This window comes from Prevotella dentasini JCM 15908, assembly GCF_000614065.1.
Lineage (GTDB): Bacteria > Bacteroidota > Bacteroidia > Bacteroidales > Bacteroidaceae > Prevotella > Prevotella dentasini.
In genome coordinates, this window is record NZ_BAKG01000021.1 from 1 (window position 1) to 48,481 (window position 48,481).

At 49.0% G+C, this 48,481-nt stretch carries 34 protein-coding genes and 7 pseudogenes; 32 read left to right on the forward strand and 9 right to left on the reverse strand.

Translation table 11 applies throughout. The features are described from left to right. The 4 genes from JCM15908_RS15250 to JCM15908_RS10075 form a co-directional block, all read left to right on the forward strand. The coding region (locus tag JCM15908_RS15250) for a hypothetical protein (protein WP_234396440.1) at positions 1 to 258 on the forward strand (258 nt) is incomplete at its 5' end. Positions 259 to 271: 13 nt separating this feature from the next. Continuing rightward, positions 272 to 1,009 (forward strand): tetratricopeptide repeat protein, encoded by a 738-nt coding sequence (locus JCM15908_RS10065; RefSeq protein ID WP_025003229.1) that lies wholly within the window; start codon positions 272 to 274, stop codon positions 1,007 to 1,009. A gap of 157 nt (positions 1,010 to 1,166) precedes the next feature. Further along, on the forward strand, positions 1,167 to 2,231 hold the full coding sequence (locus JCM15908_RS10070) for a bifunctional 3-deoxy-7-phosphoheptulonate synthase/chorismate mutase type II (RefSeq protein ID WP_025003230.1): 1,065 nt from the start codon (positions 1,167 to 1,169) through the stop codon (positions 2,229 to 2,231). 58 nt (positions 2,232 to 2,289) lie between these two features. Further along, a complete protein-coding gene (locus tag JCM15908_RS10075; protein ID WP_084607862.1) occupies positions 2,290 to 3,270 on the forward strand; it encodes an endonuclease/exonuclease/phosphatase family protein in 981 nt (326 codons plus the stop codon). Between the two features lie 293 nt (positions 3,271 to 3,563). Here JCM15908_RS10075 and JCM15908_RS10085 read toward each other — a convergent pair whose 3' ends face one another. Next, positions 3,564 to 4,493 carry a DUF4339 domain-containing protein gene (locus JCM15908_RS10085; protein ID WP_025003232.1) on the reverse strand — a complete coding sequence of 310 codons (930 nt, stop codon included), beginning with the start codon at positions 4,491 to 4,493 and terminating at the stop codon, positions 3,564 to 3,566. Between the two features lie 272 nt (positions 4,494 to 4,765). Here JCM15908_RS10085 and ffh point away from each other — a divergent pair, with 272 nt between their 5' ends. From ffh to JCM15908_RS10125, 8 genes and pseudogenes are all read left to right on the forward strand, one after another. Then, positions 4,766 to 6,109 (forward strand): signal recognition particle protein, encoded by a 1,344-nt coding sequence (gene ffh, locus JCM15908_RS10090; RefSeq protein ID WP_025003233.1) that lies wholly within the window; start codon positions 4,766 to 4,768, stop codon positions 6,107 to 6,109. Positions 6,110 to 6,196: 87 nt separating this feature from the next. Beyond that, on the forward strand, positions 6,197 to 7,081 hold the full coding sequence (gene folD / locus JCM15908_RS10095) for a bifunctional methylenetetrahydrofolate dehydrogenase/methenyltetrahydrofolate cyclohydrolase FolD (RefSeq protein ID WP_025003234.1): 885 nt from the start codon (positions 6,197 to 6,199) through the stop codon (positions 7,079 to 7,081). Positions 7,082 to 7,157: 76 nt separating this feature from the next. Further along, positions 7,158 to 7,337 (forward strand): tetratricopeptide repeat protein, encoded by a 180-nt coding sequence (locus tag JCM15908_RS10100; protein ID WP_025003235.1) that lies wholly within the window; start codon positions 7,158 to 7,160, stop codon positions 7,335 to 7,337. A gap of 36 nt (positions 7,338 to 7,373) precedes the next feature. After that, positions 7,374 to 7,606: pseudogene (locus JCM15908_RS14445) on the forward strand (4Fe-4S dicluster domain-containing protein). Between the two features lie 4 nt (positions 7,607 to 7,610). Next, positions 7,611 to 8,696: a 3-methyl-2-oxobutanoate dehydrogenase subunit VorB gene (locus tag JCM15908_RS10105; RefSeq protein WP_025003236.1), complete on the forward strand. Its 1,086-nt coding sequence runs from the start codon at positions 7,611 to 7,613 to the stop codon at positions 8,694 to 8,696. 20 nt (positions 8,697 to 8,716) lie between these two features. After that, positions 8,717 to 9,484: a thiamine pyrophosphate-dependent enzyme gene (locus tag JCM15908_RS10110; RefSeq protein ID WP_025003237.1), complete on the forward strand. Its 768-nt coding sequence runs from the start codon at positions 8,717 to 8,719 to the stop codon at positions 9,482 to 9,484. A 29-nt stretch (positions 9,485 to 9,513) separates the two neighbouring features. Then, positions 9,514 to 10,056 carry a 2-oxoacid:ferredoxin oxidoreductase subunit gamma family protein gene (locus tag JCM15908_RS10115; RefSeq protein ID WP_025003238.1) on the forward strand — a complete coding sequence of 181 codons (543 nt, stop codon included), beginning with the start codon at positions 9,514 to 9,516 and terminating at the stop codon, positions 10,054 to 10,056. Between the two features lie 538 nt (positions 10,057 to 10,594). Then, positions 10,595 to 11,734: an OmpA family protein gene (locus tag JCM15908_RS10125; protein WP_025003239.1), complete on the forward strand. Its 1,140-nt coding sequence runs from the start codon at positions 10,595 to 10,597 to the stop codon at positions 11,732 to 11,734. A gap of 362 nt (positions 11,735 to 12,096) precedes the next feature. On the opposite strand, the gene JCM15908_RS10130 is transcribed toward JCM15908_RS10125, so the two are convergent. From JCM15908_RS10130 to JCM15908_RS10145, 3 genes and pseudogenes are all read right to left on the reverse strand, one after another. Next, positions 12,097 to 12,975, reverse strand: a complete 879-nt coding sequence (locus tag JCM15908_RS10130; protein WP_025003240.1) for a hypothetical protein — start codon at positions 12,973 to 12,975, stop codon at positions 12,097 to 12,099. 492 nt (positions 12,976 to 13,467) lie between these two features. After that, a pseudogene (locus tag JCM15908_RS13665) lies at positions 13,468 to 14,677 on the reverse strand (VapE domain-containing protein). 186 nt (positions 14,678 to 14,863) lie between these two features. After that, positions 14,864 to 15,298, reverse strand: coding sequence for a DUF6078 family protein (locus tag JCM15908_RS10145; RefSeq protein ID WP_025003241.1), 435 nt, complete (start codon positions 15,296 to 15,298; stop codon positions 14,864 to 14,866). Positions 15,299 to 15,668: 370 nt separating this feature from the next. On the opposite strand from JCM15908_RS10145, the pseudogene recJ reads away from it, so the two are divergent. Further along, positions 15,669 to 17,397 (forward strand): annotated as a pseudogene (gene recJ / locus JCM15908_RS13670) (single-stranded-DNA-specific exonuclease RecJ). Between the two features lie 59 nt (positions 17,398 to 17,456). Next, on the forward strand, positions 17,457 to 19,370 hold the full coding sequence (locus JCM15908_RS10155; RefSeq protein WP_025003242.1) for a RecQ family ATP-dependent DNA helicase: 1,914 nt from the start codon (positions 17,457 to 17,459) through the stop codon (positions 19,368 to 19,370). A 233-nt stretch (positions 19,371 to 19,603) separates the two neighbouring features. Here JCM15908_RS10155 and fusA2 read toward each other — a convergent pair whose 3' ends face one another. Next, positions 19,604 to 21,766 carry an elongation factor G2 gene (gene fusA2, locus JCM15908_RS10160; protein ID WP_025003243.1) on the reverse strand — a complete coding sequence of 721 codons (2,163 nt, stop codon included), beginning with the start codon at positions 21,764 to 21,766 and terminating at the stop codon, positions 19,604 to 19,606. A 388-nt stretch (positions 21,767 to 22,154) separates the two neighbouring features. Here fusA2 and hemW point away from each other — a divergent pair. The 5 genes and pseudogenes from hemW (at position 22,155) to JCM15908_RS10190 (ending at position 31,563) form a co-directional block, all read left to right on the forward strand. Next, a pseudogene (gene hemW / locus JCM15908_RS13675) lies at positions 22,155 to 23,317 on the forward strand (radical SAM family heme chaperone HemW). Positions 23,318 to 23,385: 68 nt separating this feature from the next. Beyond that, positions 23,386 to 23,730 (forward strand): hypothetical protein, encoded by a 345-nt coding sequence (locus JCM15908_RS10170; protein WP_025003244.1) that lies wholly within the window; start codon positions 23,386 to 23,388, stop codon positions 23,728 to 23,730. A 226-nt stretch (positions 23,731 to 23,956) separates the two neighbouring features. Next, complete coding sequence (locus JCM15908_RS10175) at positions 23,957 to 26,020, forward strand: fibronectin type III domain-containing protein (protein ID WP_036893146.1); 2,064 nt, start codon at positions 23,957 to 23,959, stop codon at positions 26,018 to 26,020. A gap of 467 nt (positions 26,021 to 26,487) precedes the next feature. Continuing rightward, a complete protein-coding gene (locus tag JCM15908_RS10185) occupies positions 26,488 to 29,709 on the forward strand; it encodes a CARDB domain-containing protein (protein WP_084607863.1) in 3,222 nt (1,073 codons plus the stop codon). Positions 29,710 to 29,718: 9 nt separating this feature from the next. After that, entirely contained in the window at positions 29,719 to 31,563 is a 1,845-nt protein-coding gene (locus tag JCM15908_RS10190) for an Omp28-related outer membrane protein (RefSeq protein WP_084607864.1), read from the forward strand. A gap of 154 nt (positions 31,564 to 31,717) precedes the next feature. Here JCM15908_RS10190 and JCM15908_RS13680 read toward each other — a convergent pair. The 3 pseudogenes from JCM15908_RS13680 to JCM15908_RS13690 all read right to left on the reverse strand — a co-directional run bounded on the left by JCM15908_RS13680 (position 31,718) and on the right by JCM15908_RS13690 (position 35,448). Continuing rightward, positions 31,718 to 32,931 (reverse strand): annotated as a pseudogene (locus tag JCM15908_RS13680) (uracil-xanthine permease family protein). 341 nt (positions 32,932 to 33,272) lie between these two features. Beyond that, a pseudogene (locus JCM15908_RS13685) lies at positions 33,273 to 34,279 on the reverse strand (iron chelate uptake ABC transporter family permease subunit). 37 nt (positions 34,280 to 34,316) lie between these two features. Further along, positions 34,317 to 35,448: pseudogene (locus tag JCM15908_RS13690) on the reverse strand (ABC transporter substrate-binding protein). A gap of 136 nt (positions 35,449 to 35,584) precedes the next feature. Here JCM15908_RS13690 and JCM15908_RS10210 point away from each other — a divergent pair. The 9 genes from JCM15908_RS10210 (at position 35,585) to rprY (ending at position 45,238) form a co-directional block, all read left to right on the forward strand. Next, positions 35,585 to 37,051 (forward strand): SLC13 family permease, encoded by a 1,467-nt coding sequence (locus JCM15908_RS10210; RefSeq protein WP_025003248.1) that lies wholly within the window; start codon positions 35,585 to 35,587, stop codon positions 37,049 to 37,051. Between the two features lie 671 nt (positions 37,052 to 37,722). Beyond that, the gene (locus JCM15908_RS15255; RefSeq protein ID WP_036893147.1) at positions 37,723 to 38,106 is read left to right on the forward strand and encodes a hypothetical protein; all 384 of its coding nucleotides are present in this window, start codon (positions 37,723 to 37,725) and stop codon (positions 38,104 to 38,106) included. A 38-nt stretch (positions 38,107 to 38,144) separates the two neighbouring features. Beyond that, complete coding sequence (locus JCM15908_RS15260) at positions 38,145 to 39,074, forward strand: tetratricopeptide repeat protein (RefSeq protein ID WP_234396441.1); 930 nt, start codon at positions 38,145 to 38,147, stop codon at positions 39,072 to 39,074. Further along, positions 39,068 to 39,382: a helix-turn-helix domain-containing protein gene (locus JCM15908_RS15265; RefSeq protein WP_234396442.1), complete on the forward strand. Its 315-nt coding sequence runs from the start codon at positions 39,068 to 39,070 to the stop codon at positions 39,380 to 39,382. The genes JCM15908_RS15260 and JCM15908_RS15265 overlap by 7 nt, the downstream gene beginning before the upstream one ends. 238 nt (positions 39,383 to 39,620) lie before the next feature. Continuing rightward, a complete protein-coding gene (locus JCM15908_RS14195) occupies positions 39,621 to 39,809 on the forward strand; it encodes a hypothetical protein (RefSeq protein WP_051530793.1) in 189 nt (62 codons plus the stop codon). A gap of 8 nt (positions 39,810 to 39,817) precedes the next feature. Continuing rightward, on the forward strand, positions 39,818 to 41,686 hold the full coding sequence (locus JCM15908_RS13705) for a TonB-dependent receptor (protein ID WP_148295572.1): 1,869 nt from the start codon (positions 39,818 to 39,820) through the stop codon (positions 41,684 to 41,686). A gap of 177 nt (positions 41,687 to 41,863) precedes the next feature. After that, positions 41,864 to 42,664 (forward strand): acyl-[acyl-carrier-protein] thioesterase, encoded by an 801-nt coding sequence (locus tag JCM15908_RS10230; RefSeq protein WP_025003250.1) that lies wholly within the window; start codon positions 41,864 to 41,866, stop codon positions 42,662 to 42,664. A 230-nt stretch (positions 42,665 to 42,894) separates the two neighbouring features. Further along, positions 42,895 to 44,436 (forward strand): sensor histidine kinase, encoded by a 1,542-nt coding sequence (locus JCM15908_RS10235; RefSeq protein WP_025003251.1) that lies wholly within the window; start codon positions 42,895 to 42,897, stop codon positions 44,434 to 44,436. A gap of 94 nt (positions 44,437 to 44,530) precedes the next feature. Continuing rightward, on the forward strand, positions 44,531 to 45,238 hold the full coding sequence (gene rprY / locus JCM15908_RS10240) for a response regulator transcription factor RprY (protein WP_025003252.1): 708 nt from the start codon (positions 44,531 to 44,533) through the stop codon (positions 45,236 to 45,238). 248 nt (positions 45,239 to 45,486) lie between these two features. Here rprY and JCM15908_RS14915 read toward each other — a convergent pair whose 3' ends face one another. After that, positions 45,487 to 45,651 carry a hypothetical protein gene (locus JCM15908_RS14915; RefSeq protein WP_199897214.1) on the reverse strand — a complete coding sequence of 55 codons (165 nt, stop codon included), beginning with the start codon at positions 45,649 to 45,651 and terminating at the stop codon, positions 45,487 to 45,489. A gap of 136 nt (positions 45,652 to 45,787) precedes the next feature. Here JCM15908_RS14915 and rpsF point away from each other — a divergent pair, with 136 nt between their 5' ends. The 4 genes from rpsF to JCM15908_RS10265 all read left to right on the forward strand — a co-directional run bounded on the left by rpsF (position 45,788) and on the right by JCM15908_RS10265 (position 48,301). Further along, on the forward strand, positions 45,788 to 46,132 hold the full coding sequence (gene rpsF, locus JCM15908_RS10250) for a 30S ribosomal protein S6 (protein ID WP_025003253.1): 345 nt from the start codon (positions 45,788 to 45,790) through the stop codon (positions 46,130 to 46,132). Positions 46,133 to 46,134: 2 nt separating this feature from the next. After that, complete coding sequence (rpsR, locus tag JCM15908_RS10255; protein WP_004355224.1) at positions 46,135 to 46,407, forward strand: 30S ribosomal protein S18; 273 nt, start codon at positions 46,135 to 46,137, stop codon at positions 46,405 to 46,407. A gap of 16 nt (positions 46,408 to 46,423) precedes the next feature. Then, complete coding sequence (rplI, locus tag JCM15908_RS10260; protein WP_025003254.1) at positions 46,424 to 46,987, forward strand: 50S ribosomal protein L9; 564 nt, start codon at positions 46,424 to 46,426, stop codon at positions 46,985 to 46,987. 240 nt (positions 46,988 to 47,227) lie between these two features. Beyond that, positions 47,228 to 48,301 (forward strand): AAA family ATPase, encoded by a 1,074-nt coding sequence (locus tag JCM15908_RS10265; protein ID WP_025003255.1) that lies wholly within the window; start codon positions 47,228 to 47,230, stop codon positions 48,299 to 48,301. The last annotated feature ends 180 nt before the right edge of the window (positions 48,302 to 48,481 follow it).

Genomic DNA, 48,481 nt, shown 5'->3' on the forward strand with positions numbered 1-48,481 from the left:
TATAAATTTTCCGCTAACCGTATACAAATTTTCCTGCCTCCGCTAACCGCTTCCCGGCCGTCTGTACCGGGCCTTTTTTCCGCTTTCGGCCTGTCTTCCGGCAGCGTTTTCTCCGTAATCCATCACTTTGTTCCGCCTTTGGTGCAGAACGTCGCCGCAGGTCGGCAAAGGCAGTTTCTTGGGGCGAAATGGCGGAAATGTCGTAACTTTTGTGTAAGTTTGCAGGTAGAAAGCAATAACAATTATCCAAGCATTTAAGAATAGCAGCCCTATGAACTTTTTTCAGAAACTATTTGGCGGCAAGGAAGAGACGGCCGCGGAGGCAGAACCGCACAGCGAGACGCATGATTTCGAGGTACTGAAATACGACGGAATACGTGCCATGAAGATGGGACAGGCCGAATATGCGGTAAAGTGTTTCCTGCACGCCTTGCAGATACAGGACGACCTTGAGGTGCATGACGGCTTGGCCACGGCCTATCTGCACACGGAGGAGCTGGCGAAATGCTACGACGAGCTTCTTGTCCTCGCCAAAGCGCAGCCCGACAATCAGAAGATATTTATCCGGATGGCGAACGTTGCCTATATGATGGACGACTATAACGCGATGACGGAGGCCTGCGAGAAGGCCCTGCTCATAGACGGGGATGTGCCCGAGGTGAGCTATCTCTACGCCTTGGCATGCAGGGGGCAGGCCGACGAGGTCAACGCCGTGGCCATGGCTACCCGTGCCATCAGGCTGAACGGGGAGTACGGCGAGGCCTACCTGCTCCGGGGAGAGACGCTCCTGTCTGCCGGACGGCTCGACGAGGCCGACGAGGATGCCCGGTGGCTGCTCGGACATGTGGAGAGCAACGAGGATGTGCTTCTGCTCAAGGCCCGCATAGAGCGCGGCCGGGGCAACATTGCCGGGGCACGGTCGTGGTATGACAAGGTGCTGGAGGCCGACCCGTTCTCGGAAGCTGCCGTGAAGGAGAAGGCGGAATTGGCAGATGCCGTGGGAGAGTAACCGAACTATGAGAGCTGCCGACGGCATCTTTGCACTTTCTGCCCGGCAGCGGACGATGAACATTTAGCCTGCTCTCTGCCGCAGAGCCGGATGCGCTCGGGGCGCAGTAAGGTTCCGCTCTTTCGGCATGAAGGTGCAGACAACAGAAATAAAGTCTATGGAATTAGAAATAGAACCGCTCCGTCTCCCCTGCGACGGCAAGCGTCCCGTTGTTATTGCCGGCCCCTGCTCGGCAGAGACGGAAGAGCAGACGATGACCACCGCGCGCCTCCTTGCCGGGAAAGGCTGCCGCATCTTCCGCGCCGGAGTGTGGAAACCACGCACGAAGCCGGGAGGATTCGAGGGAAACGGGGAGAAGGCACTGCCGTGGATGAAGCGCGTGAAGGACGAGACGGGCATGCTGATTTCCACGGAGGTGGCGACGCCCGGACATGTGGAGCTTGCCCTGAAGTACGGCATGGACCTTCTGTGGATAGGTGCGCGTACTACGGCCAATCCGTTTGCCGTACAGGCTCTGGCCGACTCGCTGCGCGGAATAGACGTTCCCATACTGATAAAGAATCCCGTCAACCCCGACCTTGAGCTGTGGATAGGTGCGCTGCAACGCCTCAATCAGGCCGGGTTGCGGCGGCTCGGTGCCATCCACCGCGGCTTCTCGAGCTACGAGAAGAAGATTTACCGCAATCTGCCTATGTGGCAAATCCCCATCGAGCTGCACCGCCGCATCCCCGGTCTTCCCATTGTCTGCGACCCGAGCCATATCGGCGGACGCCGCGACCTGATTGCTCCGCTCTGTCAGCAGGCCATGGACTTGGGCTTCGGCGGGTTGATTGTCGAGACCCATTGTTCGCCCGATGAGGCTTGGAGCGATGCCCGGCAGCAGGTAACGCCCGACATGCTCGGACGGATTCTTTCGCATCTCGTTATCCGCAATGGCAGTGCCGGGACTGGGGAATTGTCCCGGCTCCGTGCGCAGATAGACGAACTGGACAACAATCTGATGGAACTTCTTGCCAAGCGGTTCGGCATCTGCCGCGAGATTGGCAGCTTCAAGAAAGAGCATAACCTCACCGTCCTGCAATCCGCCCGTTATGGCGAGATTCTCGAAAAGCGCGGGGCGCAGGCCCGTCTCTGTGGGATGAGTCCCGAGTTTGCCGCGCATGTCTTCGAGCTTATCCACGAAGAGAGCGTCAGGCAGCAGCTGTCGATTATTAACCAATAGACTGCCGGGCGGCCTGTTGTCCTGCCGCCTGCTTCTTCCGCTTAAAACACCTTTTGCCGTGAAACCAATCTTCCTGTTGCTTGCCTGCCTTTTCCTTCCGTCTCTTTCCCTCTGGTCGCAGGAGAGGCTGCGGATAGTGGAGCTGAATGTCGAGAATCTGTTCGACGCGCAGCACGATTCGCTGAAGGAAGACCGTGAGTTTCTGCCGGATTCGCCCCGGCGTTGGACGCGGACGCGCTACTGGCAGAAGCTGAACCACATAGGGCAGGAGATTATTGCCTGCGGCGAGGATTCGTCGGGATGCGGTCTTCCCGACCTCGTCGGACTCTGCGAGGTGGAGAACGACACCGTCCTGCGCGACCTGACCCGGCGTTCGCTGTTGCGGAAGGCCCGTTACGAATACGTGATGACGGCTTCGCCCGATGTCCGCGGCATTGATGTGGCGTTGCTCTATTCGCCCTTGTCGTTCCGTCCCGTTCATGCCGATACTATCCGTGTTGCTCCGCTGGAAGGCATGCGCCCTACACGCGATATTCTCTATGTGGCAGGCGAGGTGCCGAACGGCGATACGCTCCACGTCTTCGTCCTGCACGCACCGAGCCGGATGGGCGGCGAGGCCTTTTCGCGTCCTTTCCGCCTGCACGTCGCGGAGCGGCTCTGCCAGTGCGTGGACAGCCTGCTGCACTTGTCGCCCAAGGCTTCCGTCCTCGTGATGGGCGACTTCAACGACTATGCCGGCAGCCCTTCCCTTCAGCTGGCTTACCGGCATGGTCTCCGGAACGTCTCCCGGCAGGCGGAGGGGCGGAACGGGGCAGGGGGGACTTACCGCTATCAGGGCGAATGGGAAAGTCTCGACCACATACTTGTCAGCGATGCGCTGGCAGGGAAAGTGCGTGCCTGCCGTATTGCCGACCTGCCCTTCCTGTTGGAGGAAGATGCGATATACGGCGGTGTGAAGCCCCGTCGCAACTACAACGGCATGCGGTATAACCGGGGATTCAGCGACCATCTGCCGTTGGTGTTGGAACTGGATATGTAAATGGCAGGTTGCGGATGGCTGTGCGATTGCCGGACGGATTTGCGGACAGCCCGTTGTCTGTCTGGAAAAGGGAGCAAGTTTATGGACAATGTGGGCATGCTTTCTTCCTGTGTTTTCAAAGGTAAATGAACGAACAGAAAAAAGTTGGCGAACAATTTGCAAAAAGTTCGCGAACTTTTTGCGAAAAGTTGGCGAACTTTTTAGATATACGTTTTTACAGACTGAAAAAGTATGCTTTTCATTGTCTGTCAGAAGAGGTCGGCTCGGCGAGGTGATTTGCCGTTTGGCGCGGTCTAAATGGAGTCTGCCGGCAGGTTGTTCTCCTCGTCCTGCGCGTCTGGTTGCGTTCCTAAGCCAAGGTCGTCGAGCAGGCCTCCGGCCACGGAGCCAATCATTTCCTTGATGGCGTCGGCAGCAGGGTCGACGATGTTCTCTTTCAGTGCTTTCTCTGCCTGTTTCTTCAGTTCTTCCTCCGCTTTCAGCTCCGCCTTGTCGTAATACTTCTCGGCCGCCTTGTTCAGGTCTGCTTGGTTCATGGTGAAGATGTGCCCCAGTATTCCGACTGATACAACATGGTCTTTGCCGTCGAAGTTCACCTTGCCTACGGAATAGACGACGTGGTTGTCTACCTTGACAAGATTGTCTACTGCGGCCTCTATCACCTTCCCCGTGAAGGCGTTGCTGATAGTCTGGAAAGCCTTCGATATGAGGTCGTCGTCGGCAGCCGGGTTGTTTTGGGCAGCCATGCTGATGGAATTTGTAACTGCATTGGCAAGAGCCTCCTTGTGGGCAGGGGTGTCGGGGCAGGAGAAGACGAGTGTGGCGAATAGTCCGACGACAGCTATCACCGCTGCTGTCAGGCAGCCCGTATGATTCTTCTTTCTCTTGGTCTGTTTCGGGGGGAAGTCCTGCGTGTTGAGCGGCCGGGCTTCTACGAGGGGCGGTTCGTCGTTGGGAATACCCATGACCGGCTCTTCCGTCGTTTCGGTAGGGGAATCTTGCTGTTCGGTGGCGTCTTCGGCAGGTTCTGACGGGGTAGGGGAAGAGTTGGCAGCCTCTTGTTTCATCAGCAGTGGTCGCAGCTCGTCCACCTGCCATGCCGGAATCCATTGGTCGCTTCCGTCTGCCATGACGAGCGATGTGGCGTCAAGTCCGCGTCCTGCCAGTTCGTCGAGGCGGTAGGGGCCTCGTTTCTCGTTGTTGATATTGATAAAATATTCCATTTCTTTGTTCTGTTTATAAGTTTCGGTTGCAAGAATCCTCCTTCCTTTTCCACCTTATATTATATAGTGGGATGGAAATAGCCTGCGAATATAGACATTATTTCCGAACAGACAAAGTATTTTGAATATTTTTTGCACAAAGCCCAATCGTGTGAGCAAGATACGGGACTTTCTTTTATAAAATACATTAAATGGAGTAGGGGAGCTGTTATTTTATTCTGCTTTTTATTATCTTTGCATATAGAACAAAACTATAAGTATACTTCAAAGAAATGTTTGAGAATTTAAGTGATCGTCTTGACCGCTCCTTTAAGATTCTGAAAGGAGAAGGTAAGATTACGGAGATAAATGTTGCCGAAACACTGAAAGACGTGCGTCGTGCGCTCCTTGATGCCGACGTTAACTATAAGGTTGCCAAGTCGTTTACTGATACCGTCAAGCAGAAAGCTCTGGGCATGAACGTGCTGACTGCCGTGAAGCCGGGACAGCTGATGGTTAAGATTGTCCACGACGAGCTGGCTGAGCTGATGGGCGGCGATGCTGTCGGACTGACGCTGGAGCATAAGCCTGCCGTCATTCTGATGAGCGGACTTCAGGGTTCGGGTAAGACCACTTTCTCTGGAAAGCTCGCCAATCTGCTCAAGACGAAGGAGCACAAGCATCCGCTCCTCGTGGCCTGCGACGTGTACCGTCCGGCTGCCATTGAGCAGCTGAAGGTAGTAGGTGCGCAGGTTGGCGTTCCTGTCTATTCGGAACCTGATAATAAGAATGTCAACGAAATAGCCGACAATGCCCTCCGTGAGGCAAAGGCGAAAGGAAACGACGTCGTCATCATCGATACCGCAGGCCGTCTGGCTATCGACGAGCAGATGATGGACGAGATTGAGAGCCTGAAGAATCATGTAAATCCTGACGAGACACTCTTTGTAGTCGACTCCATGACGGGTCAGGATGCCGTCAATACGGCCAAGGAATTTAACGACCGGCTCGATTTCAACGGTGTTGTGCTCACCAAGCTGGACGGTGATACCCGTGGCGGTGCAGCCCTCTCTATACGCACGGTCGTAACGAAGCCCATCAAGTTTATCGGTACTGGTGAAAAAATGGAGGCACTCGACATCTTCCATCCTTCCCGAATGGCAGACCGAATCCTCGGAATGGGCGATGTCGTTTCGCTCGTAGAACGCGCTCAGGAGCAGTTCAACGAAGAGGAGGCCAAGAAGTTGCAGAAGAAGATTCAGAAGAATCAGTTCGATTTCAACGACTTCTATAATCAGATACAGCAAATCAAGAAGATGGGTAATCTGAAAGATTTGGCATCCATGATTCCCGGTGTGGGCAAGGCTATCCGCGATGTTGACATTGACGACAATGCCTTTAAGGGTATTGAGGCAATCATTCAGAGCATGACACCGAAGGAACGCACCAATCCGGAACTCCTTAACACCTCACGCCGTCAGCGTATTGCTAAAGGCTCGGGTACAAACATACAGGAGGTAAACCGTCTTGTCAAGCAGTTCGACCAGACCCGTAAGATGATGAAGATGGTAACTGGCTCGAAGATGGCAGGCATGATGGGCCGCATGAAAGGTATGCCCGGCATGCCCAAAGTATAGCATGGACGGAACGGGAACGGCAGGATAGGCAGACTGCTCTCCTCCCGCCCATTAAGAACAATCAACCAATCATCAACAATAATACTTATGGAATATCAATTGATAGACGGCAAGGCAACTGCAACAGCAATCAAGCAGCAGATTGCCGAAGAAGTAAAGAACATAGTAGCCAATGGCGGTAAGCAGCCCCATTTGGCAGCAGTGCTCGTTGGCCACGACGGAGGCAGCGAGACTTACGTAAAGAACAAGGTGCTTTCCTGCGAGCAGTGCGGGTTCAAGTCTACCCTTTTCCGTTACGAGGAGAATACCACCGAGGAAGAACTTCTGGCATGTGTAGACCGCTTGAACAAGGACGAGGATGTTGACGGTTTCATTATTCAGTTGCCGCTCCCGAAGCATATTGACGAGCAGAAGATAATCATGGCCATCGACTACCGAAAGGATGTAGACGGATTCCATCCCATCAATGTCGGAAGAATGGCTATCGGTCTGCCTTGTTTCATCTCTGCAACACCGTTGGGTATTCTGACGCTCCTACAGCACTATCACATTGAGACCTCAGGCAAGAAGTGTGTAGTCCTCGGCCGCAGTAACATCGTCGGCAAGCCGATGGCACAGCTGATGATGCAGAAGCAGTTCGGCGATTCTACGGTAACGGTTTGCCATTCTCATTCGGCTACTTTGAAAGAGGAGTGCCGTGAGGCAGATATTATCATTGCAGCCATTGGCCGTCCCGATTTCGTTACGGCCGATATGGTGAAGAAGGGAGCTGTCGTTATCGACGTTGGTACTACCCGTGTTCCTGACGCAACACGCAAGAGCGGCTTCCGTCTCAGCGGCGATGTAAAGTTCGATGAGGTGGCACCTCTCTGCTCCTATATTACACCTGTTCCCGGAGGCGTTGGCCCGATGACCATCTGCTCGCTGATGAAGAATACATTGGCTGCCGGCAAGAAGGAGTATTACAAGTAGGAGAGCAAACGGGTAGACAAGCTGATGAACTCAACTTGTCTGCTTGTTTACCCGTAACTCGTCAGCTAAGCAAATGATGACCCCTGAAGAATATTTCCGTCTCGGAAACGAGTACAGGAAAAAGGGCGACTGGAAGCATGCGCTCGATAATTATATGGAGGCGATAGAGTTGGATCCCGACTCTCCCGCTGTTGAAGCAAAGCAAATGTTGGAAGATATACTGAATTTCTACAATAAGGATGCTTATAATCCTTAGACCGACACTAGTTTTTAATCCTTACAAAAAGAAACTATGAGCAAGATGAAAGGAGCTATTGTAGTGAACACCGACAGGTGCAAGGGATGCCAGTTGTGCGTCGTAGCTTGTCCGAAGGATGTCATTGCGCTGGCACAGAAGAAAGTTAATATTCATGGCTATCCATACGTGGAGCCTGCAAGGGCTGAGTTGTGCATAGGATGTACAGCGTGCGCAATGGTTTGCCGGATGGTTGTATAACGGTTTATCGCAAAAAAATGGAGGAGTAAGAGTATGGCAGAGCAAGAAGTAACATTGATGAAAGGTAACGAAGCGATAGCTCACGCTGCCATACGTTGTGGGGCTGACGGGTTCTTTGGCTATCCGATTACTCCACAGAGCGAAATCATAGAGACATTGGCGGCTTTGAAGCCTTGGGAGACCACTGGTATGGTTGTCTTGCAGGCGGAGAGCGAAGTGGCATCCATTAATATGGTGTATGGTGGTGCAGGTGCCGGCAAGCGCGTATTGACGACATCTTCCTCTCCGGGTATAGCCCTCATGCAGGAGGGTATCAGCTATATGGCAGGTGCGGAAATTCCGGGTGTTTTTGTCAACGTCATGCGCGGAGGTCCGGGACTTGGTACTATCCAGCCGAGTCAGAGCGACTATTTTCAGGCTACCCGTGGTGGCGGAAATGGCGACTACAACGTTATTGTTTTGGCACCGAACTCTGTTCAGGAGATGGCAGACTTTGTCGATCTTGCCTTTGAATTGGCTTTCAGGTATCGGAATCCTGCAATGATTTTGGCAGACGGTGTCATCGGGCAGATGATGGAGAAAGTGGTGCTGCCGCCAATGAAACCACGTCGTACAGAAGAAGAAATAAAGAAAGAATGTCCGTGGGCTTCTTTCGGTAAGACGGCAGACCGTCAGCCTAATGTAATCACTTCCTTGGAACTGAAGCCGGAAGTAATGGAGGTGCGTAATCTCCAATTGCAGGAGAAGTATCGGCAGATTAAGGACAACGAAGTGCGTTTTGAGACACAGCAATGCGAAGATGCCGATTACCTGATTGTCAGCTTCGGAAGTGCTGCCCGTATTGGCGAGAAGGCTTTGGAACAGGCACGCGCCGAGGGAATCAAGGTAGGATTGTTCCGCCCTATTACCTTGTGGCCATTCCCAAGCAGGCAGCTTGCCCAGTTGGCAAGGGGTAAGAAAGGTATTCTCGTCAGCGAGATTAATGCCGGACAAATGGTTCAGGATGTCAGACTGGCTATTAATGGTGCCATTCCCGTAGAGCATTTTGGCCGTCTTGGTGGTATCGTCCCTGATCCGGACGAAATAGTCAAGTCATTAAAAGAGAAAGTTATAGGGTAGCAATACAAAGTAAAAGCATTATGGCAAACGATATAATTTCACCGGAGAATCTGGTGTACGAGAAACCAAAGCTGATGAACGATACGGCAATGCACTATTGTCCGGGTTGTTCGCATGGTGTGGTGCATAAATTAGTTGCAGAAGTGATTGCGGATATGGGAATGGAGGAGAAAACCGTCGGGGTATGCCCGGTTGGTTGTGCTGTGTTTGCTTACCGCTATCTTGATATAGACTGGCAGGAGGCTGCACACGGACGTGCGCCTGCGGTGGCAACGGGCATCAAGCGTATGTGGCCCGACCGTCTTGTTTTCACCTATCAGGGAGACGGCGATTTGGCTTGCATCGGTACGGCAGAGACCATTCATGCCCTGAACCGGGGAGAGAATATACCTATTATCTTCATCAATAACGCCATTTATGGCATGACCGGTGGCCAGATGGCACCGACTACGCTGCTCGGTCAGGTTACGGCAACGTGCCCTTACGGCCGTGAGCCGGATCTCCACGGATATCCTCTCAATATAACCGAACTGGCAAGCAAGCTGAAAGGTACCTGTTATGTAACGCGTCAGAGTGTCGATACCATAGCCTCCATTACGAAGGCTAAGCGTGCCATCCGTAAGGCTTTTGAGGCGAGCATGTTGGGAAAGGGCAGTTCTCTCATTGAGATTGTCGCTACCTGCAACAGTGGTTGGAAACTCAGTCCGGCAAAGGCCAATGAGTGGATGCGTGAGAATATGTTCCCCGAGTATGTGAAGGGCGACCTGAAGGATACGACGGGATTGTAGGAGTATTTCCCAAACAAAAGAATCAAATTATGAAAACAGAAATAATTATCAGCGGTTTCGGTGGTCAGGGAGTTCTCTCTATGGGAAAGATACTGGCTTATTCGGGACTGATGGAAGATAAGGAGGTAACGTGGATGCCTGCTTACGGGCCTGAACAGCGTGGTGGTACAGCCAATGTAACGGTCATCGTCAGCGATGAGCGCATTTCGTCTCCTATATTAAGTCGGTACGACGTGGCTATTGTTCTCAATCAGCCGTCGCTCGATAAGTTTGAGCCGAAAGTGAAAGAAGGTGGTATTCTCATCTACGATGGTTATGGCGTAATCAATCCTCCTCAGAGAAAGGACATCACCGTCTATCGGATAGATGCCATGGACAAGGCGGCTGAGCTGAAAAATGCAAAGGTTTTCAACATGATAGTTTTGGGAGGTCTGCTGAAGGTTTGTCCCGTGGTCAGTACGGACGGACTGAAGAAAGCTCTCTTCAAGAGTCTGCCGGAGCGTCATCATGGTCTTATTCCGCTGAATATGAAGGCAGTTGAGTCCGGGATGGAAATTATAAGTAAGGAATAGATAGAAATACCTGATTTTTTATAACTCTCTAATTTGTCTGGAGATCTTCAGCAGTGATGCCATAAGGTCTCCTTTTTTGTTTTCCTTTGATGGGTTGTTGTTTAAGGGCCGTGAAAAACAGAAGTGGAAGAATGGTTTCCTGTCGGTCATAATCTTCTCTGTTGTTATCATTAATAATGCGATTTCAGCTGCCGGTTCCTGCTAAACAGTCGTTTGGTTGTATATGCTTAAGGCTGCTTCTTCCGATGTTTTTATGGTGTGAAAGTGTACGGGAGGCTGCCGGATTATTGCACATTAGGGTATCGTTTTGCTTTTCTATTTTTATGATAATTACTAAGTATCTGTCAGTCAGTGATGATAAGAAGAAATAGCATGTAAAGGAAAAGTTGCACAATCTTTGTCCTGTTTTTCTTAATAAGTGTCTCAAAGTTCCATTTTTTGTTGAAATAATTTGGTGGTGTCGCCTTTTTTTTATTACTTTGCACCAAAATTAGGTTGTATAATTATATCTTATAAATATTAATTAATTCAGAGAGACATGAAAAAGTTAGTTTTATTGTTGGCTGCCGCTTCTATGGCAGTTTCTGTTTCTGCTCAGACTGTTGCAGAAAGCAAGACTTTCGACAACATCTACGTTGGTATTAACGGTGGTGTTGCTACAAAGACAACTGGTCACAAGTGGCTTAGCGACCTCGACCCGAATTTCGGTGTACGTGTTGGCCGTTACTTCACTCCTGTATTTGGTTTGGCAGTTGAGGGAAATGCTTATTTCTCCAACAAGCCTTGGGTTTCTACCGGCACTGCCGTTCGTGCTACTAATGTTAGCTTGCTCGGTACTGTAAACCTCAGCAACTGGTTCGGTGGTTACAAGGGTGAGCCACGCGTATTCGAGGTAAGTGCATTGTACGGCCTTGGTTGGGCACATCTCTTCACAAACAATGATGAACTGAAGAATGCAACTGAGAACAACCGTAACCGCATGACCTCTAAGGCTGCTCTTAACTTTGCTTTCAACTTCGGTTCACAGAAGCAGTGGCAAGTATATGTTGAGCCTTCTATCAACTTCGCATTCTTGGGTCAGTCTCGTGCAAAGAGCTACGATGCAAAAGAAATGAAGCTTGTAGAGACTCACGATGAGTATGGTTACAATTCTTACAGCCAGTCTGGTCAGCCAGCTTACAACATCCACAACTCTTTCGTACAGTTGAATGCAGGTGTTGTTTACAAGTTCAAGAACTCTACTGGTGCTCACAACTTCGTAATCGTAACTCCACGTGATCAGGCTGAAATCGACGCATTGAACGCACAGATCAATGAGCTTCGCAACCGCAAGCCGGAGGTTATCACCAAGGAGATTGTTAAGGAAGTTCCTGCAAAGCAGGTTGTTAAGGAAATCAACGTTTCTGACCTTGTATTCGTAACCTTCGCACAGGGCAAGTCTGTTCTGACCAAGGAAGCTAAGGCAGCTCTCGATGCTGTTAAGAGCGGTAGCCACGTACAGATTGTTGGTACTGCATCCCCAGAGGGTAGCGCAGCACTCAACCAGCGTCTGTCTGAGAACCGTGCTAAGGCTGTTGCTGAATACCTCTCTGGCCGTGGCGTCATTGTTGATGCTGCTGAGGGTAAGGGTGTTCAGGGCAACACTTCTAACCGTCTCGCTGTTGTTTACGTAAAGTAATACAATAAAGACTTACTTCTATATAAAGGGACTCCCCGGTGCATTTGCATCGGGGAGTTTTCTTTTTATATAGTCTGGCAGGCTAAGAAGAGGAAAGAACAGAGAAGGATAAAGGCAGAAGTTACACGCCTTTTGGGACAATGCCATAGCTTTGGCTCTCTTCTTACCCGTGTTAAATATCCAGTGGTCAGGATATGAAAACACCCAACGGATGGGTATCGTCGTACCTTGTTCGTTGGGTGCATCTTGCGTTGCCTTTCTTCCGTAGCCGCTCTTTTCTGTCAGATACGGAATTTGCGTTTGCCGTAACTTCGTCGTTTTTGTGGAGATGCTACTTCGTTACGGCAAACGCTGTTGTTTAGTTATTCTTTTACCACTTTCTTGCCGTCAACGATATATATGCCCGTGGGCAGATGCTCTGACGACGTACCGAGATATACGCCTTGCAGGTTGTAGACTCCTTGTTTCTTTGCGGGTACGTTGGTTGCTGTGGCATTAATGCCGGTCTGCTCGTTTGGCGCAATGGTTACCCAGTCGGTTATCACCTTGTCGTCAGCTCCGAAGAGGGAGTAGTTGACACCTCCTCCGTCATCTTTAATCTCTTTCCAGTATGCGCCTTCGGGTTCGGTGATGGAGCAGTTCTTGAAAACGGGCTTGTTGTTCCATAGCCAGCATACGCTGCCTGCATACTCGTTGAATATCGTGCCATTGCCTTTGGCGCGCACGGTGCAGTTGTCGAATGTCCATTCGCCGGAGGCTATTCCCGTGTAGCCTCCTGTTGCTTCTATGTTGCAATCTTTCACGGTGAGGTATCCTCTGTTTTGTATTCCTATGCTAACCTCTGCCTGTGGTGTTCCGTTCACCTTGATAGAGCCGTTGCCCGTGATGGTGAGGTGCATGTCTACATAGTTGAGTATTCCTGTGTTCTTGTCTACGGTAATGGTGTTGTTGCCTATGAGCTTGATGGTTGTACCGTCGATGCCGTTGTCAATGCCGTTGCATATCTCCGTGGACTGGATGGTAACGTTTTCGAGGGTGAGCGTGTTGGTGGCAGGGTCGTAGCTTGCTTTTCCTGTTACGCCTTCGATAACGCTGAGGTCATTGCAGTTTTCAGATGTTACCATCTTGCCTGCAATTGCGAGTTTGTACTCTTCTGCCTGTACGGTTTGTGGCAGGGCAAACGCCATAGAGAACAGCGCGACTATCGCTGCTGTTTTGCTCTTGAATAGATTTTGTTTCATTAAATAATTTTTAAAAGGTTAAAGATTAATTCCATTTGTTGGGCTTTATCCGTAGCATTGCGGATTCCGTTTTTGGAAAGCGGATAGTCCACAATCCATTTCATTGGCAAACTCCTCAATTTATCTTTTTTGATGATGCTATGAGGAATTTTCACCTGCTCTGTTTGGGCTGCATAATGACATGGGGATGCCGGTTCATAGTGGACAAAGTTACTAAATTGCCGGCAGTTATACAAGAGAAAGCGAGTGTTTTCCCTTTTCACCCCGTATGTTGACAAGTCGGAGGTCGAACGTCCGTGAAGTCATAAATCCTCTTGCAGATAATGGTCAAGCTAAAGTCAGCTATTCTCTGTGCTTTGGGAAGGTAGTGGGGATAAGTGTTCCTTGTTTATTTTTAATTTTTCCTGTCAGTCTGTCAGTTTCTATAATGCGTTGATTATCAGTAGATAAATTGTTAAAACTATTGACGGACTGACAGGAAAAATGGAAAGATTACTTTCGGGAAGTTACGAGATATTCTGTTCCGCGGACACTGTGCCGGCTTCGCAGGTGAGGAATGTTGGAGAGTATCCGTCCGAAATGAGACAGACCTGTCAGGTGGAGCTGACTGCCAAAACGTTGCCGGAGATGGGTGTAGATGGCTGATGTAGTCATATAAATTCCTGTCGCCTCGGTGGCAGGGAGGGCAAAGGCATCGAAGAAAAGGGCTTCGGCGGTCTGCTGTCGCTGGTAGGGACGGTTGTTCTCCATAATGGCTTGTGTCTCTGCGTCGTCAAACCAATATCGTCGTCCATTTTCGAGTTCATCCACAGCCTGTGCATAGATTTGCTCGTAGTTGATGGCGGCAGGCAGGGCGACAGGGGCATTGAGTTCGATGACGATAAACCGACGGCAGCCGCTGGGATCGGTCAGTACATCAGCCATATTGGCAGTGGCTATGAACGATGCCTTTCGGGACAATGTCTCGCTGTGCTTCCCGTATGGCCGCTTTATCTTCAGGTCAGCCAACTGGAGGATATTCTTCAGGAAACCTTCCTGAATTTTTTGCGGCACGGAGTTGAACTCGTCAATATTGATGAGCAGCGACTGATTCATTGCCAAGAGCGTATTCCGCTTTTCGCTGATGTCGAGGTTGTCGTTGTAGCCCCATTGCAGTTCGGGCGGCAAAAGACTTTTGCAGAAGGTAGATTTGCGGAATCTGACGGGAGATAAGAAGCGGAGCAACGCTGTTGCCGTGGGTCTTGTCAATTCCCATCCATTGTGCCACCATCCCCAACATCCATGTATGAAACCACTCCTTCCACTGGCAGGCTGCAGTCGGCACGCAGTCGGCAAGGTCGCCGATGTAATCGTGTCCGTCCCATTGTCCGCGTACTCTGCCGATAAAGTCGCTCACGGGGTCGTAGATGGCGATGAGGTGAGAGTCAACGTATCGCTTCACGTCCTTGTCCCATACGTTAAGCCCGTCGAGCCGCGCCTTGATGGCAAGGGTGTTGCGCATCCGCTCGTCTACCTCGGCAAAGGCTGTCTTCCGTCCGGCAGGTCGAATCTCGGTATATCCAAGCACGCTGTTGAAGCGCAGTTCGTAGTGTTTTTCCAAGTATTCGATGAACTGTTTGGTTACGTCGTGTGTGAGTTTCTTCACTTGTTTTCTTTTCTGGTTTTTCGATTTGATTGTTTTCAGATTTCTCATATTCGTCATTGTTTGTGTTTTATTATAAAGCATTGCCCTCTATGGGGAAGATATTGCTGTTTTCGGTTGTTGGAGTCTTAATGCCCATTGTCCTGTGGGGCGTAGTTGGGAAACGCATTGTGCGTATGGGCTTTACGCATTGTGCGCGAGGTCTTGACGTATTGCCGAACTTCCTATTAGGTATGCCGGTTCTCGCTATTGAAAGATATACGTTTCCTCGTAATGGTCGAATACCGCAGGCTCGCGGTAGCCATAACTGGAAAGAAGACTGGAAATCCACTCTTGCTCGTCTTCATGCAGTTTCTTGAAACCGCGGTGGTAATTATAGTAAATGTGCCGGCTGCCGAAATGGGTTTCCATCTCGCGTCGTATGGCGAGATAGTCGTTATGGCGCACCTTGTCGAAGAGATGGCTGAATCCCCATGCCAGCCGCTCTTTGCGTACATCCCGTCTCTCGGTACATTCGCCCGAAGAGTAAGCCTGTGGCAGTACGCACGGGGCAGTAGTCAGGTGGGGAGGTGCGGCTTGTCCTATCTGATAGCGCAGGCAGTCGTTCTTGTTTCTACAGTCGTTCTGAAAGCACAATGCCCATCCGTGGGGCACATCGTTGAAGTTGATTTCTTTTGTCATACTGATAGTTGTTTGGGTTAGTGAAATAGACACGGCAACCCCTGCCCGAACTCACTTGGAGACGAGATAATGGGTAGGGATTTTGTGTTGTGTGATGGTTGTCTTCCGAAAAATACCCTTTCCGTAAGACGCCTGCAAAGATACAACATTTGAAAGCCGATGTCAAGAGTTTCGCCCCGTTATTTTTATTTTGCTGTCAGCCTGTCATGGCAGAGTGGCTTGTAAATGTTTGCAGTTCAGAATATTATGAGAAGTGTTAAAATTGACAGATAATACAAAAACTTTTAATAGTATGTTTTATTGTAATAATTATCGGCCTGCTTACGCTTTTTTTTAGTACCTTTACGGGCAGAAATAAAAACAATTTAGAATGCACTTCAAATGGAACAATACGCCAACTGAACTTAGCGAGCAGCTACCGCCGTGGAACTGGGAGAGAAACTCTCTATCAGTCCTACTTTGGCGCAGCTGCTAATCAGACGTGGTATTACGACAGAAAGTGCTGCCAAGCGTTTTTTCCGTCCACAGCTGTCCGACCTCATCAATCCATTCCTGATGAAGGACATGGACGCAGCGGTCGACAGGCTCAACGATGCCATGGGGCACAAGGAACGCATCCTTGTCTATGGCGACTACGACGTGGACGGATGTACGGCGGTGGCACTGGTCTATAAGTTCCTGAGACAGTTCTATTCCAACATCGACTACTATATCCCCGACCGGTACGACGAGGGCTACGGGGTGAGCAGGAAGGGAATAGACTTCGCACAGGAAACAGGAGTAAAGCTCATCATCATACTCGACTGCGGCATCAAGGCCGTAGAGGAAATAGCATACGCCAAGGAACTGGGCATAGACTTCATCATCTGCGACCACCATGTCCCCGACGAGGTCCTGCCCCCGGCCTTTGCCATTCTCAATCCCAAGCAGAAGGGCGATACCTATCCCTTCAAGGATCTTTGCGGCTGTGGGGTGGGCTTCAAGTTCATGCAGGCCTTTGCCAAGAACAACAACATTCCCTTCTCCCGGCTAATTCCCCTGCTTGACTTCTGTGCCGTGAGCATAGCCGCCGACCTCGTTCCCGTCGTGGACGAGAACCGAATCCTTGCCTTCCACGGACTGAAACAGCTGAATGTCAACCCGAGCATCGGCTGAAGGCAATAGTGGACATTTGCGGACTGAGCGGCAGGGAAATCTCCATGAGCGACATCATCTTCAAGATAGGGCCGCGCATCAATGCCAGCGGGCGGATGGAGAACGGCAAGGAGAGCGTGGACTTGCTCGTAGAGCGCGACCTTGCCGTGGCTCTGCATGCAGCAAAGCATATTGACGAGTACAACGAGAAGCGGAAGGACGTAGACCGTCAGATGACCGAGGAGGCCAACCAGATTGTGGCACGGCTTGAGAACCAAAAGCACCAGTCGAGCATCGTGCTCTACGACGAGCATTGGAAGAAAGGCGTCATCGGCATTGTGGCGTCGCGTCTGACGGAAATCTACTACCGTCCGACTGTCGTCATCACGCGCGACGAGGACTTGGCCACCGGCTCGGCGCGCAGCGTTCCCGGCTTCGACCTCTATGCTGCCATCAAGAGCTGCCGCGACCTGCTGCTCAACTTCGGTGGGCATACCTATGCTGCCGGGCTGACCATGCGGTGGGAGAATGTCCGCGAGTTCCGCACGCGCTTTCAGCAATATGTCGATGAGCACATCTTGCCGGAACAGACCGAGGCAATACTGGATATTGATGCCGTCATAGACTTTAAGGACATTACTAAGAAACTCCATAACGACCTGAAACGCTTTGCACCTTTCGGGCCGGGCAACCCCAAGCCCCTGTTCTGTACGAAAGACGTCTTCGACTTCGGGACGAGCAAGGTGGTGGGACGCGAGCAGGAGCATATCAAATTGGAACTGGTCGATTCCAAATCCAACAACGTCATGAACGGCATCGCGTTCGGACAGAGTGCTTCGGCTCGCTATATCAAGTCGAAGCGGTCGTTCGACATAGCCTATACCATAGAGGACAATGTCTTCAAGCGTGGAGCGATGCAGTTGCAGATAGAGGATATAAGGCCGTCTGAAGAAACCGGGGGTTGACGGGTTGGTTGTCTCTCGCTGGGGCTTGACCGCCCGGGAGAGCTAAAAGTTCAAAGCGAATGTCTTACAAGGAAATCCTTCATAAGTACTGGGGCTATCCCGACTTCCGCGGTATTCAGCGTGAGCTGATAGAGAGTATCGGAGCCGGAAGAGACACCTTGGGACTGATGCCGACGGGCGGTGGAAAGTCGATAGCCTTTCAGGTGCCGGCATTGGCCATGGAAGGAGTGTGCATAGTCATCACACCGCTTATTTCGCTGATGAAAGATCAGGTAGACCACTTGCGGAAGCGGAGCATCCGCGCGGCTGCCATCTATTCGGGAATGTCGCGGGAGGAGGTGGTAACAACGTTGGAGAATTGCATCTTTGGCGGCATTAAGCTGCTCTATGTATCGCCCGAGCGTTTGTCCTCCGACCTGTTTCAGGCCAAGCTGAAGCATATCAAGGTAAGTTTCATCACCGTAGACGAAGCCCACTGCATCAGTCAGTGGGGGTATGACTTCCGCCCGTCTTATCTTGAGATAAACGTTGTCAGAAAGCTCATTCCCCGTGTTCCTGTCCTTGCGCTGACCGCTACGGCAACGCCGGCTGTTGTCGACGATATACAGGAGCGGCTGTGCTTTGAGGAGAAGAATGTCTTCAGGATGAGCTTTGAGCGCAAGAACCTTACCTATGTGGTTCGGAAAACTGAAGACAAGTATGCCGAGATGGAGCATATCCTCGGCTCAGTGGAAGGATCGGCCATTGTCTACTGCCGGAGCCGGAAGCGTACCCGGGAAGTGGCTGAACTCCTGATGAAGCAGAATATATCGGCCACATGGTATCATGCCGGACTTGAGCCTGCCGTCAAAGACCAGAGACAGAACGACTGGCAAGGAGACAAAATACGCGTGATGGCGGCTACCAATGCCTTCGGGATGGGCATTGACAAACCCGATGTGAGAATGGTCATACACGTGGATTGTCCCAGTTCGCTCGAAGCCTATTTTCAGGAAGCCGGCAGAGCCGGACGCGACGGCAACCGGGCATACGCTGTTCTGCTATTTACGGGCAACAACGACGTGCATAATCTTCGCAAACGCATCAGCGACACTTTTCCGCCCAAAGAGTATATACAGACTGTTTACGAGCATTTGGCATATTTCTATCAGGTTGGCGTAGGCAGTGGGGAAGGTGTAACGTTCGAGTTCCCGATGGATAAATTCTGTATATCGTTCAAACATTTTCCTATTCAGGTAAATGCGGCTCTGATGATTCTTCAGAGGGCAGGCTATCTTGACTACGACGTGAATCCTGATACGAAGGCACGTATTCATTTTCTTTTGGGACGCGATGAGCTGTATCGGCTCCGCGAACAGTCGTACAACGAGAATGAGGTCATTACCTCGCTGCTCCGCAATTACAGCGGTCTCTTCTCCAATTATTGCTATATAGACGAAAGCTATATCGCGCAGGATACGGGACTTGACCGTAATGAGGTCTATCAGATTCTGCAAAGTCTTAGCAGAAAGCGCATACTCGATTTCATACCGCGTAAGAATATACCTTTTATAACCTACCTCCGCGACCGTGAGGACGGGGAGAATATTCATCTGTCCAAGGATGTTTATGAAGACCGGAAGCAGCGGTTCGAGGAGCGTGTGCTTGCTGTCGCCAACTATGCGCAGAACGACCGTGTTTGCCGTAGCCGTCAGCTTCTCCGATATTTTGGTGAGAAGAAGTCTACAGACTGCCTGCATTGCGATGTCTGCCTTTCTCATTCTTCAGAGTCCAATGAGGATGTCCGCTTACGTATCCGCACGGCTATTCTTGAGCTACTTTCTGATCGTGGGAAGCATCTTATAACGGAATTGCGTAAAATTCCTACGAAAGTGATGGAAAATGAGGATGATTTGCTGGCAGAAGTGCTTGAGGGGATGGTGGCAGAAGAAGAGTTGGTGGTGGAAGGAAGTTTTGTCAGCCTTCCCGGTTGAAAGCTATTGGTCGTCGCCTGTTCCTACGCCAAGGGCGTCATCGAGGTATAAGGAAGCAAGTCTTGTTTGAATATAAATGTGCACAATCTAAGTCTATGGTCTGTTTGATTATCCAGACTTGCATCAAATATTAAAGGAAAAATGGCTATCCGGAAGCATTTCGCTTCCGAACAGCCACGATGTTTATGTTCTCTGCCCTTCTTCATGAAGAAAAAAGTCAGTAGCGCGTTCCTTTATTCGTCTTCTTCCTTTAGCTCTGCCTCATGTTCGGCAATGAGTGCCTGTTGCAGGTCGTTTGGAACAAGCTCATAGCTTGCGAACTTTGTCGTGAAGCTGGCACGTCCGCCCGTTAGAGAACTAAGGGAAATGCTGTAGTTGGACAATTCCTTCAGAGGAATCTTTGCCTGTAGCTTCTGATAGCCAGCCTCCGAGTCCATACCCATAATCATGGCACGTCGGCCCTGCAAGTCGCTCATCACGTCTCCCATGTAGTCGCCGGGCACATAGACCTCGAGGTCGTAGATAGGTTCGAGAATCTTCGGACCGGCAGCCTTGAACGCATCAGAGAAAGCGTGTCGGGCTGCAAGTGTGAATGAGAGCTCGTTGGAGTCGACCGGGTGCATCTTTCCGTCAAAGACAATAACACGCACATCACGGGCATAGCTGCCTGTCAGCGGGCCGCGTTCCATGCAGTCCATGACACCTTTCAGGATGGCAGGCATAAATCGGGTATCAATGGCACCACCTACGACGGAGTTTATGAAAACGAGCTTACCGCCCCAAGGCATGTCGCGCTCTTCGCGTCCCTTTATATTCATCTTAAACTCCTGACCGTTGAACTTGTAAACGGTCGGGTCGGGCATACCTTCTGCATAAGGTTCTACAATCAGGTGGACTTCACCGAATTGTCCTGCTCCACCGCTCTGTTTCTTATGTCGGTATTCAGCTTTTGCCTGCTTGGTAATCGTCTCACGGTATGGAATCCTCGGGTCTTTGTAGACTACCTGTAGTTTCTCGTTATTCTCCAGACGCCACTTCAGCGTGCGGAGGTGGAACTCACCCTGTCCGTGAACGATAATCTGCTTCAGCTCTTTGCTTTGCTCTACTACCCATGTCGGGTCTTCCTGACGCATCTTCAGGAGAGCGGCCATCAGTTTCTCGGTGTCCTGTGAGTTGGTTGATTCAATGGCACGTGAATATTTAGAGTTCGGATATTTGATGAAGTCGAAGTGCTGTTCCACGCCCTTGCCGTTCAGTGTGTTTCCTGTCTTAACGTCTTTCAGCTTTACGGTACAGCCCAAGTCGCCGGCGTTAAGTTGGTCTACAGGGATGCGGTTGGCACCTGCACAAGCGTAAATCTGTCCGATACGCTCCTTGGAACCGCGGTCAGAGTTGGTCAAATCGTCGCCCGGCTTGATACATCCGCTCATTACCTTGAAGTAGCTGACCTCGCCGATGTGAGGCTCCATGCCGGTCTTGAAGAAGTAGACAGACTCTGGCCCGTTGCTGTCGGGAGCAACTTCCTCGCCGCGTGTATTGTGAATCTTCGGCATTTCGTCTACGAAAGGAACGACGTTGCCAAGGAACTCCATCAGTCGGCGCACGCCCATATCTTTGCCTGCACAGACGCAGAAGACGGGGAACATGGAACGGGCAGCCAACCCCTTGCGGATGCCTTCGCGCATCTCGTCTTCGGTCAGAGTTTCCGATTCGAAGAATTTCTCCATCAGGTTTTCGTCGTTCTCTGCAGCAGCCTCAACCAGAATTTTATGAAGCTCCATGGCCTTGTCCATCTGGTCTGCCGGAATATCCTCAATAATCGGACTGCCACCCTCGGCCTTCCATGTGTATTTCTTCATCAGGAGCACGTCAATCAGCGCATTGAATCCTGCACCTGTCTCAATGGGATATTGAATCTCCACGCACTTGGAACCATAGATTTCCTTCATGCTGTTGATGACATTGTCATAGTCGCATTTGTCTGAATCAAGCTGGTTGATTAGGAAGATAACCGGCTTCTTCAGCTTCTCTGTGTATCGGAAGTTGTTCTGTGTGCCAACTTCGGGACCATATTGTCCATTGATGAGGATTACAGCCTCGTCGGTAACGTTCAATGCCGTAATGGCACCACCCACGAAGTCGTCGCTTCCCGGACAATCGATAATATTAAGTTTCTTATTGTTCCACTCTACATGAAAAACGGTAGGAAATACTGAGTAGCCATATTCCTGCTCTACCGGGAAATAGTCGCTGACGGTGTTCTTTGCTTCTACCGTACCGCGTCGTTTGATGATACCTGCACCGTACAACATACTTTCGGCAAGAGTCGTCTTGCCGCTACCCGCACTGCCAAGCAATGCGATGTTTTTGATTTCGTTTGTCTGATATACCCTCATATCCAGATAGATTTAAGCTGTTAGTAATATAAGTTTCTTATTTCATGGTGATAGGCCTGTGCCTGTCATTTCCGAAGTCTAAGTTACGGCTTTTCATTGATACTGCCAAAACATTTTGCAGGAAACTCGTTTCCTTTTAAAACAAATTAGTAAATTTGCACAGCTTAGAGGAAAAATGGTCTCTTACACCTCTTTTATATAATAGTGGGTGAAAAGGGGATTGTTTCAACTCGAATAACTTAACGGCACTTTCAAGCAATAATAAAGTGAAATGTGTTAAAGTGAAGTAAATTTATAAGCTATAGTGTTTGATATATAACAGTTTTAGGATAGTTGTACTTTCTCCTTGGAAAAGGTGCTTTAATTTATCTCTTTAGATTTTATAGCTATGTCAGGTCTTTACCTTCATATCCCGTTTTGTGCCAGTCGCTGTATTTATTGCGGCTTCTATTCTACTCTTCCTCCCAAAAGTAGGAAAGGAGAAGCAATGGTGGACGACTATGTAGAGGCACTTTGCCAAGAAATGGAACTGCGAAAAGACTATCTGAAGGAACCGCTGACAACCATCTATCTGGGAGGGGGCACGCCTTCGCAGCTGTCTGTCCGTCATTTGGAACAGCTCTTTTCTGCTGTCCGCAGCACGCTTCCCATGCCGGAAAATGGTTTTGGGGAAATGGAAATAACGTTGGAATGTAATCCCGACGACGTTACGGAAGAATATGCCCGCCAGCTTGGCCATCTTCCTGTCAACCGCGTGTCGATGGGTGCACAGACCTTTTCCGACGAACGGCTGCGTTTTCTTCACCGGCGACATACGGCTGGAGAGGTTGCCCTTGCCGTAGAGCGTTTACGGAAGAATGGTATCCGGAATATATCGGTCGACCTGATGTTTGGCTTCCCCAACGAGACCATTGCCGAATGGCAGACCGATATAGATTACATCCTGCAACTCGGAATTGAGCATATCTCTGCTTATAGTCTGATGTACGAAGAGGGCACGCCTCTTTATCGGCTGCTTGAGAAAGGGGAAGTGAAGGAAACGGACGAGGAACTTTACCGGCAGATGTACGACCTGCTTATTGACCGGCTTGCCGTGGCAGGATTTGAACAATATGAAATCAGCAACTTTGCCCGGCTCACGCAACAAGGCAAACCTTCTGCTTTCCGTTCCCGGCACAACAGTTCCTATTGGCATAATGTTCCCTATATGGGCGTCGGGGCGTCGGCCCACTCCTACAATATCCATTCCCGTCAGTGAATATTGCCAGCCTGCAAGCATACGTCTCTGCTATTAATAGCGGTGAACTGCCCTGTGAGACGGAGGAGATTTCTGCCGATACGCATTACAACGACATGGTTACGACTGCACTTCGCACCCGTGAGGGCATTTCTCTTGAATCGCTGACAGCCGGGCAGCGAGACCATCTTCTGCATGCAGCCCAGCTTTATATTTCGCGTAGCCTGTTGGTTCGGGAGGGCGATTATGTCAGACTGACACGCAATGGTATCTATATCAGCGACAGCATCATGAGCGACCTGATGAAAGTGTGAAGCTATTAAAATTCATAATTCACAATTTATAATTTTACATTCAAGACTTCTAATTAAATATTCCAATTATGACCGAACAAGAATTTGAGAAACTCTGGAAAGAGAACCGAGAGAAGATACTTGCCAACGACAGCGAGTATCAGCGCATAGCCCGAAGCTATTCAGGTTGGGGATGGATAGACTACCTTGTCTTTATCGGAGGCTTTGTCATCTGTGAGAATTTCACGCAAACGTTGTTCAAGAGCATTGTCCTGCAATATTTGCTTGCCATCGTGGGCATGGTCGTGGTGTGGATTGGCTACCGCTTCATTAAAAGCCTGACAGGAGGGAAACAGACTTTAGAAAGTGTAGAGAAGGAAATTAAGGAACGCTATAAGAAAACTTTGCATTTTAACTTTTCAGAGAAAAAGTAACAGGATTTTTTGTTATCGGTTGTCTGTTGTTTGCAATTAATACTTATCGTCCCCTTTTTTTGATAGATTTCTTTTAAAAATCGGTGTTTTTGAAAATTTTAACAAAAAAAAACTCGCGTATTGTTTTTTATTTGTTAACTTGCGCCCGATAATAAAAGTTTAGTGCGTGAGAAAACGAAACCGCTCCGCATGAAGACTATAATAACCTTGGTTTCTATGTATCACTATGGTCAAAAAACTATCTTTTTTAGTTGCTATGCTTTCGTTCGTGTCTGTGTCATGGGCGCAAGTAAATGTGCCGAAAGCTCGGGTACTGGAGAGCGCAAAGGCTCAGAAGAAACTCGTTCCTATGAGGAGCCCTTCCAAGGCACCGTCTGATTATGGCACGGTAGAGGTTGTCATGATGGAGGACTTCTCCAAGCTGACGACAGGTTCTGTGGGTGCTCCCGACATGGATTCTCAGTTAAACGATGAGGAACTTTATCCGTATCCAGTATGGATGAACATAAAGCCGGAATACACTGTACTTCCGCAATGGGGCGGACATTGTGTTTTCTCTGCCGGTGGATCAATTTGTATTTCAGCAGAAGAATATGAAGGTGGAAATCTGAATACTCCGATGCTTGATGCTTCTAAATACGACGGCGTCGTATTCGTAGAGTTCAGAGTTCGTACAGATAACGATAAGGTGTCCCAAAACATGATTGTTGAGGCGGCCGAAACCTATAATATGCAGCCAAGCTGGAAAACGTTGGGATCTTATGTGTTGCCCGACATTACAGACGAATGGCAGACCATGACGGCAATGTTCTATGGAGCTGAGCATTATACGATGTTCAACTTCCCGGTTCTAAGAAGATATCAGGGAGACGAGCTGGAGCCTATCTATTTCGACTACGTAAAGGTATATCAGGTTAAGCCTTATGTGAACATGCCTACAGCATTGCCTCATACCAACTATAAGGGGACAAGTTTCAATGCTAATTGGACAAAGATAAAAGATGCTGAATCGTATCTGCTGAACGTATATTCTGTTAAGATAAACGAAGAGATGCAGTCGGCTGACACTACATATCTTTATAAGGATCAAGCCGTAAATGATACTACCTTCACCGTGGAAAACGCTGTTTCCGGCGAAACTTATTACTATGAAGTACGCGCGGTTAAAGATGGTCATCAGTCGTTCATGTCGCCTGCAATGGAAGTATTCGACCTCGTTGTTCCCGAACTTGGGGAGAGTACTATAAAAGACGGTAAATATACAGCTACGTGGAATGCAGTTCCAACGGCAGAAAGATATAACTATATCGCCTACCATGAGCGCGAGGCTACCGCTAATGGCGAATTTGTCATTACGAATGAAGACTTTACGGGCGTAAAGGATGCTGAAGGCAATCTTACGGGATGGACCGTCGAAGAGCCAAGCCAGCAAAGTTATGATGACTTCTATATGAAGGAAGTGAATCAGGCAGGATGGCATGTGAAGCAAGGTGCACCTTATACCGACTTCATGTGTGTGGACGGATGGCAGTATATTTTTGGCCATAAGGATGCCGGTCTTATTTCGCCGGAACTCGACCTTTCAAAGGATAATGGAAAAGTAAACCTCAGCGTGAGACTCTACGGAGTTATTGCTGAAGGCTATGACCAGCCGTATCAGACGGAATGTGCAGTGGCTCTCTTTAACTTTAATGAAGAGAAGGGCGACTTTGATCAGGCTGAGTTGGTTTATCCTAAGGATGTAAAGCCGGAATGGAAGACCTTCAACGTGGAGCTTACCAAGGGTAGCAAGCGTTCTGTCATCGGTATATATGCCGTAAACGGACCAGAAAACCTCTATATAGACGATGTGAAGATTACTCAGAATTACAATGCAGGCGATACCTTTAAGGATCCGTTCTTGTTCCAGCGTTTTATAGAAGGTACAAGTCTGGAAGTCAATCTGCCGGGAAAGACGTCGGGAAACAAAGTCTATCACAGAATAAATGCCGCTAAGTCGAATAGTAGCAGAGGACTTAAGGAGACCGACTATAGCGAGATGAAATACGTCGGCAAGAGTGATGTTGTGTCTTCAGTTGCCAACGTGAGTCTTTCTAAGGCTACCGTTCAGTTGGTTGACGGCAATGTGATTGTCAATAACGCCGATGGCGAGAATGTAAGCATTTACAGACTCGACGGAACACTTGTCTATAGCAACAACAGCGGTTCCAAGAATATCACGGCTGCTATGCCTTGCAACGGTGCTTACATCGTTAAGGTGGGTAATAAGTCTGTCAAGCTGGTTTACTAATAATCAGTAAGCAGAGAACTTTTCTTTAGAAAAGCCGAAGAGTATTTCTCTGAAAGTTTAAGACCTTTCTTTCAGAGGACTCTGAATCATCCTTCAAAAAGCTCGCGGGCTTTCTGCGAAAAGTCGGCGAGCAATTCAGAAAAAGCTCGCGAGCTTTTGAGGGAGATTTTGGATACTATGTAATTTCTATCACCAATTATGCAGGCTCACCTGCCCATATCGTACCCGTAAAAACATGAAAAATCAGGGTACGGGGGAGGCTCGGGAAATACATACGGTTAGCGGAAAATTTCTAACCGTATATAAATTTACGGGGAAGCGGTTAGAAAAATATTTCTATACGTATATAAATTTTCCGCTAACCGCAAACAGTTTTCCTATGGTCTGAATCCGGCTTGCTTCTGCCGGTAAACGGCTTTGCAAAGATTGGTTGTCCTATATCGAATTCACGTTAAATCATAAAGAATATGAAAAAGTTAATTAGTAAAGTTCTGTTGTTGGGAGGAATATTGCTCCCAATAACACAAAGTGCAGTAGCACAAAAAGTTAAATCATTTCCAGAACCGATAGATGAAACGGTTGTCAAGAATGTAAGGAAGAGTCCGTTACATGTAAACATCAATGAGGATAAGGGTATTTTAACGTATGGAGCTACCATGAAGGATTCCTACGGCCCTCTTCACTATGTGAAATTTTATAGTAAGAAACCGCATATAATGGACAAAATAGCAGAAGTAGATCCTGAAGACTATGGATTGCATCTGAAACATTTGCGCTGTGGGGCTTATTGTAATGGAAATTATTACGGATATTTGGTAAATCTATATACTTATGTCGAAGAGCCGGAAAGTTTCGTAAAAGTGGATTTTGAAACAGGGACCGTGACAAAGGTAGCAGCCCTTGAACCGACAGACCCTACTTGGCCCATGCTTTATGAAATGTCATACGACTATAAGAGAAATGTATGCTGGGCATTGGGACGGAGTAATGTCAACGTTGCTTCCAATATTTATAAAATCGATTTGAGCAACGGAAGATGGGAAGAAGTTGCCGAACTTGATTTCTATGCATGGGCTTTGGCTGTAAATTACGACGGAGAAATGTATGTCATCAAGGGTATTCCTGATGCCGCAAATGAAAATTATATAGGCTCGCAACTGGTAAAACTCAAAGCAGACGGTGATTTCTCCATTGTCGACCAATTCGAGTTGAAAAACGATAAGGAAAGTATCATTCCGAAATATAACATCCAAACAATGGAATTTGACCACAATTCCAATCATGTATATTGGTTTGGTACTGATAAAAATGGGGATCAAAAAGAATATGAGATAGACTTAAATAAGAAATCTATTGTAAACATATACCCATTAATCCGCGACTATGTTAGTGCAGTTTATATGCCTTTCCAAGGAGCTGCCAACAGAGGTGCGGCAGGTAAGGTTACCAATCTTAAGGGAAAATCTCCGGAAGATGGAAGCCTTAAAGCAACACTTACGTGGAATAATCCTACCACAACGTGGAAGGGTGATGAGTTGACACAATTGCACAGCATTACGATAAGCCGTGGAAATGTTGACAATGTTGTGGCTACTGTTTCTTCCGTAAACAATATGGGAGCAGAAATGAGTTGGACAGATGAAACTCCGAGCAAGGGCATACAGACATATTATCTGACTCCTTATCGCGTGTCCGGTGAGAAGGGACTGGTAGACAGCATCAAGGTGATGGTAGGTCCTGACGTACCCGGAAAGGTGGAAAACGTTGCTATTGCAGTAGAAAATGGAAACATCCGCCTGTCTTGGGAAAAGCCTTCGTTGAGCGCAACTGACAAGAATTACGATGAAACGACGCTGAAGTATTCTTTGAAGCGCTTGCCTGACAATAAGGTGGTTGTTGACGATTTGGAGGCAACTACTTATCTGGATGCAGATTTGGGAGAATATGCAATGTATTCCTATGAAATTACATCGAAGAACAAGGAAGGCATTGGGCTTACTGCCGTTTCTTCGAGCGTTAAGGCTGGAAAGGCTTTGGCAATTCCATTTGAAGAGAAGTTTGCTACTTCGCAGACAACTGATCGCTGGTCCTCTATCGATGAGAACTTGGATGGAAAGTTCTTTAAGTGGGACGGATGGGACGGTTCCATCTATGATGTTTTCAACAGATTCACAATTTATATGAGTCCTTATAAGGAGTCTGATGATTATTTGGTAACTCCCTTGCTGGGACTGAAGGCAGGCAAGTCTTACAGAGTAACCGTAGGAGCTTTGCTCGGCCATCAGGATGACAGACATTCTTTTGAAATAGTTATGGGCAAGGATTGCACGGCAAAGGCACTTACGACCATACTCCATAAGGTAAATTCTGTTCAAGGCTCTGTATCAGACGAACAGAAGGAATATACTATTAAGACTCCTGTCATAGATGAAGACGGTGGTTATTATATGGCAGTGCGTTGCACCAGTCCTTCTTCTTCAAACGGTTCATACTTTGGTGTAAACAAGTTTGTTGTAGAAGAGATATTCGACAACGATTTGGCAGCGAAGGATATGCTGGCCCCTGCAGCTCTTGCCGTAGGCGAAGAAGCTACCTTTAATGTAAAGGTGGAGAATTTAGGCTTGAAGGAACAGGGTAATTATAAGGTTCAGATTATAAATGCTGCCGATAATTCTGTTCTTGGCGAGACTACTACGGTTCCTGTAATTGCCGCTGATGCTTCGTCTGAAGTACCTGTAACGTTTACTCCTGCTGCAGAAGGCGAACTTAAGGTGAAGGGAAAGGTCGTTCTCGAAAATGACGGTAATCCGGGCAATGACGAGACTTTGGAAAAGGAATATAATGTGAAGTCCAAGGGTGCCTTGACATGGAATATTACCTGTAAGGGAGATAAGCCCTCGCAGACTACCATTCACCCGATGTGTTTCTATGAAGTTCATTCGACTGACGAGTTCATATACCGCGCAGACGAAATCAATGCTTCAAGTAATGGATATATCAATGGCATAGCCTTTGAATATAACTCCAATGGTATTGAAGAAGAAACAAACGATGTGGATGTGAAGATATATATGGGGAATACGGATAAGGCAGAATATAAGGAAAATGCCGGTATGAGCCAGTGGACAAACAAGGATAAGCTGACGCTTGTTTATGATGGAACTATCAATGTAAAGGTGGGCGAAAACCAATTGATGGAATTTGCGTTCGATACTCCATTCTCCTATGACTGCAAGAAGAACCTGCTTGTTCAGGTTTGGAAGGAAGGAGATCTGCCACAGATGTTCCCCGCTGCGTTCAATACGTATGATGAAAATGCCGGTAAGTTCCGCATCCTCCATTATAAAGGCAACTTTGAACTTACGTTCACGGATGAAAAGATATTCTCTTTGCAGGAAATTCCCGTAGCGCATCTGGCATTCTCTGACAGTCCAGTTTCAGGTATCAATGAAATGAAGACCGCCAACGGCACTATCGGTTACAACCGTGCTGCCAGAAGCATAACGATAGACGGATTCAATGCAAAGGCCATTTCTGTATATGACATTTGCGGTAAGGCAGTCTTCAGCCAAAAGCTGAATGTTGCACAGAAGGATGTTGCGGTAAACTTGTCCGCAGGCCTTTATATCGTGAAGGTGATGAACGAAGATGGCAGCAGCCTTTCAAAGACAATAGTAATTAACAATTAATATTGTGTCATGAATAGAACGTGTTTAAAAACTATATTATCTTGTCTGACAGTTCTCCTCACCGTAGGAGAATTGTCAGCGCAGGAACCTATTCGGTTGGGATACTGCGACACTGAAACCGACAGAGCGATGTATGCGTCGGATGAGGAGCCTGCCGAATTTGGTGCTGCCATCCTTTTACCGGCAAAAATGCTGAAGAAGTATGCCGGCGATAAAATCAATCGTATTGATTTTGCCATTGGAGAGAAGGTAGGACGCATGATGACGGTTTTCGTTACCCGCGAGCTGGGAGAAGAACCCATTGTGAAAAAGACCATCTACAACTTTGAAAAAGGATGGAACACCGTCGCTTTACCAAGTGAAGTTGCCATAAAGGGAACCGAAGACCTCTATGTAGGCTATGTCTTCAATACAGACAAGAATACAATTCACGCATCGGTCATCATGTATGACAAATACAAAGGTGCGACCCCGGGGGTGAACTGGTATAGCAAGAATAACAAATGGTGGGCTGTCCCCTCGAACGTGATAAACTATGACCTGTGTATCAGAGCTTATGCCGATGGCGACAACAGGCCTACCAATGACGTAGGAATACGTGATCTTGAAAACTATGACATTGTTATGCAGAATCAGGCTACCAACTTCAGCATGCGGATGCGTAATTATGGCGTAGACTCTGTTGAAAACGTAACTATTGAGATAAAGGCGAATGACGAGGTGTTTGCCACCAAGACACTTTCCGATTTGACTTTGGGACATAACGACGAGATGGAAGTAAAAGTCGACAATGTCCTTTTCCCGACAGAGGGAAATAACACTATCAAGGTTGAGGTAATAAAGGTGAACAGTGGCGTTGACACGGATAAGAGCGACAACAAACTTCAAAATGCCATCTATGCCATAAAGGAAGGCGCACAGCCGTGCGAAAGAAGGATTTTGTTTGAGGAGTTCACTTCCGAAATCGATCCGCTTGCAACCACTGCCGATACGCTTTATGGGGATGCCGTTGCTACGCGCGACGACGTGATTTGGGTAAAGCACCATATAGACGTGGATAAGTTTGTGTTGGATGAGGAAAAGCCTTATAAGTTCTTATTTGACAATGAAAAAATGTTTTATCCTGCCGTCATGGTCGATCGCCAGATATTCAACGGAATGGAAGATGCGGGTCCTGCTTATTTCGTTCCATACGGAGACGTGGTCGAAGGTATGCTGAAGAACTGCTCATATATTCCTTCTTACATTGCTCCGTCCATTGCCATATCTCATGCAGAGAATGGAGGCACGGTGAACTTCACTGTGAGCGGCACTGCCGAGGTGCGTGAAATGCCTTTCCAAAAAAGTCTCAGACTGACGGTCTATGCCGTTGAGGACAGCATCGTTACGACAACGCAGGCAGGCGTGCCGGAGTTCAAGCAGAACGGAGTCATCAGGAAGATTCTTTCTTCGTCCTGTTGGGGTGATGAGATTGATATTTCAAGCTACTCCTTCAAGAAGGATTATTCTTTGGAAATAGCTCCAGAGTGGAATGTATCGAATATGCGTATTGTTGCTTTCGTAAACAATTATGACGATTACAAGAAAGAGAATTGCACGGTTTACAATACAGTACAAACGCCTATTTATACAGCTGGAATCGAAGCCGTGAATACGGCTGATAATGGTAAGGATGTTCCACGGGTTTGGTACGTCGGTAATCAGCTTCAGGTTGAAAATGGATATAGCCTGATAGGGGTATATGATTTGTCAGGCAAGAATGTCAATGAGTATAACCTTGTTCCGGGAATGTATATCGTGAAGGTTTCCGATGGCAAGAATATCCATAATCTCAAGTATATCGTTAAGAAGTAACATCTAACACGAGTTCCGACGAACTCAAAATTAAGCCGTGTGTCAATGGTATTTGTACATTGATACACGGCTTTTTCATTTACAGACCTTACGTCTTGATAGCAAGGGGGCTGTAGTTCCTGATCCTGACTTGTGTGTTGCTTTGCCTGCGGTTTTATTCTTCAGTCTTTTCTTCCTTTGCCTTCGGCAGCACGAGATTGAGGAAGACACCCACGACGGCAGCCAGTCCGATGCCGCTGATGGCAAAGTTGCCCCAACTCAATATGGCTCCGCCGATGCCCATTGTCAAAGTGATGGAGATGATGATGGTGTTGCGTGTGATGTTCAGGTTGACCTTATGCTGAATCAGATTCTGTACGCCCACCGAAGCAATCGTGCCGAAAAGCAGCAGCATGATGCCACCCAATACAGCGGAGGGAATACTCTGAAGGAGGGCACTCAACTTGCCGATGACGGAAAAGACTATTGCGGTGAGGGCGGAAATGCGGATTACCTGTGGCTGTGTAACCTTCGTAATGCTCATCGCTCCCGTTACCTCGCTGTAGGTCGTTACGGGAGGCCCTCCGAAGAAGCTCGCTGCCAGACAGGCCAAGCCGTCTCCAAGCATTGTGCGGTGCAGTCCGGGGTCTTTGACGAAGTCTTTCTCCGCAACGGCACCGACTACGTAGACATCGCCTATGTGTTCAATGACCGGCGCAATGGCTACGGGAATCATGTAGAAGAAAGGTTCCCATGCGAACTCCGGTAGGTGGAAATGGGCCAAGGCAGGCGGCAGGGCGAACCAAGGCGCGGCAGCCACCTTGTCGAAGTTCACATCGCCCATGCAGATGGCCATGACGAAGCCGGCGATGATGCCACAAACGACGGGCACGAGCTTTATCAGCCCCTTGCCCAACGAAAGTACCAGTACGGCCACTGTCAAGGAAACGAACGCCAAAAGCCAGTTGGTCTTGGCCATATCTACGGCAGACGTGGAGAGGGATAGGCCTATGAGGATAATCACCGGGCCAATGACAACGGGCGGAAACAGCCGGTCGAGCAGCTTGCGTCCCTGCCATCTGATGAGGGCGGACATGATGAAGTAGACCAGCGACACGCCGATGATGCCTGCAAGCGTCCCGGGCATGCCCCACTGCTTGGATGCTGCGATGATGGGAGCGATGAAGGCGAACGACGAGCCTAAAAAATAGGAACCTTACCTTTCGTAGCCAGATGAAAGATAAAGGTTCCTATTCCTGCGGTAAACAAGGCGGTGGCGGGGTCAAGTCCTACCAATAGGGGGACGAGAACGGTTGCACCGAACGCCACGAAGAGGAATTGGATTCCGACAATGGTTCTCCTGAAAGGAGACAAATTTGTTGTGTTCATGTTGTAAATTTAGATGTGCTTGCCAAGGCGGCTTGAATAGTTCGGTTGCAAAATTATAAAAAAAGTGCTTAATACGAATGGAAGCCTGCTGATATTTTCGCTTTTGCTACGAAAAAGTGCCTTTCCTGTCTTGCTTGCAGAGTCTCCAAAATGGCACTTCGGGGGCATCTTCATACCCAACCCGTTGGATATCATCGCACCCAACTCGTTGAGTATAAACGTACCCAACCCGTTGGGTGTTTTCTTAGTTTTCGGAGGGATGCTCAAGACGGTATCCGGAGGCTGTCGGGGACTGTCCCTGACGGGCTTGGAACACCCTTGTCGCAGCTCTGTTTCCGGCCTTACCGTTTCACCAACACATAAATGATGACGGGCGCGCCTACCAAGGGCGTTACGGCATTAAGCGGAATGATGCCCCCCTCGCCGGGCAGGAAGCAGAGCAGATTGCACAGAAGGGCAATGGCAGAGCCGCACAGGATGGTTACGGGCAGTAGCTGCCGGTGATTTTCCGAAGTCAGGAGCAGCCGGGCTATATGAGGCACTGCCAGTCCCAAAAAGGCTATCGGGCCGCAGAAGGCGGTCGTGATGGCGGTCAGCAGACCCGTAATGACCAGCAGCAGATTGCGTACCCGGTGGATGTTGATGCCTAAGCTCCCGGCATATTGCGGTCCCAGCAGCAGCGCGTTGAGCGGTTTCATTAGGAGTAGGGAGCACACGATGCCTGCGAGAGAGACAAGGGCGAAAAGCGGTAGGTGCGACATGGATACGCCGCCGAAGTTGCCCATTCCCCAAATCATGTAGCTGCGCACTCCCTCCTCGGTGGCGAAGAAGTTCAGCAGCGACACGGCCGATGAAGAGACGTAGCTACCATGATGCCGATAATGAGCAGCAGGATGCTGCTGCGCACCAAGGTGGAGAACAGGAATATCAGTGCCGTTACGGCTATCGCCCCTGCAAAGGCGGCCAGAAGGATAGCCAGAAAGCCCGAAACCGAGAACATGGTCGTTGAGATGTTTCCGCCCAATAGCAGCATGACGAGAGCCACACCGAGAGCCGCTCCCGAGTTGATGCCGAATACGTCCGGCCCTGCCAGCGGATTGCGGAAGGCTGTTTGCAGCATCAGGCCGCTCGCTGCCAATGCTCCGCCGCACAGGATGGCGGTAAGTGCCTGCGGCAGCCGGTTTTCCATCACAATGAACCGCCAGCTCTCCTTGCCCGAAAAATCGTTGGTCAGTATTGACCACACGTCGGCAACGGGTATGCGGACCGCACCGACGGTCATGTTCAGCAGAAACAGCAGGACAATTGCTGTAATGAGGCTGAGACTTATCTTAATTCCTTTGTTCATGAATACACGGCTTTGGGCATTTGCTTCCCCATAGACATTATAACAGCTTGTGATAATAGCGTAGCGGTGCCGTCCGCATGTCGGGATGGAACAGCTGTATGAGGTCGTTGAGCAGCCAGTCGGGCCGCCAGCTGACTTCCTCGAAGTAGGGTACTTTGTCTGCCGGACACCCGTAGACCTCGCCCGTCTTCATGGGAGGGAGCATCGAATAGCCCTGATACTCGGCCAGCAGTATCTTCCGGCTCATCTTCCCATTGTAGGTCAGAATCCAAAAGTCGCTCTGCCCCTCCTTGTCGAGAACCGTCTCGAAGGGCAGGGCGAGGCTTCCGCTGTGATTGTCGTCCGAGAAGGCATAGCTGCCGTTGGCGTCCTTGTAGAGCAGTCCCACGCTGCTCTTTCCGCCCGGCATGTACCACACGGCTCCTGTCTTTCTGTCAGGCAGCACCATTCTGCCGTCTTCAGCCTTGCCGCTTTCGCTTTCAGTCCGTTATATTCCCTCTCCACCACGGCAAAAAGCGAGTCTGCCTGTCTTTCACAGCCGAAGAGGAGTCCGTAGAACTTCATCCACTCTGCCCTTCCGAGTGCAGATGTCTCCATGTAGTCGGCACATTCTATGATGGGGATGTCCAGCTCGTCCAGTTTTCCGTATCCTCCGCTGTTTTCAAACGGGGAGAGGAAGATGCCGTCAGGCCGCAAGTCAATGATTCTTTCGATATTCGGGGCCATCGAGCTCCGCAGTCGGCAATCGGATGCCGGACACGGGCATCGCGAAGCCGGTGCTGCACGTCGGGAATCAGCATATATCTGGCATCGCCGACGCCGGCTATGGAACTCTGTGCATGCAGCATTTCCAGCAGGTTGGCGTGTGCAGTGGTGAAGAAGACGCCCCTCCGGAGCGGAATCCTCACGATTGTCCCTTGCCCTGTGTGTCCGGGAGCTTTTGCCGTTGCAGGAAGAAGATAATACGTGTGGAGCGTTTTCCCCTTGTTCCACGGGTCGGTGAGCGACACCTTCAAGGCTTCTCCCTCGCTTTCTATCCGTATGTTACGGGCATATTTGAAGGTAATCGGTGTCTCCGTTTCCGCCTTGGAGAAAGTTGTCCGACGCTGACCGCAACTATATAGAAGCAGTAGTAATAATAGGTATAAGATGGATGTACGATGTGTCATAAGTGAAAAATATGATGCAAATATACGAAAAAAAGAAGCAATTCTTTTGTGTTTAGAATAAAATTCGTACATTAGCAGCAGATTTTATCTGCGCCCCCGTATCGTATAGAGACTATTCACCAAACAATATTATACCATGTCAGAAGAAAAAAACAATGCCCTTTCGGGGCACATTGAGATGAAGAAAGTGTGGGAGCTTATTGCCATCATTGTGGTAACGGCCGTTGTGTGGAATCTGCCTACAACGGCATTTGGCATTGAAGGTCTCACCGTCGTTCAGCAACGCATCATTGCAACGTTTGTCTTTGCAACGTTGTCGTGGCTTACGGAGTGTATCCCAGCTTGGGCAACTTCGCTGTCTATTATGACCATCATGTGTGTGTCGGTGTCCAAAAACGCTTTTGTCTTCTTCAAGGGCGACGGCATCGGCGAACTGCTCGACTCCAAGGAGATAATGGCATCGTTTGCCGACCCCATCATCATGCTCTTCCTCGCAGGCTTCATCCTTGCCATTGCCGCCTCCAAGTCGGGGCTTGACACACTTCTGGCACGCAATCTCATTAAACCATTCGGAAACAAGAGCGAGAACGTCCTGTTAGGTTTTCTGCTTATTACGGGTCTGTTCTCCATGTTCATCTCCAATACAGCCACAGCAGCCCTGATGCTGACATTCCTCACCCCGGTGTTTGCTGCATTGCCTGCCAACGGAAAGGGCCGCATCGCGCTGACGATGTCTATCCCCATCGCGGCTAACCTTGGTGGTATGGGTACGCCTATCGGTACGCCTCCTAACCTCATCGCACTGAAGTATCTCAACGACCCTGCCGGGCTGAACATGAACATCGACTTCCTCCACTGGATGATATTCATGTTCCCGCTCGTCATTATCCTGCTGATAATCTCTTGGCGCGTCATCCTCTACTTCTTCCCCTTCACGCAGAAGACCATCCATCTGAATATTGACGGCGAGATACACCGTGGCTGGAGAATGTGGGTTGTTATTGCCACTTTCATCATTACGATTCTTCTCTGGGTTATCCCGAAGGACCTGACGGGCATCGATACCAATACGGTTTCCATGATTCCGATGGGACTCTTTGCCATCACGGGCGTCATTACCGCCAAGGACTTGCAGGAAATAAACTGGAGCGTCATCTGGATGGTGGCCGGAGGATTTGCCATCGGTCTCGGCATGAACGGTTCAGGACTGGCAGATGCCGCCATCGAGAGTATTCCGTTCGGCAATTGGAGTCCGATAGCTATTCTCGTTATCTCCGGGCTTATCTGCTATTTCCTTTCCAATTTTATTTCCAATACGGCTACGGCAGCCCTCCTCGTGCCTATCCTCGCAGTGGTATGTCGCGGTATGGGCGACAAGTTGGGCTCTATCGGAGGCACCAGTACCGTCCTCATCGGTATTGCCATCGCTGCTTCCACCGCCATGTGTCTGCCTATCTCCACGCCTCCTAATGCCATAGCCTATTCTACGGGGTTGGTGAAGCAGAACGACATGTTGAAGACGGGAGTCGCCTGCGGACTCATTTCGCTTGTCTTGGGCTATCTGCTCCTCTTCTTCATTGGCGAGTTCCATTTCCTTGGATAAGTCTGCCGGTTCGTCAGTATTCATATCCGCCAATACCTTGCCGAGGTGTTGGCGGATTGTTTTATGCCCGTAGCCGGTACTGGTTCTTTGCATAGGAAACTCATCGGACCACAGCGGTAAAACGAAAGTGCCGTTTTCGCGAGATGAAAACGGCACTTTGCCCATGCGAACAAGCCCGTTTCGCAGTGCCGAAATGCCACTTTCGTTTTACGCGTCTAATACTGCTGATTATCAGATGTTTATATCCTCCTTCGCGCATCTGTTCGCATAGAGTCGGTTCCGGGCGGTGCGGTAGCATGGAGGAAGCATGTCTCCGACGGGGATTTGCCACTGGTGCCAATCAATGTGTAGGGACAGGCCGCGTGTCTGTCCACTCCTCGTGCTTCGGACAGGCACAGAGGCTGTCCCTACGGGTTGGTTGCGCTTCGCGTTCCGTTTCCTTTTTCTCTTCCTATACCCCGGCGACTGCACAGCCATTCCACTGTTTACATGAATAGAAAGTGCCGCTTTTGTATGGCGAAAACGGCACTTTAGTTTTGCGATTATGGTATGGCCGGGAACGACACGGCGGCGGCTGTTCTGCCGGTAGGCAGTGCCGACTCTCTTTTTCTTCTGTAAAAACAAGGAAAATTCGTGGAAAACAGCTATCTTTGTGGTGCAAATAATTTATTATGAAACGAATCATCTATACGCTGGCGTTGCTTCTACTCGTCGCCTGTGGTACGCACGAAGACCAGAAGATACTCAATGCGACAGACTCTCTGATGGCTGAACGTCCCGACAGCGCACTGAAACTGCTGGACGGAATGAAGGCGGTCGGGCAGATGGGCGAGGAAGGTGTGATGCACTATGCGTGGAACCGCGCCATGGCCCACTACCGCCTCGGGCAGTCGTTGGCAGAAGACACGCTGACGCTTGATGCCGTAAGATATTACGAACGCAGGCAAAAGGTGAAGGGTGCGGAAGGCAGCCTGCTGGCTGCATGGTACCTGCACTGGACCAATCGCGACGATGAAGCACTGCGAGAACTCGACAGGGCAATGCGCAATGGCTGAAAGGCAGTACCGCCAGTGAATGGGCGGAGCTGGCAGGAATGAAATACCAGATACTCTATCAGCGCAACGACTATGCCGCTGCCGAGCGATTCCTGCGCGATTATCTTGCCCACAAACCGATACCTGACGAGGCTGTCCGTGGCAAACTGCTCTATGCGCTTGCCACAGTCCTTGCCCTGCAAGATTCTCCCGACGCCGACCGCACCTTTGAGGAGAGCATCCGCCTTGCTGCCGATAAGGCGACGGCAGCCGAGTGCATGCGCAATTATTCTGCGGCTTTGTCGGAGAAGGGAGAGTATGCCAAGTCCAACCGTCTCCTTTACGCCTATGCCCGGTTGTCGCCCGAGACGGCAGGATATTCCGCCATACAGCTTGCCATGGCTTCCAACTACCTCAATCAGCACCGAATGGACTCCGTGCGCATTTGTCTGGCGAAGGCTGTGAGAAGCGAGCACGGACTGGAGGCGCACGGGCAGGGTAATATCAGCCGCCGCGCTAACCTCGAACAGCTGCGTGCCGTACTCAACTTCAGTGAGGGACGCCCCGTGTCGTCGCTTGCTTTCAGCCGTTATTGCGATTCCGTAACGACGGCCATGATAGAAAAGGAGAACACTTCAGCCCGTCGGCTCGAAACGCGCAACCGGCTACAGGCTGCCAATTACGAGCTGCACCAGTCCAGACTTCGCCTTGCTATCGGCATCCTTCTTCTTGTCTTTGTAATTGTCGGTGGCGGAAGTCTTGCCTTTTCGCTCTACCGTCGCAAGTATCGCCGGCTGGCAGAAGCCGAAGACCGTATCATCACGCTGACCCGTATGCTGCACGATGCCGGACAGCTGCGGGCCGGGGAGACGCATGCGGAGGACGGCAACACGCCCGACCATGATTTCTTCAAGAAGATACTCCTGCAGCAATTGGGCATTATCAAGCTCGTAGCAGCCACTCCCACCAGTCAGAATCAGCCTTGCTGAAGCGCATTGCGGCCATTGGCGGCGGTGAGATTCCTACGCACGACCTTCTTGTGTGGTCAGACCTTTATCCTATTGTCGACCGTCTGTATCATGATTTCTACTCCCGGCTGACGGCCCGCTTCGGCAACCGGCTCACCGAGAAGGAAATCCAGATTTGCTGTCTCCTGCGGGCAGGTTTCTCCACCAAGGAGATTGGTGTCGTTACCCAGCAGAGCAATGCCACCATCTATGTGCGCAAGACGAGTATCAGGAAGAAGACGGGTATGGCGGAGGGCGGGGATATTGTTGCCTTCGTTGAGGGGCTTTAGTGCCCGTTAAGGATATTTGTTGTTTCATTAAGACTATCAGATTTCATAACCATTGATAATCTGATAGTTATACTCTTTACGTTAAGACTTTTTATTTGCAGGTTTAGTCGTTGTAAGGCTGTATTTATGTCTAACTTTGCATGGTCAGAAGCAAGGTCAGATACTCTTTTCTGTGTCCTTGTCTGAACCTGTTCCGGCATCCCGGACGTAAGAAGTATAAAGCAAAAACAAGAAGTTTATGAACAAGTATCTATCCTTTCTCCTTGCTGCCGTATCGCTGTCGGCACAGGCACAGACTCCTGCCGATACCACGGTAGCCCTGCAGGAAGTAACCGTCAGTACGCGCAGCGTAATCTACAAGGCAGACCGTACTCTCTTTCTGCCTACCGCGATGCACGGCAGAACTGCTACAATCCCTACGACCTGATGTTCCGTATGGCAATGCCGCGTGTGTTTGTAGACCCGGTTTCCAAGTCGGTGTCTGCCAGTGGGGGAGGGGTGCAGCTCCGCATCAATGGTGTCAAGGCCACGCAGGCCGATGTGGCTGCTCTGCTGCCCAAGGACATTGTGCGCATAGAGCTGATAGAGTATCCCGGTAAGCGGTATGGCGACGAAGAACTGGGAGCGGTCATTGACCTTATCGTGCGCCATCGTGAGGCCGGAGGCTTCGTTAACTTTCAGACAACTAACTCGCCCATTGTCTTATTTGGAGAAAATTCGCTGACCGCCCGGTACAATCAGGGGAGCTCGCAATGGGGCGTTAATTATTCCAACAACTATCGTTCGCCCAGTCATGTCCATACCGACGTGAACGAAAAGTTTAATTTCCCAGAACGTTCCTTTACACGCAACCATATTGGAATGGACGACCGAACAACTTGGCACGACCATTCCGTCGACCTGACCTATAACTATACATTGCCCGAGAAGTATGTATTTAATGTAGCCCTGCGCAATTACTACAAGATAGCTCCGCATACAGATGCGACGAGCCTGATAGATAATCGGCTCATTGCCCATACTGCTCTTAGTTCAAATACATATACTCCTTCTCTCGACCTTTACTTTCAGCGCATCCTTCCTCGTCAGCAGACTCTTACGCTGAACCTTACAGGTACGCTTCTCAACACGGCGAGAAACCGTCGCTACACAGAGACGCTGACCTCCGCATCGCATCCTTTTGCTGACATTACAGCCGATGTGGAGGGCTGCAAACGAAGCCTTATTCTGGAAAGTATCTACGACCGCCGTTTTAAGGCAACCGCCTTTAGTGCCGGATTGCGCCATTATCAAATGTACGACCGCAATGAATACGAGGGCAGCAGTCCCGTTGTGTCAGTGATGAAGCAAAGCCGCTCTTCTGCCTTTGCTGAAGTTCAGGGACAGTGGCATTACCTTAGCTATGGCATCAGTGCCGGGCTGACACGTTCATGGTTCAAAGAAAACGGGTTGTCGCACACCTACTATACTTTTACGCCTACCGTCCGTCTCTCTATTGCGCCTCATAAGAACGGCAATCTGTCCTATCGCTTCTCTGCCGACCCGCAGATTCCTGCGCTCTCTGCTCTTACTGACGTAGAGCAGGCCGTCGATACGATATTCGTAAGTCGCGGTAATCCCGGATTGAAGACGTATAATGTCTACGCGAATACACTTAGCTATTCGTACAATGTAGGCAGGATGATGCTCATGCTGTCGGCTAATTATGCCTTCCATAACCATTGTATCATGGAAGACCTCTTTGCTGAGGGCAACCATATAGTCATTCGGAAAGATAATCAGCGCAACTATCAGGTACTCAATATTGCCCCTACGCTCGTCTTTCGGGGTGTCAGTCTGTTTGGAATCGGCAATTTCCTTACTGCAAGTATTGAATGTGGATTTACAAGATATTGGAGCAAGGGTAACAGCTATACGCATAGGTACAACAATTTCTATTATAATGCCATGTTGATGCTCAACTATAAGGAATTCAGCCTGATGGGACAATATCGCCAGAGTGGCGACCGGCTGATGGGGGAGACCGTTTCCAAGGGCGAGAATATGTCTGTTGCCATGCTTGTTTGGCATCATAAGCGTCTCGAACTCGGTGCAGGCATCCTCTTCCCTTTTGTCAACAATTACCGTACAGGCTCGGAACGCCTCTCCCGTGTTGCCTCCTCCACTTCATGGACCTATGTTCGGGAAACGGGCAACCTGTTCCTTCTCCGTCTGAATTATAACTTTCAGTTCGGCAAGTTTTTCCATACGAAGGAAAAGCGGATGCACAACAGCGACCGGGAGGACGGACTATTGGGTATGTAACCATGCTTTTTCCCTACTTATTCGGTATTTTATCTTTGCCGGTATATCCCGAAAAAGGACATGGCTTGGGCAGATAAATATAATAAGTAGGGGAATTTTTAGTTATAATATAAGGGCAGGTATCCTGTGGCAGTGTTGGCAGGACTTCCCTTTTATAAATGAATAAAGCGTAGATTTATGGATAAATTACCAAAGATAGGACGATACCCCTTTACGGCAGAACCATTTCATTGCGACTTCTCCGGCAAATTGTTCATGGGGCATTTGGGAAACCATTTGCTCAATGCCGCTGACTTCCATAGCAACGACCGTGGTTATGGGATGAATTATCTCAATACTGTCAGGAAGACTTGGGTATTAAGCCGTCTTGCCATCGAAATGGAGGAGATGCCAAAGGCTTACGATAAGTTTTTTGTGGAGACGTGGGTAGAAGGTGCCATGCGCTATTTCACAAGTCGAAACTACAAGGTCGTAGGGGAGGATGAGCATGTTTATGGTCATGGACGCAGCATTTGGGCTATGATAGATACCGAGACTCGTCAGCCTACAGACATTCTTGCTGTCCGCGATGGTCTTATCACGGAGTATATAGAAAAAGACTATCTGTGTCCGATTGAGAAATCATCGCGTGTCAGGATGGACGACAAGGTGGTTTTGGTTCGCTCCATAGATACCTTTTATAATGATGTGGATATGAACGGGCATATTAATTCTGTGAAATATATTGAGCATCTGCTTGACCTTTGGGACTTGGAGTGGTATCGGCGGCATGCTCTTCGCCGTTTGGATATTGCATACGTGGCAGAGTCGCATCAGGGTAATCAGCTGAACTTTTACCGTACTCCTCAGTGTGAAGCCGTTGGCGAAGAAACTGAAACTTTGGAATATTGTGTAAAAATAACAAAGACCGTGAGTCCAGAGCTTGAGGAGATAGAGGTCTGTCGTTGTAAGGTTGTGTTTGGGGAATCCGTTCGATAATTTCTTTATTCTCTCAATGGTGTTATTGTTCAAACAAGGTTTAATCTTTCTGTTATAACGTTTCAGCTTTATTTTTGTTAATTAAATATATGCCTGTAAGTTAATATTTATAAACTAAGATATTTTTGTTAACTTTTAGATGTTAATCAATTAAGAAATTCATATCTTTGCCGTCAATGAGTATCACGGCGACTCTGTTTTCAGTTTCGGGTGATTATAATTAGCGGACAATGAAGAAAAAGACGATTTGGACAATAGCGGTTATCATGGGATTTTCATTCCTTGGATTGCTCCTTTTGCAGCTCAATTACATTGAGGAAATGGCTGAGATGAAAAAAGAGCAATTTGATGAATCCGTCAATCGTGCACTCTATCAGGCTTCGCGCAATATGGAGCTGAATGAAACCTTGCGTTATCTGGAAGACGATGTCAACAAAAACGAGCTGAAGTCAAAGAAGTCCGAAAAGCAGAATAAGGATACGGCGGCTACCCATCAGGTTCCGGCTACTGACAATCAGGGCGAAGCATATACATCCTTTGAGGCCAAGATGGTACAGAGCAATCCTTCGCTGACCACCAAGGCCCTGATTCTGCGCAACGACAGCGGCTCTATCTCTGCCACCAAGAAACGCATGCAGGAGGTAGTTCGTAACCGTTATGTCTATCAGAAGGCTCTTTTGGAAGAAGTGGTCTATAATATTCTTTATTCAGCTTCAGACAGACCACTTTCGCAGCGTATCAACTTCAAGTTGCTCGATCAGGACTTGAAGGCCGAGATGATGAACAACGGCATCAACATTCCCTATCATTTTACGGTGCTTACACAGGACGGACGCGAGGTTTACCGTTGTCCCGACTATGTGGAGGATGGAGAGGAAAGTTCTTATTCGCAGGTGCTCTTCCGTAACGACCCACCTAATAGAATGGGCGTTGTAAAAGTACATTTCCCGGATATGAACAGTTATATCTTTTCGAGTGTACGCTTTATGATACCTTCCATGATTTTCACCATAGTACTTCTCGTTACCTTTATCTTTACGATAGTCATTATCTTCCGTCAGAAACGGTATAGCGAAATAAAGAACGACTTCATTAATAATATGACGCACGAGTTGAAGACGCCTATTGCGAGTATATCGCTCGCTGCCCAGATGATGAACGATAAGAGCCTGACGAAGTCGCCGAAGATGATAGAGCATCTGGGCGGTATCGTCAATGACGAGTCGAAACGACTGCGCTTCCTTGTTGAGAAAGTACTGCAAATGAGTATGTACGACCGCAAGAAAGCTGTGCTGAAGAAGAAGCATACGGACCTTAACGAGATGGTGGAGACCATTGCTCACTCTTTCACGCTTCGTGTAGAGCATACGGGGGGTAAAGTGTATGTGGACATCGAAGCAATAGACTCTACTATCTATGTAGACGAAATGCACTTTCAGAATGTTATCTTCAACCTCTTGGATAATGCCGTCAAGTACGCCAAGCCGGACGAGCCTCTCAATGTCTACTTGAAAACGTGGAACAACAATGAACACCTCTATCTCTCCATCCGCGATACGGGACAGGGTATCAAGAAGGAAAATTTGAAGAAAATATTCGACAAGTTCTATCGTGTTCATACCGGCAACCGCCACGATGTAAAAGGCTTTGGACTTGGATTGGCATACGTCAAGAAGATGATTGACCTCCATGAGGGTGAAATCAAGGTGTCGAGTGTTTACGGGAAGGGAACGAAGTTTACCATCGTGCTGCCTGTCATTATGGATAGTTGACAGCAGACCGTTGACTTCGGTTGCAGGTTTCATTGCCGCTTCCCAATCTCCATTATCATAAAAAGAAAATTATAAACCTCAAATAGAAAACAATATGGAAGAAAAATTCAAAATTCTCTTGTGTGAAGACGACGAGAATCTCGGAACACTGCTTAGCGAGTATTTACAGGCGAAAGGCTATCAGGCCGACCTCTGCCCAGATGGCGAAGCTGGTTACAGGGCTTTCTTCAAGAATAAATACGATATTTGCGTGCTTGATGTGATGATGCCAAAGAAAGATGGTTTCACCTTGGCGCAGGAAATCCGTCAGAGCAATGCCGAGATTCCTATTATTTTCCTGACGGCAAAGCAGCTGAAAGAGGACATCCTTGCAGGATTCAAGATTGGAGCTGATGATTATATTACCAAGCCTTTCTCAATGGAAGAATTGGTTTACCGCATTGAGGCAATACTGCGTCGTGTACGTGGCAAGAAGAATAAGGAATCTACGCTTTATCAGATAGGACGCTTTACATTCGATACACAGAAGCAGCTCCTTACTCTTGACAACGACCCGGAGCAGGCAACCAAGCTGACCACCAAGGAGAACGAACTGCTTGCTCTTCTATGTGCGCACTCCAATGAAATCTTGCAGCGCGATTATGCCTTGAAGACCATTTGGATTGACGACAATTACTTCAATGCGCGTTCTATGGACGTGTATATTACCAAGCTCCGCAAACATCTCAAGCCGGATAATCAGATTGAGATTATTAATATCCACGGTAAGGGCTACAAGCTCATTGTTCCGGAAGAGGAATAAGCCGATATGTTCTTCCCCATTCTCCCCCTAAAGGAGAATGGGGAACTTGTATAGGGATAGGGCATGAGACTATGAAATATCACTGCATGACTCCCGGTTTTGTTTTTCTTTTTTTCCTGTCATTCTGTCAAGCCTTTCTAATATCCTGATTATCAAATCCTAAAATGTTAAAAACGCTGACGGGCTGACAGCAGCTTGCCATCAGGGAACGGCTTGAGTCCGTTCGTAAACGGGCAAACGCTCCGAGGCTACTGCTTCTCTCCCTTGACAAATGCTACTACTCCTCCGATAATCAATGTCAGTCCTGTAAACAGCAGGGCGTTACCCCTGAAACTGACAATGACGTGCAGGCCAAAGAGCAAAAGTCCTACGGCGATGGCTGATATGCCTAAATATTTAATATATTTCCTCATACAAAAGACCAAATATACGGTGAACGGCTGCAAAAGTACGAAAAATATTTGGTCGGTTACGTAAAAAAGTGTACTTTTGCACCGCATTTTGCGTAAGCGGATGCAGTTTAATTCACATTTTATATTTATAACGAGTATGAATCAATACGAAACCGTTTTCATTTTGACTCCCGTTTTGTCTGATGAACAGATGAAGGAAACGGTCGCTAAATTCAAGAAACTGCTCACCGACAATGGTGCTGAAATCTTGAACGAAGAGGCTTGGGGTCTGAAGAAGTTGGCCTACAACATTCAGAAGAAGTCGTCAGGCTTCTACGCCCTCATTGAGTTCAATGCAGAGCCGTCAGTTATCAACACCCTCGAAACCGGCTTCCGCCGCGACGAGAAGGTCATTCGTTACATCACCGTTAAGCAGGACAAGTACTCTGCTGCATACGCAGAGAAGCGTCGCGCTAAATGGGCAGCTAAAAAGGAGGCTTAATCATGGCAGAGCAGAAGAAATCAGAAATCCGTTATTTGACCGCTCCTTCTATCGACACCAAGAAGAAGAAGTATTGCCGCTTCAAGAAGAGCGGTATCAAGTACATCGACTACAAGGACGGAGAGTTCCTCAAGAAGTTCCTCAACGAGCAGGGAAAGATTCTTCCCCGTCGTATCACCGGAACATCTTTGAAGTATCAGCGTCGTGTAGCACAGGCTGTTAAGCGTGCCCGCCAGATTGCACTGCTTCCATACGTAACCGATTTGATGAAGTAAAAAAGGAGGGTAAGATATGGAAATTATACTGAAAGAAGATATTATCGGTCTTGGCTACAAGAACGAAATCGTAAACGTAAAGAACGGTTACGGCCGCAACTACCTCATCCCGACAGGCAAGGGTGTTATTGCCTCTGCTTCTGCCAAGAAGCAGCTCGCTGAAAATCTTAGGCAGCAGGCTGCCAAGATTGCCGCTCAGAAGGCAGAGGCCGAGAAGAAGGCCGCTCAGTTTGAGGGTGTAGAACTCGTTGTTGAGGCTAAGGTTTCTGTGACGGGCGTAACATACGGTTCTGTCAATGCAGCTACCGTTGTTGCCGAACTCGCTAAGAAGGGCATTGAAATCGACCGTAAGATTGTTACAATGCGCGACATCAAGAAAGTGGGCACATACGAGGCTACCATACACTTCTTCAAGGATGTTGAGGTGAAGCTCCCTGTAACGGTCGTTGCAGAGAATCAGCCTGCACCTGCCGTAGAGGAAGCTCCTGCAGAGGCTCCGGCCGAAGCTGTAGAAACTCCTGCTGAGGCTCCTGTTGAGGAAGCTCCGGTAGCAGAGGAGGAAGCACCGGCAGCTGAGTAATCGGCTTCGGATGTTTTTGCTAAGACATTTGCACTGTAAAGCAGTATGTTAGATAGAATCCCTTTCACCCCCGGGTGAGGGGGATTTCTTTTGTAGTTCCTCCGGCTTTTCCGAACATGGGGGAGGGGATATATAGATAATAGTGTCAGGAGGGACAGGCATTAATATAGGCAAGGCCGTATAGGGACGCCTTGTCATATAGAACTCCCCCTCCTTTCGGGGGATTGGGAAAGTTTTCTTATGAAACGAATCGTACTCACCGGCGGACCTTGTGCCGGAAAGACAACCGCTCTTGTCAAAGTGATTGAGCATTTCTCGAGCCTTGGCTATAAAGTGTTCATCATTCCTGAAGTGCCGACGCTCTTCAGTCAGGCAGGCATGGACTATCTGACCAAGAACCGTGCCTTCTTTTACGAGGGCGAGCGGGCGACGCTCGAGATGCAGCTCGCATTGGAAGACAAGTTTACCCGTATGGCGGAGACCATTACCGACAAGCCTACCATCATAGTCTGCGACCGTGGCACGATGGATATTTCCGCCTATATGAAGCCGGAGATGTGGGCGGAAATCACTGCAGGCGTGGGCGTCTCATCGGAACAGCTGCGCGGCCGTTACGATGCCGTGCTCCATCTGGTCAGTGCTGCCGACGGTGCCGAGCAGTTCTATACCACGGCCAACAATGCCGAGCGCACCGAGGGGATAGAGCTGGCCCGTATGCTCGACAAGAAGGTCATTCAGGCGTGGTCGGAGCATCCGCATCTGCGCGTAATCAATAATCACGAGGACTTTGATACGAAGATAAACCGCGTCTTGCAGGAAATCTCAAGTGTGCTCGAACTTCCACAGCAGGTTATCGAAGAGCGCAAGTATATTGTCCGTCTGACGGGCGAGATTCCCGAGGCCATTGAGAGCGAAATCACCCAGACCTATCTTACCTCCGAGCCGCAGAGCGAGGTGCGCCTGCGCCGTCGCACGCTGAACGGTATTTCCGTCAACGTCCGCACCACGAAGAAAACGCTGCCCGGCAACAAGCAGGTGGAGACAGAGCGGCAGATAGACAACAATCTTTACGAGTCGCTGCTCCGTCAGGCTGACCCTTACCGCTGTACCATCCGCAAGATTCGCAAGACCTTTATCTGGCGCGGGCAGTTCTTTGAGCTGGACACCTACCTCTCGCCCGTGTCTAATCTTCAGATACTCGAAACGAAGGGAATAGTAGACCACGAGGACGTCAATTTTCCGCCGTTCCTTGAAGTCGTCGAAGATATTACGGGCAAGACGGAGTACTACAACTATAACTTGGCCTTGCGGTGATGCGTTCCTCCCCCGTAAGAGAGGGGGAGGGGCTGCTTTCTTTATTTGAGGGAAGAGTCCCTGAAGTCGGGCTTCCGGGAGGCCTTGAATTTATATACGGTTAGCGGAAAATTTCTATACGTATAGAAATATTTTTCTAACCGCTTCCCCGTAAATTTCTAAGCGTATATAAATTTTCCG

Bases quoted from the DNA above. Each gene is read 5' to 3' on its own strand.
- JCM15908_RS10170 (WP_025003244.1), top strand. From the start codon at position 23,386: ATGACCGAACAAGAATTTGAGAAACTCTGGAAAGAGAACCGAGAGAAG.
- JCM15908_RS10100 (WP_025003235.1), top strand. From the start codon at position 7,158: ATGACCCCTGAAGAATATTTCCGTCTCGGAAACGAGTACAGGAAAAAG.
- folD (WP_025003234.1), top strand. From the start codon at position 6,197: ATGGAATATCAATTGATAGACGGCAAGGCAACTGCAACAGCAATCAAG.
- fusA2 (WP_025003243.1), bottom strand. From the start codon at position 21,766: ATGAGGGTATATCAGACAAACGAAATCAAAAACATCGCATTGCTTGGC.
- JCM15908_RS10230 (WP_025003250.1), top strand. From the start codon at position 41,864: ATGGATAAATTACCAAAGATAGGACGATACCCCTTTACGGCAGAACCA.
- JCM15908_RS10105 (WP_025003236.1), top strand. From the start codon at position 7,611: ATGGCAGAGCAAGAAGTAACATTGATGAAAGGTAACGAAGCGATAGCT.
- JCM15908_RS10070 (WP_025003230.1), top strand. From the start codon at position 1,167: ATGGAATTAGAAATAGAACCGCTCCGTCTCCCCTGCGACGGCAAGCGT.
- JCM15908_RS14915 (WP_199897214.1), bottom strand. From the start codon at position 45,651: ATGAGGAAATATATTAAATATTTAGGCATATCAGCCATCGCCGTAGGA.
- ffh (WP_025003233.1), top strand. From the start codon at position 4,766: ATGTTTGAGAATTTAAGTGATCGTCTTGACCGCTCCTTTAAGATTCTG.
- JCM15908_RS10115 (WP_025003238.1), top strand. From the start codon at position 9,514: ATGAAAACAGAAATAATTATCAGCGGTTTCGGTGGTCAGGGAGTTCTC.
- JCM15908_RS10130 (WP_025003240.1), bottom strand. From the start codon at position 12,975: ATGAAACAAAATCTATTCAAGAGCAAAACAGCAGCGATAGTCGCGCTG.
- JCM15908_RS15255 (WP_036893147.1), top strand. From the start codon at position 37,723: ATGAAACGAATCATCTATACGCTGGCGTTGCTTCTACTCGTCGCCTGT.
- JCM15908_RS10125 (WP_025003239.1), top strand. From the start codon at position 10,595: ATGAAAAAGTTAGTTTTATTGTTGGCTGCCGCTTCTATGGCAGTTTCT.
- JCM15908_RS10155 (WP_025003242.1), top strand. From the start codon at position 17,457: ATGTCTTACAAGGAAATCCTTCATAAGTACTGGGGCTATCCCGACTTC.
- rplI (WP_025003254.1), top strand. From the start codon at position 46,424: ATGGAAATTATACTGAAAGAAGATATTATCGGTCTTGGCTACAAGAAC.
- JCM15908_RS10065 (WP_025003229.1), top strand. From the start codon at position 272: ATGAACTTTTTTCAGAAACTATTTGGCGGCAAGGAAGAGACGGCCGCG.
- JCM15908_RS10190 (WP_084607864.1), top strand. From the start codon at position 29,719: ATGAATAGAACGTGTTTAAAAACTATATTATCTTGTCTGACAGTTCTC.
- rprY (WP_025003252.1), top strand. From the start codon at position 44,531: ATGGAAGAAAAATTCAAAATTCTCTTGTGTGAAGACGACGAGAATCTC.
- JCM15908_RS10265 (WP_025003255.1), top strand. From the start codon at position 47,228: ATGAAACGAATCGTACTCACCGGCGGACCTTGTGCCGGAAAGACAACC.
- rpsR (WP_004355224.1), top strand. From the start codon at position 46,135: ATGGCAGAGCAGAAGAAATCAGAAATCCGTTATTTGACCGCTCCTTCT.
- JCM15908_RS10210 (WP_025003248.1), top strand. From the start codon at position 35,585: ATGTCAGAAGAAAAAAACAATGCCCTTTCGGGGCACATTGAGATGAAG.
- JCM15908_RS10235 (WP_025003251.1), top strand. From the start codon at position 42,895: ATGAAGAAAAAGACGATTTGGACAATAGCGGTTATCATGGGATTTTCA.
- JCM15908_RS15260 (WP_234396441.1), top strand. From the start codon at position 38,145: ATGAAATACCAGATACTCTATCAGCGCAACGACTATGCCGCTGCCGAG.
- JCM15908_RS10175 (WP_036893146.1), top strand. From the start codon at position 23,957: ATGGTCAAAAAACTATCTTTTTTAGTTGCTATGCTTTCGTTCGTGTCT.
- JCM15908_RS10110 (WP_025003237.1), top strand. From the start codon at position 8,717: ATGGCAAACGATATAATTTCACCGGAGAATCTGGTGTACGAGAAACCA.
- JCM15908_RS10185 (WP_084607863.1), top strand. From the start codon at position 26,488: ATGAAAAAGTTAATTAGTAAAGTTCTGTTGTTGGGAGGAATATTGCTC.
- rpsF (WP_025003253.1), top strand. From the start codon at position 45,788: ATGAATCAATACGAAACCGTTTTCATTTTGACTCCCGTTTTGTCTGAT.
- JCM15908_RS14195 (WP_051530793.1), top strand. From the start codon at position 39,621: ATGAACAAGTATCTATCCTTTCTCCTTGCTGCCGTATCGCTGTCGGCA.
- JCM15908_RS13705 (WP_148295572.1), top strand. From the start codon at position 39,818: ATGGCAATGCCGCGTGTGTTTGTAGACCCGGTTTCCAAGTCGGTGTCT.
- JCM15908_RS10145 (WP_025003241.1), bottom strand. From the start codon at position 15,298: ATGACAAAAGAAATCAACTTCAACGATGTGCCCCACGGATGGGCATTG.
- JCM15908_RS10085 (WP_025003232.1), bottom strand. From the start codon at position 4,493: ATGGAATATTTTATCAATATCAACAACGAGAAACGAGGCCCCTACCGC.